General features: G+C 62.0%; 54 protein-coding genes and 1 other RNA gene (2 of these 55 only partly in view). 26 read left to right on the plus strand and 29 right to left on the minus strand.

The genetic code is table 11. From position 1 onward, the window contains the following. The 6 genes from SB765_RS09725 to rsmI all read right to left on the minus strand — a co-directional run. On the minus strand, positions 1 to 1,499 hold the 5' portion of the coding sequence (locus tag SB765_RS09725; protein ID WP_162471779.1) for a peptidoglycan D,D-transpeptidase FtsI family protein. It extends 241 nt beyond the left edge of the window; 1,499 of the gene's 1,740 nt are visible here — the first part of the coding sequence; the start codon lies at positions 1,497 to 1,499; its stop codon lies off the left edge, out of view. Then, the gene (gene ftsL / locus SB765_RS09730; RefSeq protein WP_063422309.1) at positions 1,499 to 1,792 is read right to left on the minus strand and encodes a cell division protein FtsL; all 294 of its coding nucleotides are present in this window, start codon (positions 1,790 to 1,792) and stop codon (positions 1,499 to 1,501) included. The genes SB765_RS09725 and ftsL overlap by 1 nt, the downstream gene beginning before the upstream one ends. After that, entirely contained in the window at positions 1,789 to 2,736 is a 948-nt protein-coding gene (rsmH, locus tag SB765_RS09735; protein ID WP_016488970.1) for a 16S rRNA (cytosine(1402)-N(4))-methyltransferase RsmH, read from the minus strand. The genes ftsL and rsmH overlap by 4 nt, the downstream gene beginning before the upstream one ends. Then, complete coding sequence (gene mraZ, locus SB765_RS09740) at positions 2,733 to 3,188, minus strand: division/cell wall cluster transcriptional repressor MraZ (protein WP_019439042.1); 456 nt, start codon at positions 3,186 to 3,188, stop codon at positions 2,733 to 2,735. The genes rsmH and mraZ overlap by 4 nt, the downstream gene beginning before the upstream one ends. A 309-nt stretch (positions 3,189 to 3,497) precedes the next feature. Further along, positions 3,498 to 3,873: RNase P RNA component class A (gene rnpB, locus SB765_RS09745), an RNA gene on the minus strand. Positions 3,874 to 3,940: 67 nt separating this feature from the next. Next, the gene (gene rsmI / locus SB765_RS09750) at positions 3,941 to 4,816 is read right to left on the minus strand and encodes a 16S rRNA (cytidine(1402)-2'-O)-methyltransferase (RefSeq protein WP_341796715.1); all 876 of its coding nucleotides are present in this window, start codon (positions 4,814 to 4,816) and stop codon (positions 3,941 to 3,943) included. A 186-nt stretch (positions 4,817 to 5,002) separates the two neighbouring features. On the opposite strand from rsmI, the gene SB765_RS09755 reads away from it, so the two are divergent. The 5 genes from SB765_RS09755 (at position 5,003) to SB765_RS09775 (ending at position 8,765) form a co-directional block, all read left to right on the plus strand. Continuing rightward, the gene (locus tag SB765_RS09755) at positions 5,003 to 6,820 is read left to right on the plus strand and encodes a penicillin-binding protein activator (protein ID WP_341796716.1); all 1,818 of its coding nucleotides are present in this window, start codon (positions 5,003 to 5,005) and stop codon (positions 6,818 to 6,820) included. After that, entirely contained in the window at positions 6,820 to 7,191 is a 372-nt protein-coding gene (locus SB765_RS09760; protein ID WP_341796717.1) for a YraN family protein, read from the plus strand. Before SB765_RS09755 ends, SB765_RS09760 begins: the two co-directional genes overlap by 1 nt. Before the next feature lie 86 nt (positions 7,192 to 7,277). Next, positions 7,278 to 7,871 carry a phosphoheptose isomerase gene (locus SB765_RS09765; protein WP_012274070.1) on the plus strand — a complete coding sequence of 198 codons (594 nt, stop codon included), beginning with the start codon at positions 7,278 to 7,280 and terminating at the stop codon, positions 7,869 to 7,871. Then, positions 7,868 to 8,446: a BON domain-containing protein gene (locus SB765_RS09770; protein WP_016498037.1), complete on the plus strand. Its 579-nt coding sequence runs from the start codon at positions 7,868 to 7,870 to the stop codon at positions 8,444 to 8,446. The genes SB765_RS09765 and SB765_RS09770 overlap by 4 nt, the downstream gene beginning before the upstream one ends. Before the next feature lie 100 nt (positions 8,447 to 8,546). Further along, positions 8,547 to 8,765 (plus strand): YgdI/YgdR family lipoprotein, encoded by a 219-nt coding sequence (locus SB765_RS09775; RefSeq protein ID WP_016488976.1) that lies wholly within the window; start codon positions 8,547 to 8,549, stop codon positions 8,763 to 8,765. Positions 8,766 to 8,813: 48 nt separating this feature from the next. On the opposite strand, the gene SB765_RS09780 is transcribed toward SB765_RS09775, so the two are convergent. The 7 genes from SB765_RS09780 to rplM form a co-directional block, all read right to left on the minus strand. Beyond that, complete coding sequence (locus tag SB765_RS09780; protein ID WP_258653920.1) at positions 8,814 to 9,242, minus strand: ClpXP protease specificity-enhancing factor; 429 nt, start codon at positions 9,240 to 9,242, stop codon at positions 8,814 to 8,816. Between the two features lie 10 nt (positions 9,243 to 9,252). Then, positions 9,253 to 9,876, minus strand: coding sequence for a glutathione S-transferase N-terminal domain-containing protein (locus SB765_RS09785; protein WP_016498035.1), 624 nt, complete (start codon positions 9,874 to 9,876; stop codon positions 9,253 to 9,255). 117 nt (positions 9,877 to 9,993) lie between these two features. Then, positions 9,994 to 10,773, minus strand: a complete 780-nt coding sequence (locus SB765_RS09790) for a cytochrome c1 (protein WP_341796719.1) — start codon at positions 10,771 to 10,773, stop codon at positions 9,994 to 9,996. After that, complete coding sequence (locus tag SB765_RS09795) at positions 10,773 to 11,984, minus strand: cytochrome b (RefSeq protein WP_003251825.1); 1,212 nt, start codon at positions 11,982 to 11,984, stop codon at positions 10,773 to 10,775. Before SB765_RS09795 ends, SB765_RS09790 begins: the two co-directional genes overlap by 1 nt. Next, entirely contained in the window at positions 11,984 to 12,577 is a 594-nt protein-coding gene (petA, locus tag SB765_RS09800) for a ubiquinol-cytochrome c reductase iron-sulfur subunit (RefSeq protein ID WP_016498033.1), read from the minus strand. The genes SB765_RS09795 and petA overlap by 1 nt, the downstream gene beginning before the upstream one ends. Positions 12,578 to 12,839: 262 nt before the next feature. Next, positions 12,840 to 13,232, minus strand: a complete 393-nt coding sequence (rpsI, locus tag SB765_RS09805; RefSeq protein ID WP_003260797.1) for a 30S ribosomal protein S9 — start codon at positions 13,230 to 13,232, stop codon at positions 12,840 to 12,842. Between the two features lie 14 nt (positions 13,233 to 13,246). Next, on the minus strand, positions 13,247 to 13,675 hold the full coding sequence (rplM, locus tag SB765_RS09810) for a 50S ribosomal protein L13 (RefSeq protein ID WP_003251819.1): 429 nt from the start codon (positions 13,673 to 13,675) through the stop codon (positions 13,247 to 13,249). Between the two features lie 258 nt (positions 13,676 to 13,933). On the opposite strand from rplM, the gene SB765_RS09815 reads away from it, so the two are divergent. Continuing rightward, entirely contained in the window at positions 13,934 to 14,974 is a 1,041-nt protein-coding gene (locus SB765_RS09815; RefSeq protein ID WP_341796720.1) for an NADP(H)-dependent aldo-keto reductase, read from the plus strand. Positions 14,975 to 15,163: 189 nt separating this feature from the next. Then, positions 15,164 to 16,084, plus strand: coding sequence for a GlxA family transcriptional regulator (locus tag SB765_RS09820; protein ID WP_341798924.1), 921 nt, complete (start codon positions 15,164 to 15,166; stop codon positions 16,082 to 16,084). Between the two features lie 136 nt (positions 16,085 to 16,220). Here the strand turns inward: SB765_RS09820 and zapE are convergent, their stop codons facing one another. From zapE to SB765_RS09835, 3 genes are all read right to left on the minus strand, one after another. Further along, positions 16,221 to 17,315, minus strand: a complete 1,095-nt coding sequence (gene zapE, locus SB765_RS09825) for a cell division protein ZapE (protein WP_016498030.1) — start codon at positions 17,313 to 17,315, stop codon at positions 16,221 to 16,223. 84 nt (positions 17,316 to 17,399) lie between these two features. Further along, complete coding sequence (locus SB765_RS09830; protein WP_341796721.1) at positions 17,400 to 18,749, minus strand: tryptophan--tRNA ligase; 1,350 nt, start codon at positions 18,747 to 18,749, stop codon at positions 17,400 to 17,402. Between the two features lie 25 nt (positions 18,750 to 18,774). Then, on the minus strand, positions 18,775 to 19,410 hold the full coding sequence (locus tag SB765_RS09835) for an alpha/beta hydrolase (RefSeq protein ID WP_410931243.1): 636 nt from the start codon (positions 19,408 to 19,410) through the stop codon (positions 18,775 to 18,777). Between the two features lie 135 nt (positions 19,411 to 19,545). Between SB765_RS09835 and SB765_RS09840 the strand changes: the two genes are divergently transcribed. Continuing rightward, positions 19,546 to 19,983, plus strand: a complete 438-nt coding sequence (locus tag SB765_RS09840; protein WP_016488987.1) for a YhcB family protein — start codon at positions 19,546 to 19,548, stop codon at positions 19,981 to 19,983. A 288-nt stretch (positions 19,984 to 20,271) separates the two neighbouring features. Here the strand turns inward: SB765_RS09840 and SB765_RS09845 are convergent, their stop codons facing one another. Then, positions 20,272 to 21,468 (minus strand): methionine gamma-lyase, encoded by a 1,197-nt coding sequence (locus SB765_RS09845; RefSeq protein WP_410931244.1) that lies wholly within the window; start codon positions 21,466 to 21,468, stop codon positions 20,272 to 20,274. Positions 21,469 to 21,595: 127 nt separating this feature from the next. On the opposite strand from SB765_RS09845, the gene SB765_RS09850 reads away from it, so the two are divergent. After that, positions 21,596 to 22,075: an Lrp/AsnC family transcriptional regulator gene (locus tag SB765_RS09850; protein WP_016498026.1), complete on the plus strand. Its 480-nt coding sequence runs from the start codon at positions 21,596 to 21,598 to the stop codon at positions 22,073 to 22,075. A gap of 76 nt (positions 22,076 to 22,151) precedes the next feature. Here the strand turns inward: SB765_RS09850 and cysN are convergent, their stop codons facing one another. The 3 genes from cysN to SB765_RS09865 all read right to left on the minus strand — a co-directional run bounded on the left by cysN (position 22,152) and on the right by SB765_RS09865 (position 26,022). Further along, a complete protein-coding gene (cysN, locus tag SB765_RS09855; RefSeq protein ID WP_341796724.1) occupies positions 22,152 to 24,053 on the minus strand; it encodes a sulfate adenylyltransferase subunit CysN in 1,902 nt (633 codons plus the stop codon). A gap of 16 nt (positions 24,054 to 24,069) precedes the next feature. Further along, positions 24,070 to 24,987, minus strand: a complete 918-nt coding sequence (gene cysD, locus SB765_RS09860) for a sulfate adenylyltransferase subunit CysD (RefSeq protein ID WP_003251799.1) — start codon at positions 24,985 to 24,987, stop codon at positions 24,070 to 24,072. A 276-nt stretch (positions 24,988 to 25,263) separates the two neighbouring features. After that, entirely contained in the window at positions 25,264 to 26,022 is a 759-nt protein-coding gene (locus SB765_RS09865) for a Nif3-like dinuclear metal center hexameric protein (RefSeq protein ID WP_049274848.1), read from the minus strand. Positions 26,023 to 26,190: 168 nt separating this feature from the next. Here SB765_RS09865 and algW point away from each other — a divergent pair, with 168 nt between their 5' ends. Then, positions 26,191 to 27,351, plus strand: a complete 1,161-nt coding sequence (gene algW, locus SB765_RS09870; RefSeq protein ID WP_063422316.1) for a Do family serine endopeptidase AlgW — start codon at positions 26,191 to 26,193, stop codon at positions 27,349 to 27,351. 166 nt (positions 27,352 to 27,517) lie between these two features. Here the strand turns inward: algW and SB765_RS09875 are convergent, their stop codons facing one another. The 4 genes from SB765_RS09875 to SB765_RS09890 all read right to left on the minus strand — a co-directional run bounded on the left by SB765_RS09875 (position 27,518) and on the right by SB765_RS09890 (position 31,675). After that, a complete protein-coding gene (locus SB765_RS09875; RefSeq protein WP_016498022.1) occupies positions 27,518 to 28,282 on the minus strand; it encodes an amino acid ABC transporter ATP-binding protein in 765 nt (254 codons plus the stop codon). A 10-nt stretch (positions 28,283 to 28,292) separates the two neighbouring features. Beyond that, the gene (locus tag SB765_RS09880) at positions 28,293 to 29,390 is read right to left on the minus strand and encodes an amino acid ABC transporter permease (protein ID WP_341796725.1); all 1,098 of its coding nucleotides are present in this window, start codon (positions 29,388 to 29,390) and stop codon (positions 28,293 to 28,295) included. 10 nt (positions 29,391 to 29,400) lie between these two features. After that, positions 29,401 to 30,579, minus strand: a complete 1,179-nt coding sequence (locus SB765_RS09885; protein ID WP_341796726.1) for an amino acid ABC transporter permease — start codon at positions 30,577 to 30,579, stop codon at positions 29,401 to 29,403. Positions 30,580 to 30,646: 67 nt separating this feature from the next. Then, positions 30,647 to 31,675 (minus strand): amino acid ABC transporter substrate-binding protein, encoded by a 1,029-nt coding sequence (locus SB765_RS09890; RefSeq protein WP_043197986.1) that lies wholly within the window; start codon positions 31,673 to 31,675, stop codon positions 30,647 to 30,649. 332 nt (positions 31,676 to 32,007) lie between these two features. On the opposite strand from SB765_RS09890, the gene SB765_RS09895 reads away from it, so the two are divergent. After that, positions 32,008 to 32,664 (plus strand): alpha/beta hydrolase, encoded by a 657-nt coding sequence (locus SB765_RS09895; protein ID WP_341796727.1) that lies wholly within the window; start codon positions 32,008 to 32,010, stop codon positions 32,662 to 32,664. 100 nt (positions 32,665 to 32,764) lie between these two features. Beyond that, the gene (gene rhlB, locus SB765_RS09900; RefSeq protein WP_341796728.1) at positions 32,765 to 34,234 is read left to right on the plus strand and encodes an ATP-dependent RNA helicase RhlB; all 1,470 of its coding nucleotides are present in this window, start codon (positions 32,765 to 32,767) and stop codon (positions 34,232 to 34,234) included. 137 nt (positions 34,235 to 34,371) lie between these two features. Here the strand turns inward: rhlB and moaE are convergent, their stop codons facing one another. The 5 genes from moaE to SB765_RS09925 all read right to left on the minus strand — a co-directional run bounded on the left by moaE (position 34,372) and on the right by SB765_RS09925 (position 38,549). Further along, positions 34,372 to 34,818: a molybdopterin synthase catalytic subunit MoaE gene (gene moaE, locus SB765_RS09905; RefSeq protein WP_410931245.1), complete on the minus strand. Its 447-nt coding sequence runs from the start codon at positions 34,816 to 34,818 to the stop codon at positions 34,372 to 34,374. 2 nt (positions 34,819 to 34,820) lie between these two features. Continuing rightward, on the minus strand, positions 34,821 to 35,066 hold the full coding sequence (locus tag SB765_RS09910; RefSeq protein WP_410931289.1) for a MoaD/ThiS family protein: 246 nt from the start codon (positions 35,064 to 35,066) through the stop codon (positions 34,821 to 34,823). Beyond that, complete coding sequence (gene moaC / locus SB765_RS09915) at positions 35,066 to 35,536, minus strand: cyclic pyranopterin monophosphate synthase MoaC (protein WP_016498014.1); 471 nt, start codon at positions 35,534 to 35,536, stop codon at positions 35,066 to 35,068. The genes SB765_RS09910 and moaC overlap by 1 nt, the downstream gene beginning before the upstream one ends. A gap of 210 nt (positions 35,537 to 35,746) precedes the next feature. Next, entirely contained in the window at positions 35,747 to 37,141 is a 1,395-nt protein-coding gene (locus tag SB765_RS09920; protein WP_016498013.1) for a PhoH family protein, read from the minus strand. A gap of 271 nt (positions 37,142 to 37,412) precedes the next feature. Continuing rightward, positions 37,413 to 38,549: a polysaccharide deacetylase family protein gene (locus SB765_RS09925; RefSeq protein WP_341796730.1), complete on the minus strand. Its 1,137-nt coding sequence runs from the start codon at positions 38,547 to 38,549 to the stop codon at positions 37,413 to 37,415. A 137-nt stretch (positions 38,550 to 38,686) separates the two neighbouring features. Here SB765_RS09925 and yaaA point away from each other — a divergent pair, with 137 nt between their 5' ends. The 14 genes from yaaA to SB765_RS09995 form a co-directional block, all read left to right on the plus strand. Beyond that, the gene (gene yaaA, locus SB765_RS09930) at positions 38,687 to 39,466 is read left to right on the plus strand and encodes a peroxide stress protein YaaA (protein WP_341796731.1); all 780 of its coding nucleotides are present in this window, start codon (positions 38,687 to 38,689) and stop codon (positions 39,464 to 39,466) included. Positions 39,467 to 40,329: 863 nt separating this feature from the next. Further along, positions 40,330 to 41,646 carry a nucleotide sugar dehydrogenase gene (locus SB765_RS09935; RefSeq protein WP_016498010.1) on the plus strand — a complete coding sequence of 439 codons (1,317 nt, stop codon included), beginning with the start codon at positions 40,330 to 40,332 and terminating at the stop codon, positions 41,644 to 41,646. A 74-nt stretch (positions 41,647 to 41,720) separates the two neighbouring features. Then, on the plus strand, positions 41,721 to 43,202 hold the full coding sequence (locus tag SB765_RS09940) for a glycosyltransferase family 2 protein (RefSeq protein ID WP_016498009.1): 1,482 nt from the start codon (positions 41,721 to 41,723) through the stop codon (positions 43,200 to 43,202). Between the two features lie 37 nt (positions 43,203 to 43,239). Beyond that, the gene (locus SB765_RS09945; protein ID WP_410931246.1) at positions 43,240 to 44,406 is read left to right on the plus strand and encodes a PilZ domain-containing protein; all 1,167 of its coding nucleotides are present in this window, start codon (positions 43,240 to 43,242) and stop codon (positions 44,404 to 44,406) included. Between the two features lie 12 nt (positions 44,407 to 44,418). Further along, complete coding sequence (gene algK, locus SB765_RS09950; protein ID WP_410931247.1) at positions 44,419 to 45,846, plus strand: alginate biosynthesis TPR repeat lipoprotein AlgK; 1,428 nt, start codon at positions 44,419 to 44,421, stop codon at positions 45,844 to 45,846. After that, positions 45,843 to 47,321: an alginate export family protein gene (locus SB765_RS09955; RefSeq protein ID WP_410931248.1), complete on the plus strand. Its 1,479-nt coding sequence runs from the start codon at positions 45,843 to 45,845 to the stop codon at positions 47,319 to 47,321. The genes algK and SB765_RS09955 overlap by 4 nt, the downstream gene beginning before the upstream one ends. Positions 47,322 to 47,343: 22 nt before the next feature. Continuing rightward, positions 47,344 to 48,903 (plus strand): mannuronan 5-epimerase AlgG, encoded by a 1,560-nt coding sequence (algG, locus tag SB765_RS09960; protein WP_016498005.1) that lies wholly within the window; start codon positions 47,344 to 47,346, stop codon positions 48,901 to 48,903. Positions 48,904 to 48,916: 13 nt separating this feature from the next. Further along, on the plus strand, positions 48,917 to 50,356 hold the full coding sequence (locus tag SB765_RS09965; RefSeq protein ID WP_341796735.1) for an alginate O-acetyltransferase: 1,440 nt from the start codon (positions 48,917 to 48,919) through the stop codon (positions 50,354 to 50,356). Between the two features lie 8 nt (positions 50,357 to 50,364). Further along, positions 50,365 to 51,468 (plus strand): mannuronate-specific alginate lyase, encoded by a 1,104-nt coding sequence (locus SB765_RS09970; RefSeq protein WP_284399173.1) that lies wholly within the window; start codon positions 50,365 to 50,367, stop codon positions 51,466 to 51,468. Between the two features lie 198 nt (positions 51,469 to 51,666). Further along, positions 51,667 to 53,124 (plus strand): MBOAT family O-acyltransferase, encoded by a 1,458-nt coding sequence (locus SB765_RS09975; protein ID WP_016498002.1) that lies wholly within the window; start codon positions 51,667 to 51,669, stop codon positions 53,122 to 53,124. Between the two features lie 10 nt (positions 53,125 to 53,134). Then, positions 53,135 to 54,292: an alginate O-acetyltransferase gene (locus tag SB765_RS09980; protein WP_049274672.1), complete on the plus strand. Its 1,158-nt coding sequence runs from the start codon at positions 53,135 to 53,137 to the stop codon at positions 54,290 to 54,292. Between the two features lie 20 nt (positions 54,293 to 54,312). Further along, positions 54,313 to 54,960: an alginate O-acetyltransferase AlgF gene (locus tag SB765_RS09985; RefSeq protein WP_016489019.1), complete on the plus strand. Its 648-nt coding sequence runs from the start codon at positions 54,313 to 54,315 to the stop codon at positions 54,958 to 54,960. Positions 54,961 to 54,994: 34 nt separating this feature from the next. Continuing rightward, a complete protein-coding gene (locus SB765_RS09990) occupies positions 54,995 to 56,449 on the plus strand; it encodes a mannose-1-phosphate guanylyltransferase/mannose-6-phosphate isomerase (protein WP_016497999.1) in 1,455 nt (484 codons plus the stop codon). 142 nt (positions 56,450 to 56,591) lie between these two features. Continuing rightward, positions 56,592 to 56,923: the 5' portion of a hypothetical protein gene (locus SB765_RS09995; protein WP_016497998.1), read on the plus strand. It continues 133 nt past the right edge of the window; 332 of the gene's 465 nt are visible here — the first part of the coding sequence; its start codon is at positions 56,592 to 56,594; its stop codon lies off the right edge, out of view.

The following is a 56,923-nucleotide window of genomic DNA, read 5'->3' on the forward strand; positions in this document are numbered from 1 at the left end:
GCGTTTTCGGTGTAACCCTTGGAACCCACGGTGGCTTTACGCGCGGTACCGGACTTGCCGGCCACGTGATAGAACGGCACCTGGGCACGGAACACGCCACGCGGCGCTTCAATCACCTGCTGCAGCATGCCCTGAACGGTTTCGGCGGTTTCTTTCGGAATGGCCTGCACGGCTTCCGGCGCCTTGTCCACCTTGATGATCGACAGCGGCACCATCTTGCCGTCGTTGGCCAGCGCCGCGTAGGCATGCACCAGTTGCAGGGCGGTCACCGACAGGCCGTAGCCATAGGAAAGGGTCGCGGTCTCGGCCTTGCGCCACTCGCGGTGGTTAGGCAGGTTACCGACACGCTCCCCCGGGAAACCAAGGCCGGTGTACTGGCCCAGGCCGACCTGGGACATAACCCGGTAGATGGCCTCGCCGCCGATGTCGAAGGCGATCTTGCTCATGCCGACGTTACTGGAGTTGATCAGGATGCCGGTCAGGTCGAGGATCGGGCCCTCGCTGCGCGACACATCCTTGATGGTGTAGCGGCCGATCTGCAGGCTGCCCGGGTAAACCTCGACCTTGTCGGTCGGCTTCCAGCGGCCGCTTTGCAGTGCCGCACTCATGGAAATCGGCTTGACCGTGGAACCGGGCTCGAACACGTCGATGATCGCCCGGTTGCGCATCGCTGCCGGGAACATGCTGCGGCGGTTGTTCGGGTTGTAGGTTGGCTGGTTGACCATGGCCAGAACTTCACCGGTCTTGACGTCCATGATCACCAGGCTGCCGGCCTTGGCGTCCTGTTCGGCAATGGCGTTGCGCAGCTCGCGGGTAGCCAGGTATTGCAGGCGCAGGTCTATCGACAACGCCAAGGTCTTGCCGGCCTTGGCGTTCTTGGTTACCTGGATGTCCTTGATCAGCCTGCCACGCCGGTCCTTGATCACCTGGCGCTTGCCGGGCACGCCGGCCAGCCACTCGTCATAGGCCAGTTCCACCCCTTCACGACCGTGGTCGTCGAGGTCGGTGAAACCAACCATGTGCGCAGTGACATCACCGGCCGGATAGAAGCGGCGGAATTCTTCCAGGCCGTATACACCTGGCACCTTCAGGTCGAGTACGTGCTGGCCCTGCTCCGGGGTCAGGCCGCGGACCAGGTAGATGAACTCCTTGCTGGCCTGCGCGGTCAGGCGCTCGACCAGTTGCTGCGGGTTTTGCCCCAACGCTGCAGCCAGCTGTGGCCAGCGGTCTTTGGACGCCTGCATTTCCTTGGGGTTGGCCCACAGGGTAGTGACCGGGGTACTCACGGCCAATGGCTCACCGTTGCGGTCGGTAATCAGGCCGCGGTGCGCCGGGATAGGAATATGACGCAGGCTGCGCGCATCGCCCTGCCCCTTGAGGAAGTCACGGTCGACCACCTGCAGGTCGATGATGCGCCAGCAGATGGCACCCACCATGATTGCCAGCAAGCCGATCACCACGCGGAAGCGCCACGGGTAGAGTGCGCCTTCGAGCTTCATCATGGCGCCACCATCCGCACTTCGTCAGCCGAAGGCACGCGCATCTTCAACTGCTCGGAAGCCAGGTTTTCGATACGGCTGGCGGCGGTCCAGGTGCTCTGTTCCAGAATCAGCCGGCCCCACTCGGCCTGGGCCTTGTCACGCTCGTTCAACTCCCCGTAAAGGGTGTTGAGCAACTGACGGTTCCAGTGCGCGCTGTAGGACACGGCGACGGCCGAAACCAGCACGCCGACAAACAGCAGAAGCATCAGGAAGCTTCCGCCTGGCAATGGCTTGGCGAAAAGCCTGCTCACCGCAGCTTCTCCGCCACACGCATCACGGCGCTACGCGACCGCGGGTTGGCCTTGAGCTCGGCTTCGGAGGCGAACTGGGCCTTGCCGATGAGCTTGATTTTCGGCTCGAAGACCTTGTGCTGTACCGGCAGGTTACGGGGCAGGTTGTCGGCCTCGCCCTTGACCAGCTTGCGCATGAACAGCTTGACGATACGGTCCTCGAGAGAGTGGAAACTGATCACTGCCAGGCGACCACCGACCTCGAGCGCATCGAGTGCGGCCTCAAGGCCAGCCTCCAGGTCACCCAGTTCGTTGTTGACATGGATCCGCAGCCCCTGGAAGGCACGGGTAGCCGGGTTCTTGCCTTTTTCCCAGGCAGGGTTGGCAACCTTCAGCACTTCAGCCAGGTCGGCAGTGCGGGTGAACGGCTCCTTTTCGCGGCGCTCGACCACGGCACGCGCCATGCGGCCGGAGAAGCGCTCTTCACCGTACTCCTTGAAGACGCGGGCAATTTCTTCGACAGGCGCCGTGGCGATGAACTCGGCGGCACTGATGCCCTGGTCCGGGTTCATGCGCATGTCCAGCGGGCCATCATTGAGGAAGCTGAAACCACGCTCGGGGTCATCCAGTTGCGGCGAGGACACGCCCAGGTCCAGCAGCACACCGCTGACCTTGCCGTGCAGGCCGCGCTCGGCCACTTCCGCGCCCAGCTCGGCAAAGCTGCGCTGCACAATGACAAAGCGGCCGTCTTCGGCCGCCAGCGCTTGCCCCGTGGCAATCGCCTGTGGATCTTTGTCGAAGCCCAGCAGCCGCCCTTGCGGCCCGAGCTTGCTGAGAATCAGCCGGCTGTGTCCGCCACGGCCGAAGGTGCCGTCCAGATAGCAACCGTCGGCGCGCAGGGCCAATGCCTCGACAGCTTCGTCGAGCAGGACGGTAATGTGGTTGAAGCCGCTATCTATGGTCACAGGATCAGGTCACGCAATTCGTCGGGCATGGCGCCCGGTTGTTGAATAGCTGCAAGGTCGGCTGCCGAAACCGTGTTCCAGGCATCTTCATCCCACAGCTGGAATTTGTTCAGTTGCCCCACCAGCATCGCCTTCTTGTCGAGCTTGGCGTACTCACGCAGGCGGGGCGGCACCAGGAAACGCCCACTGCCATCGAGCTCCAGGTCAACCGCATTACCGATCAGCAAACGCTGCAGACGGCGGTTTTCCTCACGCAACGATGGCAAGGCTCGCAACTTGGCTTCTATCTGTTCCCACTCATCGAGGGGGTATACGCACAAGCAGGGGTCAACGGCGTCAATGGTCACGATCAGCTGGCCATTGCAACGCGAATCGAGCTCGTCACGGTACCGGCTCGGCATGGCGAGACGTCCCTTGGCATCGAGGCTGACGGCGTTGGCTCCGCGGAACACGGCTGCGATTCCCCACAATATTAGCTTTTTTGTGCCAGAAAACCCACTTCATCCCACTTTCTGCCACTTGCGCACACTATAGGAATCCGCCCGCAGCACCGTCAAGGCACGTTCATAAGGAAAAGCCTTACAGGACCGAGATTTAGCGCGATAAGGGAATGTGGAACGATTACCAAGGAGAAAAAAACACGAGAAAAATCAAACCCACGCAAGCAAATGGAGTTCGAAGTTAAAGTGATTTATGAAGAGTAAGATTTTTTCGGTATTACCAGAGAGGATCTGCTATCGAATCAAGCAGGGGAGGAAAAGGTGGAGAGTCGATCTGTAAGCCGGGTTTTGTCGAGGACAGTCATTCCTCTACGACGGCCATCACTGGACGCCTCTAGCAACCTACCCGGTTCCGACGCGGGCCACGCCTGATGGAACCCTATTTGGTCTTGCTCCGAGTGGGGTTTACCTAGCCACGAACTGTTGCCAGCCGTGCGGTGCGCTCTTACCGCACCTTTTCACCCTTACCGGCACCGAAGTGCTTAGGCGGTTATTTTCTGTGGCACTTTCCGTAGGCTCGCGCCTCCCAGGCGTTACCTGGCACTCTGCCCTATGGAGCCCGGACTTTCCTCCCCCTGCTGCTCACACAACAAAAAGTTGCGGAACGAAAACAGGCAGCGACTGTCCGATCGACTCTCCGCCGCCAAGGTTACCGGCACGCGCGCACAAGAACAAGCAATACCGGCATTTATATCAAACTGCCACTATTCGGCTTTCTGCTTTTCCAGGGCAAGTTGATACAAAAGGTTCTTGCGCACCCCGGTAATTTCCGCCGCCAGCGCCGCCGCCCGCTTCAGTGGCAACTCGGCCAATAGCAGGTCGAGCACTCGCTGGGCCTCGCCACTGATGGCCTGCTCGCCTTCCGGCGCGCTCCAGCCGCCCACCAGTACTACGCATTCACCGCGCTGCTGGTTGCTGTCGCCAGCAACGAACGCGCGCAGTTCGGCCAGCGGCAGGCCCTTGAGGGTCTCGAAGGTCTTGGTCAGTTCACGGGCCAGCAGTGCCGGGCGTTCGCCACCAAATACCAGCTCCATGTCTTCAAGGCATTCGAGGATACGGTGCGGGGCTTCATAGAAGATCAGCGTACGCGGCTCTTCCTTCACCTGCTCAAGGCGCGCCCGGCGCCCTGCCTGCTTGGCCGGCAGGAAGCCTTCGAAGATGAAGCGGTCCGACGGCAAGCCGGCCGCCGACAGTGCAGCGATCAAGGCGCAGGCGCCCGGCACCGGCACCACGCTCACCCCCGCAGCCCGCGCCTGGCGCACCAGGTGGTAGCCCGGGTCGGAAATCAGCGGTGTGCCGGCATCGGAAACCAGCGCCACGTTCTCGCCAGCCAGCAGCTTGGTGAGAAAACGCCCGCCCTCGTCACGCTCGTTGTGTTCATGACAGGCCGCCAGCGGCGTGTCGATGCCAAAGTGTTGCAGCAGGCGGATCGAATGGCGGGTGTCTTCGGCAGCGATCAGCGCCACATCCGCCAGCACCTTCAGCGCCCGGGCGCTCATGTCGTCGAGGTTGCCGATGGGGGTTGCCACCACATACAGCGTCCCCACCGTGGATTTCGAAGCCCCTGCCACATCAGTCACTGCGCACACCTGTCATTCGGATCAAAGGCGCCATTGTAGCCCGAGCGCCTGCAACAGGGCGCAAAGAACTTCGCCGGCGATCAGCTGCAAGCCACCTATAGTGAAGGATCAGCACAGCAACATCGCGCCCCGGCCAGTGCTTGGGTACAATTGCCGGCCAACTTGATCGAGTAACAGGACCTTTACATGATCGCTTGCCTGCGGCTGCTCACAGCCCTCTGCCTCGCTGCCCTGCTGGCAGCTTGCGCCAGCTCGCCCTCATCCAGCCTGGGCGAACTGCCGCGCACCCCGGACGCCAGCATCGAGCAACTGCTCGAAAAGGCCGCTTCCAGCAAGTCTGCGGAAGACGCCGCACTGCTGCGCCTGAGCGCGGCCGACCTGGCCTACAAGCAGAAGGATTTCCCACGCGCCGCACGCATTCTTGAGCAAGTCCCGCTGGACACGCTCAAGCCGGCCCAGCAAGTGTTCGCCAGCACCCTCGCGGCTGAGCTGGCCATGAGCCGCAACCAGCCCAAGGCGGCCCTCACCGCCCTGGCTCACCCCAGCCTGCAACGAGTAGCCGAGCTGCCGGCAGAGCAGCAAGCGCGCACCTACAACGTGCACGCCGCCGCCCTGGAAGCCGACGGCCAGGCCCTGGCTGCCGCGCAACAGCGCGTGCTGCTGGCCCCGCTGCTCAGCGGCCAGGCTGCCAGCGCCAACAATGACGCTATCTGGGCCCTGGTCGCCTCGTTGCCGGCAGAACAACTGCAGCAGCCCGCCAACGACCAGACCCTGGCCGGCTGGACCAGCCTGGCCTTCGCCGTGAAAAGCGCCGGCACCCTGGAACAGCAGCAAGCGGCCATCGACACCTGGGTCAAACAGCACCCGGACCACCCTGCTGCCCAGCAACTGCCGCAGGCACTGACCAAGCTCAAGGAACTGGCCAGCCAGCCACTGACCAAGATTGCCCTGCTGCTGCCCCAGGAAGGCCCGCTGGCCGGTGTTGCCCGCGCCCTGCGTGACGGCTTCATGGCCGCCCACTTCCAGGCCCAGCAAGCCGGTCAGCCAGCGCCTGCGGTGCAGGTGTTCGACAGCTCGCGCATCGGCTCGCTCGACGATTTCTACAGCCAGGCCCAGGCCGCCGGCGTGCAACTGGTCATCGGCCCGCTTGAAAAGCCACTGGTCAAACAACTCGCCGCCAAACCACAACTGCCGATCACCACCCTGGCCCTGAATTACGCCGACGCCGGTCAAAAGGCCCCGCCGCAACTGTTCCAGTTCGGCCTGGCTGCCGAAGACGAAGCGCGCGAAGTAGCCCGCCGCGCCCGCGCCGACGGCATGGTCCGCGCCGTGGCTCTGGTGCCGAGTGGCGAATGGGGTGACCGCGTGCTGGCCGCCTTCCGCCAGGACTGGGAAGGCAATGGCGGCACCCTGCTCGCCGCCGAGCGCATCGCCCAGCCGGTTGCCCTGGCCCAGCAGATCGCCGACCTGTTCCAGCTGCGCCAGAGCGAAGGCCGCGCCAAGAGCCTGCAAAGCACGGTAGGCGGCAGCATTGCCGCACAACCGTCGCGCCGCCAGGATATCGATTTCATCTTCCTGGCCTCGACCCCGCAACAGGCCCAGCAGATCAAGCCGACCCTGAACTTCCAGTACGCCGGTGACGTACCGGTATACGCCACCTCGAACCTGTACAGCGCCAGCGGTGACGTCAACCAGTACAACGACATGAACGGCATCCGCTTCTGCGAAACGCCGTGGCTGCTCGACACCAGCAACAGCCTGCGCCAGCAGGTGGTACAGCAATGGCCGCAGGCCGCTGGCAGCCTTGGCCGCCTGTACGCCATGGGCGTCGATGCCTACAGCCTGGCGCCGCGCCTGGGCCAGCTGAAAGCGCTGCCGGACAACCGCGTCCAGGGCCTTTCGGGCAGCCTGAGCATCAACGCCAACCAGCGTATCGAGCGCCAGCTGCCATGGGCCGAGTTCGCCGGCGGCCAGGTCAAGCGCCTGCCTGACACCGCACGCTGATGGCAACTGCGTCGCCCACCAGCGCCGGGCAAGCAGCTGAAACCCAGGCCCTTGAGTACCTTCAAGGGCAGGGCCTGCAGCTGCTGGCGCGCAATTGGCGATGCAAAGGCGGTGAGCTTGATCTGGTCATGCTTGACGCCGATACAGTAGTATTCGTCGAAGTCCGCTACCGGTTGCACGCGTGCTTCGGTGGCGCCCTCGAAAGCATCGACGGGCGCAAGCAGAAACGGCTGGTGCTCGCCGCCAGCCTGTACCTGCAGAAGGCGCCCCACTGGGGCAACCACCCCTGCCGCTTCGACGTAGTCGCCCTGCAGGGCAGCCACCATGCAGGCAAACCGCTTCAATGGCTGAAAAACGCCTTCGAATGCTGAACCCACTTCGTTTTTTTTGCTCTATGTTTCGCGGGCTGGTCGTTGATGCGCGCAGCAAAGGCCACCGCCCCACTTAAGGTCACCAGATGGACATGCAATCCCGAATTCGCCGGCTGTTCCAGGCCAGCATCGATACCAAGCAACAGGCAATGGACATCCTGGCACCGCACATCGAGCAGGCCAGCCTGGTCATGGTCAATGCGCTGCTCAACGAGGGCAAGATGCTCGCCTGTGGCAACGGCGGCTCGGCCGGTGATGCCCAGCACTTTTCGTCGGAACTGCTCAACCGTTTCGAGCGCGAGCGCCCGAGCCTGCCAGCCATCGCGCTGACCACCGACAGCTCGACCCTGACCTCGATCGCCAACGACTACAGCTACAACGAAGTCTTTTCCAAGCAGATTCGCGCCCTGGGCCAGCCCGGCGACGTTCTGCTGGCGATCTCCACCAGCGGCAATTCGGCCAACGTGATCCAGGCGATCCAGGCTGCACACGACCGCGAAATGATTGTCGTAGCATTGACTGGCCGCGACGGCGGCGGCATGGCTTCACTGCTGCTGCCCGAAGACGTGGAAATCCGCGTACCTTCGACGGTTACCGCACGCATCCAGGAAGTCCACCTGCTGGCGATCCACTGCCTGTGCGATCTGATCGACAGCCAACTGTTCGGGAGTGAAGAATGACCCCTATGCGCCTCGGCCTGATGGCCCTGACCCTGTGCCTGAGCGTCACCGGTTGCAGCTCGGTACTCACCTCTACCCGCAATTCGCCGATCGAAGACGATCGCGGTACGCGCACCATTGGCAGCAAGATCGACGATTCGCTGATCGAGACCAAGGCCTCGGTGAACATTTCCAAGGCCAGCCCTGACCTGGACAAGGGCTCGCACATTGTTGTCAGCAGCTACAACGGCATCGTCCTGCTGGCCGGCCAAACCCCACGCGCCGACCTCAAGAGCCTCGCCGAGCAGACCGCCGGCCAGGTACAGCGCGTCAAGAAAGTGCACAACGAGCTGCAGGTGATGCAGCCCTCCTCCATCCTGGCACGCAACAACGACGCCTGGCTGACCACCAAGATCAAGACCCAGATGCTGGGTGACAGTGCCGTGCCAAGCTCGCGCATCAAGGTGATCACCGAGAACGGTATCGTCTACCTGCTCGGCCTGGTAACACAAAAGGAGGCCAACTCGGCCACCGCAGTGGTGCAGGGCGTGTCGGGCGTGCAGAAGATCGTCAAGCTGTTCGAGTACATCGACTGATTCATTGCTGTCTGTACTGGCCCTTTCGCGGGTTTACCCGCGAAAGGGCCAGTACAAGCAACAACAATGCCCCACCTTTCAGAAACCCAGGAAACACCGCATGAAAAAGCTTCTGCTGCCTGCCCTGCTGATCGGCACCTTCGCCACCCTGGCCGGCTGCTCCACCCCAAGCCTGATAACCCTCAACGATGGCCGTGAAATCCAGGCTGTCGACGCACCGAAGTACGACCGCGACGCAGGCTTCTACGAGTTCCAGCAACTCGATGGCAAGCGCACCCGCATCAACAAGGACCAGGTACGCACTATCAGCGACCTGTAACCCGAAGTCGGCAAAGAAAAAGGCGATCCGGTTGGATCGCCTTTTTTGTTACTTGACCACTTTCAGGCTTGGCCGACCACTTGGGCGCGGCGGTTGGCCCCCACCTTCTGGCGGGCCATCGTCGTCCGGCTGTACATCATCGTCTTCCAGCTCGTCGCCATCCATCGATGACTCCAGCTCGAAGACCATGCCCTGGCCATTTTCGCGGGCATAAATACCCAGGATGGCGCCAACCGGCACAAACAGCGAATGGGCCACGCCACTGAAGCGGCCCTCGAAGCTGACCGCGTCGTTATCCATGTGCAGACTGCGCACGGCACTTGGCGAAATATTCAGGACGATCTGGCCATCACTGGCGAAACCATCCGGCACCTGCACTTTCGGGTATTCGGCATTGACCAGCATATGGGGCGTGCAATCGTTGTCGACGATCCACTCATACAGTGCTCGAACCAGATAGGGGCGACTGGAGTTCATCAACAGCTCCTTAAAGCTTGCGCATTTCACGTTCTACGGAGGACAGGCTCGCCAGGAAAGGCTCGCGGGCAAACTGCCGCTCCATGTAATCCAGCAGCGGCTTGGCTTGCCGCGGCAATTCGATACCCAACACTGGCAAGCGCCAGAGTATGGGCAATAGACAACAATCGACCAGGCTTTGATCCTCACTCATGAAACAGGCGTACTCACCGAACAATGGCGAGACGCCGGTGAGGCTTTCGCGCAGGGCCTTGCGCGCCTCGACACGGGCTGCCTCGGTGCTGCGCGAGTCCAGCACGGTGTCGGCCAGGGCACACCAGTCGCGCTGGATGCGGTGCATCAGCAAACGGCTGTTACCCCGTGCAACCGGGTACACCGGCATCAGCGGCGGGTGCGGGTAACGCTCCTCGAGGTATTCCATCACCACGGTCGACTCATACAACGCCAGGTCACGGTCGACCAAGGTCGGCACACTGCCGTAAGGATTTACCTCGGCCAGCTTGGCCGGCAGGCGACTGGGGTCGACATCGATGACCTGCACGCTGACACCCTTCTCGGCCAGCACAAGGCGTACCCGATGAGAATAGTGATCAGCGGGATCGGAATAGCAGGCTAACCTGTTGGTTGCGCCCATGTAGCGGCTCCTCGCACGGGATGCTTGTACAACTGTAAATGAAAACGCGCCTGGGGCCCCCTGGCAAAACTGCCAGGGCGCCCCAGGCGCGTTCAACAACCAGAAACTACTGCGTGATCAGTGCACGTCCTTCCAGTATTCACGCTTGAGCAAATAGGCGAATACGAAGAAGAAAGCCAGGTACAGCAACACGTAGGTACCAATGCGCTGGCTTTCCAGTTTGACCGGGTTGGCCGAATAGGCCAGGAAGGTCACCAGGTTCTTGACCTTCTCGTCGAACTGCTCGGTGGTCAGGGTACCGGATTTCGGCGTGATGGTCAGCTGGTCACAGGCTTCGTGGGTGATCGGGCTGCCGGTCAACGGGTCGAATTGCTTCTTGCCATCGATTACCGTCTGCACCTGCTTGCAGCCAATCACCTGGTTACCCTGCAAGCCAACCAGCACGTTAGGCATGCCCACGTTCGGGAACACCTTGTTGTTCACCCCGTAAGGCCGCGATGGGTCCTCGTAGAAGCTGCGCAGATAGGTGTACAGCCAGTCGGTACCCCGCACACGGGCGACCAGGGTCAGGTCGGGCGGCGCGGCACCGAACCAGGTCTTGGCGTCACTGGGCTTCATGCCGATCTGCATGTGGTCACCGATCTTGGCACCGGTGAACACCAGCTTTTCGAGCATCAGCTCGTGGGGGATACCCAGGTCATCGGCCACCCGCTCGTAACGCTGGAACTTGGCACTGTGGCAGCCCATGCAATAGTTGGCAAAGGTGCGCGCACCGTCCTGCATGGCGGCCTTGTCGGTCAGGTCGATATCGGCCTTGTCCAGCTCCAGGCCGTGTTCGGCAGCGAAGGAAAAGGCAGGCATCACTGCCAGCAAAAATACTGCAATAAACTTTTTCATCAGCCAGTCACCCTTTCCGGAACCGGTTTGGTCTTCTCAAGCCTTGTGTAGAACGGCATTAGCAGGAAGTAGGCGAAGTACAACACCGTGCACACCTGCGACAGCAAGGTACGCCCAGGTGTCGGCGCCAGTACGCCCAGCACGCCGAGGATGACGAAGGCCACGCAGAACACCAGCAGGAAGACCTTGCTGATCCAGCCCTTGTAACGCATGGAACGCACCGGGCTGCGGTCGAGCCAGGGCAGTACGAACAGCACGGCGATGGCCGCGCCCATGGCAATGACGCCCATCAGCTTGTCAGGCACCGCCCGCAAGATTGCGTAGAACGGTGTGAAGTACCACACCGGTGCGATGTGCTCAGGCGTCTTGAAGGCGTTGGCCTGCTCAAAGTTCGGTTTTTCCAGGAAGTAACCGCCCATTTCCGGGAAGAAGAACACCACGGCGCAGAACACGAAGAGGAACACCACCACGCCGACGATATCCTTGACGGTGTAGTACGGGTGGAACGGAATGCCGTCCAGCGGAATGCCGTTTTCGTCCTTTTTCTTCTTGATGTCGACACCATCGGGGTTGTTCGAACCCACTTCGTGCAGGGCAAGAATGTGCAGCACTACCAGGCCAAGAATCACGATTGGCAGGGCGACCACATGCAGGGCGAAGAAGCGGTTCAGGGTGATGCCCGAAATCAGGTAGTCACCACGGATCCACTGGGTGAGATCGTCACCGATCACCGGAATGGCACCGAACAGCGAGATGATCACCTGGGCACCCCAGTACGACATCTGGCCCCACGGCAGCAGGTAGCCCATGAAGGCTTCGGCCATCAGCGCCAGGTAGATCAGCATGCCGAACAACCAGACCAGCTCGCGCGGCTTCTGGTAGGAGCCATAGAGCAGGCCGCGGAACATGTGCAGGTAGACCACGATGAAGAACGCAGACGCACCGGTGGAGTGCAGGTAGCGCAGGATCCAGCCGTATTCCACGTCACGCATGATGTACTCGACCGAGGCGAACGCCTCTTCCGCCGAGGGCGTGAAGCTCATGGTCAGCCACACACCGGTGACGATCTGATTGACCAGCACCAGCAATGCCAGGGAGCCGAAGAAGTACAGGAAGTTGAAGTTCTTGGGCGCGTAATACTTGCTCAGGTGGTCTTCCCACATCTTGGTGGCGGGGAAGCGAGCATCAATCCAGTCCATGAACTTGCTCATCATGCGTTCTCCTGATCGACGCCGATGACAATGATGTCGTCCGTCTCGTAAGAGTGCGGCGGCACTGGCAGGTTGAGAGGTGCCGGCTGCGACTTGTAGACACGGCCAGCCAGGTCGTAGTGGGAACCGTGGCACGGGCAGAAATAGCCACCCACCCACTTCGGACCAAGGTCAGCAGGCGCAACTTCCGGGCGGAAGGTGGGCGAACAGCCCAGATGCGTGCACAGTCCGACGAGAATGAGGATTTCCGGCTTGATCGAGCGAACCTCAGGGTCGACGTAGGTCGGCTGCACCGAGGCCTTGGACTCGGGATCAGACAGGTCACCCGTGATTTTTTTCAGGTTGCCGAGGATTTCCTGCGTTCGCCGCACGATGAATACCGGCTGACCACGCCATTCGGCCACCATCTGCTGCCCGGCCTCGACCTTGGCGATATTGACCTTCACCGGTGCACCCGCGGCTTTCGCCTTGGCACTGGGAAACCATGACCCCACGAACGGTACCGCAGCCCCCACTGCCCCCGCCGCCCCGACCACGGATGTCGCGGCTACGAGGAAGCGGCGCCGGCCTGCGTTGACGCCGTCATTGCTCATTCAGTCCTCTCCCATCAGCTTGCTTGGCCTGTTGAATCAGGCTCGTACTTAGGTTGTGTCAATGGCACTAAAATTTGGCCGTCATGGTAAGAAACAAATCCACACACTGACAAGGTGATTACCCCGACATGGGCGACAACCCGCGCTTTGCTTGATCTGCGTCTATGCGACAAGCGGCCACTGACATGCTGACAGGTTAGTTCAAGCCAAAAAAAAAGCCCGGTTCCAAGGAACCGGGCTTTTTTCGACTGCCGAAGCGGTATTAACGCTTGGAGTACTGAGGACGCTTACGCGCTTTACGCAGACCCACTTTCTTACGCTCGACTTCACGAGCGTCGCGGGTGACGTAGCCAGCACGACGCAGAGCGCCACGCAGGGTTTCGTCGTATTCCATCAGAGCGCGGGTGATACCGTGACGGATCGCACCGGCTTGACCGCTGACACCACCACCGGAAACGGTGACGTAGATGTCGAACTTCTCAACGGTTTCGGTCAGCTCGAGTGGCTGGCGAACAACCATGCGAGCGGTTTCGCGACCGAAGAACACGTCCAGAGAACGGTTGTTGATGGAGATGTTACCAGTACCCGGACGCAGGAATACGCGAGCGGTTGCGGTCTTGCGACGGCCAGTGCCGTAATTTTGAGTCGCCGACATAATGAACTATCCCGTTAGATCTTCAGTTCTTGAGGCTGCTGAGCAGTGTGTGGGTGAGCAGCACCCGCGTACACTTTCAGCTTGCGGTACATGTCGCGACCCAGCGGGTTCTTAGGCAGCATGCCTTTGACCGCGGTTTCGATAACACGCTCAGGGGCCTTGGCGATCAACTTCTCGAAGTTGATTTCCTTGATACCGCCCGGGAAGCCGGAGTGGGAGTAGTACATTTTGTCGGAAGACTTGGCACCAGTCACACGAACCTGCTCGGCGTTGATAACGACGATGTAGTCACCGGTGTCAACGTGAGGGGTGTATTCTGGTTTGTGTTTGCCACGCAGACGGGTAGCGATTTCAGTAGCCAGACGACCCAGGGTCTGGCCAGCGGCGTCGACTACGAACCACTCGCGCTTTACTGTTTCCGGTTTAGCAGTAAAAGTTTTCATTCTCTAAAGCCTCAGAGGCCGCCCAGCGAAAAATAGACGGCGAATCTTACTGGATAGTGCACACGTTGCCAAGAGCAAGCGCGCAGCCGAACACAGACGCTTTTGGGGGCTCGGGTCGGGCACGCCAATGTTCGACGGGGTTCTTCCTGCGTGATGGTGCATCACTTCCGCCACGCGGAGAGGGGCTGAATTATCCAGATTGCGAGAAAAATTTCAACCTGCTTTGATAGGTATCTATTGCCAAGGAGTGTCTAACCGATGGAATACCGCCAGCTCGGCCGTACCGACCTCAATGTCAGCGCCCTGTGCCTGGGCACCATGACCTGGGGCGAACAGAACGTTCAGGCCGAAGCCTTCGAACAGATTGCCCGGGCCAAGGCCGCCGGGATCAACTTCATCGACACCGCCGAGATGTACCCGGTGCCGCCCCGCCCGGAAACCTACGCAGCCACCGAGCGCATCATCGGCAACTGGTTCCGTGACAACGGTGATCGCGACGACTGGGTGCTGGCCAGCAAGGTTGCAGGCCCTGGCAACGGCATCAGCCACATCCGCGACGGCCAGCTCAAGCACAACCGCCAGCACATCGTCGCGGCCCTGGAGGAGAGCCTGAAGCGCCTGCAGACCGACCGTATCGACCTGTACCAGCTGCACTGGCCGGAACGCAGCACCAACTTCTTCGGCAAGCTGGGCTACCAGCACCTGCCCCAGGACCACTTCACTCCGCTGGAAGAAACCCTCGAAGTACTCGACGAGCAGGTGCGGGCGGGCAAGATCCGCCACATCGGCCTGTCCAACGAAACGCCGTGGGGCACCATGAAGTTCCTGCAACTGGCCGAAAGCCGAGGCTGGCCGCGGGCGGTGTCGATCCAGAACCCGTACAACCTGCTAAACCGCAGCTTCGAGGTGGGCCTGGCGGAAGTGGCCATCCGCGAGCAGTGCGGCCTGCTGGCCTATTCGCCGCTGGCGTTCGGCATGCTCTCGGGCAAGTACGAGAACGGCGCACGGCCGGGCAACGCGCGCCTGACCCTGTTCAGCCGCTTTGCCCGCTATTCAAACCCGCAGACCGTGGCAGCCTGCAGCCGGTACGTGCAACTGGCCCGCGAGCACGGCCTGGACCCGGCGCAGATGGCCCTGGCGTTCGTCACCCGGCAGCCGTTCGTGACCAGCAACATCATTGGCGCGACCAGCCTGCAGCAGCTGGACAGCAACCTGGCGAGCCTTGACCTGAGCCTGAGCGATGAGTTGCTGGCAGCAATCGAGGCGATTCACCAGGAGCAGCCGAACCCGGCGCCTTGAGCTGAAAGGGGCCGCTTCGCGGCCCCGCTGTTACACGGGGTAGACACAATCGCCAAAAAATAAGACGATCCAGCCGGTGATTGACCACTCTACCCTATAAGAACAATGACAATGATGTTTACCCAACCCTCCGCGTCGCTGCGGCGCGTCAGCATCCTGGCCATTGACAAGGTGTTTGCTTCGACCTTGATGCAGGCCAAGGATTTCTTCCATCTCGCCAGCCTGCGTTACAGCAAGCAGCTGGGCCTGGGCTTGCAGCCCATGTTCGAGATCCACCTGGTGAGCCCCGACGGCCAGCCCGTGGACAGCTTCAGTAATGTTCAGCTACCGGTCGACGGCGGCCTGGACGACGCCGATGTGATCATCCTCCCGGCCTACTGGGACGATTTCGACAACCTCCTGCAACGTTATCCACAGGTGCTGCCATGGCTGCGTGAACAGCATGCCCGCGGTGCGGTGCTGTGCGCCGAGGCCAGTGGTGTGTTCTGGCTGGCCGAATCCGGCCTGCTCGATGGCAAGGAGGCGACGACCTACTGGCGCTTCTTCACCAGCTTTGCCGAACGCTTTCCGAAGATCCGGCTGAACCAGGACAAGCACCTGACCGACGCCGACAATATCTATTGCGCCGGCGGCGCCACTTCGGCCTGCGACCTGTACATCTACCTGATCGAGCGCTTCTGCGGCGCAAATGTGGCCCGCGCCGCGGCCCGCGACATCCTCTACGAAGTGCAGCGCAACTACACCCCGGGGCGCATGGGCTTTGGCGGGCAGAAGCTGCATCAGGACCTGATCATTCTGCAGATCCAGCATTGGCTGGAGGAACACTTCGCCGACAAGTTCCGCTTCGAGGATGTGGCCCGCAACCACGGCATGAGCATCCGCAACTTCATGCGCCGCTTCCAGGGCGCGACAGGTGACAAGCCGCTGCACTACCTGCAACGGCTGCGGATCGAGACCGCCAAGGGGTTGCTGTCGAGCACGCGCAAGAGCATCAAGACCATCAGCTACGAAGTTGGCTATGACGATGCCAGTTTCTTTGCGCGGCTTTTCCGTCAGCACACCGAGCTGTCGCCGAACCAGTATCGGCAGCAGTTCATGCAAGAGGCTTGAGCGCCATGGGGCTGCTTTGCAGCCCAATTCGCGGCACAAGGCCGCTCCTACAGGGGAACGCGATTCCATGCGGGTACGCGATCTCTTGCAGGAGCGGCCTTGTGCCGCGAATGGGCCGCAAAGCGGCCCCAGGTTCTTATGGCTTGTGCGCGCGCGACAGGAATTCGTGCGACTGCATCTCCAGCAACCGGCTCAGGGTGCGCTGGAACTCGAAGCTCAGGCGCCCGCCGGTGTACAGGTCTTTGAGCTCCACCTCGGCCGAGATGATCAGCTTGACGTTGCGGTCGTAGAACTCGTCCACCATGTTGATGAAACGACGGGCGATGTCGTCGGTGGCGACACCCATCTGCTCCACATTGCTCAACAGCACGGCATGGAAGATCTTGCCCAGTTCGATGTAGTCGTTCTGGCTGCGCGGCCCATCGCACAGGGCGCGGAAGTCGAACCAGGCGACATCGTCACAGGTGCGCAGGGCATTGATCGGACGGTTCTCGATCATCAGCACATCGTTCTCGACCGCCTGGGTGCACTCAGGCGTCAGCGCCTTGAAGCTGGCGCGCATGCTCTGGTGCGCCGCATCGTTGAGCGGGTAGTGGAACAGTTCGGCCTGCTCCAGGTGACGCAGGCGGTAGTCGACCCCACTGTCAACGTTCACCACGTCGGTGAACTGCTTGATCATGGCAATGGCAGGCAGGAAGCGTGCGCGTTGCAGGCCGTCCTTGTACAGGCCGTCCGGCACGATGTTGGAGGTGGCTACAAGCGACACGCCGTTCTTGAACAGCTCTTCCATCAGGGTGCCGAGGATCATGGCGTCGGTAATGTCCGACACGAAGAATTCGTCGAAGCAGATCACCCTGGCTTCGTCGCTGAAGCGCTTGGCGATGATGGTCAGCGGGTTCTTCTCGCCCTTGAGGGTTTTCATTTCCTCGTGCACACGCTTCATGAAGCGGTGGAAGTGCGTACGCATCTTCTGCTTGAACGGCAGCGCTTCGTAGAAGGTATCGACCAGGTAGGTCTTGCCTCGCCCTACCCCACCCCAGAAGTACAGGCCCTTGACCGGGGTCTGCTCCTTCTTGCCGAACAGCTTGCCAAACACGCCCGGCTTGTTGTTCTGCGCCTGTACCAGGTCGTCGTACAGGCGCTGCAGGTGACGCACCGCAGTTTCCTGCGCCGCGTCATGGAAGAAGTCGGGACGTTTCAGATCTGCTTGATAGCGTTCTAAGGGAGTCATGATTCGTTAGCGAGGCAACAAAAAACGGGCCGTCACTGTAGCGACAGGCCCGCTTAATGGCAATCAGACTTGCGTCAATATGCCTCAGTCCTGCTGTGGTGCCAGGGCATCACGCAGGCTTTGAATGGCCGCATCACGGGCTTGGGCGCTGTCGAACTGCGGCCCGTCGGCAACCTGCTCGCCATTGAGCCACAGGCCGAAGCTCAAGCCTTCGACCCGTACATCAGCCTCGCCACCCTGCTGAAGCTGCTTGCTCACGGCGCCGGCGCTCTTGCCGTCGGCGAAGCTGCGCGACAGCAGCAGTTGCTCGCCGTCAGCGGCCAGCAGGCGGAAGCGGAAGCTGCCGTCTTCGTCGCGGAAGCTGACGAAGCGTGCGCTCTTGGCGGCCTTCTTCTTCACCTCGGTGCCGGCTTGCACACCGCTACGGAACGAACGCAGGCCAACGGCTTCGCGCAGTTGCTCGAGGAACGGCGTGGCAATCTTGCGTGCCTTGGCGGCGCCGGCCAGCAGGATGTCTTCCAGGTCCGCCGGGCGGGCGATCAACTGGTGGTAGTACTCGCGTTTTTCGGCCAATTGGCCATCCAGCAGCTGGAACAGGCGCTGCTTGGCATCGCCCCAGCCCAGGCCCTGCAGCAGCTCTTCGCGGAATTCGGCGCATTGCTGCGGCGTCGAGAAGGCCTGGTACAGGGTGAACAGGTGCGAATTGTCCGGGTCTTTCGCTTCGCCTGGCGCGCGCGAGTCAGTGACGATGCGCGAGATGGCGTCCTTCATGTCCTTGGCGCTGGTAAACAACGGGATGGTGTTGTCATAGCTCTTGGACATCTTGCGCCCGTCCAGGCCTGGCAACGTGGCCACGCTTTCCTCGATCACCGCCTCCGGCAGGGCGAAGAAGTCCCGGCCCTGGCCGAACAGGTGGTTGAAGCGCTGGCCGATGTCGCGGGCCATTTCCACGTGCTGGATCTGGTCACGGCCGACCGGCACCTTGTGGGCGTTGAACATCAGGATGTCGGCGGCCATCAGTACCGGGTAGCTGAACAGGCCCATGGTCACGCCGGCGTCCGGGTCTTCGCCGTTCTCGACGTTCTTGTCCACCGAGGCCTTGTAGGCATGCGCGCGGTTCAGCAGGCCCTTGGCGGCAACGCAGGTCAGCAGCCAGGTCAGCTCGGGGATTTCCGGGATGTCGGACTGGCGGTAGAAGGTCACCTTGTCCGGGTCCAGGCCACCAGCCAGCCAGGTGGCGGCTATCTCCAGGCGCGAACGCTGGATACGCAGCGGGTCGTCGCACTTGATCAAGGCGTGGTAGTCGGCCAGGAAGTAGAACGAGTCGGCACCGGGCTGCTGGCTGGCACGGATCGCAGGGCGAATGGCGCCGGCGTAGTTGCCCAGGTGCGGAGTGCCGGTGGTGGTGATACCGGTAAGAATGCGCGTGGTCATGGGTGTTCGCTTATTCAGGCTTGGCTCAGTTCGAAAGGCGCGGCAGCAGCAGATCCTTCAGATCGGTCAGCTTGCCATGGAAGAAGTGTCCGCATTCTGCCACTTTCAGCAGCTCATGGGGGCGCGACAGGCTATCGGACCATTCGTAAACCAACTGCGGCGCGACCACTTCGTCGGCATCTGGCTGCACCACGGTGATCGGGCAGTGCTGTGGCAGCGGGAATTCGGCCGTCAGGCGCATGACTGCCGGGGCAATCATGAACAATTGTTGCAGCCTTACCCCGGCGGCTTCCAGGCGGCCGGCCAGGCTGGTGGCAACGAAACCGCCGAACGAGAAGCCCATCAGCACCAGTGGCAGGTCGGGGTGCCTGGCACGCAGCCAGGCGGCGGCGGCCTCGGCATCGGCCACTTCGCCGGCCCCCATGTCATGGCTACCGGCGCTCTGGCCGACGCCACGGTAGTTGAAACGCAGGGTCACATAGCCGGCATCGCGGGCGGTGCGTTGCAGGGTCGAGACCACCTTGTTGAGCATGGTGCCGCCCTGGACCGGGTTGGGGTGGCAGATCAGCACCGCGCCACGGGCATCGGCCACGTCCAGGTACAAGGCTTCCAGCTGGCCGCTGGGGCCATCGATGAACAAGGGGGTTTCGCGGACAAGCAAGGCACTACTCCGTGACCTCGGGAAGGGTCGATTCGTCTAGGTGAGGAATTCTGTTCTGATTTGCGATCGCTCGCGGTATACAGCGCAGGTCTGAGCCGTTAACGTAAAGCAAAGCCGTTTATAGAGGAAGGACTCGTGGAACTCTCGCTCCTTGTTTGGTTGTTGCCAACCCTGGCCCTGGTCATCGGTGTGGCGGTCGGTTTCATTGTTGCCCGCCTGCTGCCCAACGCGGCGCCGAGCAACACCCAGCGCCAACTGGATGACATCCAGAAGCGCTTCGACAGCTACCAGAACGAAGTGGTCACCCACTTCAACAGCACCGCCATGCTGGTCAAGAAACTGACCCAGAGCTACCAGGACGTACAGGATCACCTGGCCGAAGGCGCCAACAGCCTGGCCCTCGATGAAGTCACTCGCCAGCGCCTGCTGGCTGCACTGCATTCCGAAGCGCCGCAAGGCCCGCGTGACCGCCTGACCCCACCGAAAGACACCGCCGAAGTGCCGCGCGACTATGCGCCAAAAGCGCCAAATTCGCCGGGCATGCTCGATGAGAGCTACGGGCTCAAGCGTTGATCTGCTGAACATGAAAAAGGCCTCGCAAGAGGCCTTTTTTGTGCTTTGAATCGCCAAGAGAACCCCGCCAGTGCGGGGTTCCCAGTTCAGATCAAGGCTTGCGCCAGGACTGGCCACCTTCATCATCGTCACCGCCACTGCGGCAAATGAACAGGTCGATGTATTTCGGGAATACGCTCATTGTCAAACTCCTCTTGGATAAGCCGGCCAATTCACCAGCTCATCCAAAGTGCCATCGCCTGATCCCGTAAGGCATTGGGCAAGTATTCCCGATCCTGCAAGGCAAGGTCATGCACACGCCTTCAACGCCACCTCGATATCTGCCAGCAGGTCCTCCACATCCTCCAGCCCCACTGACAACCTCACCAGCCCCTCTGATATCCCGTGATGCGCCCGCTCTTGTGGCGTGTAACTGGAGTGCGTCATGCTCGCCGGGTGCTGAGCCAGCGACTCCGCATCCCCCAGGCTCACTGCCCGGGCAAAAAGCTGCAGCGCATTCATGAAACGCCGCCCTGCCTCTATCCCCCCCTTGAGCTCAAAGGCAATCATCCCGCCCGGCAGACGCATCTGCCGCTGTGCCAGTTCGTACTGGGCAAACGACGGCAACCCTGGGTAGTGAATCAGCTCCACCTGCGGCTGCCGAGCCAGAAACTGCGCAACCTGCAACGCATTGGCGCAGTGGCGGTCCATGCGCAGAGCCAAGGTCTTGATACCGCGCATCAATAGCGAAGCGTCATGCGGCGACAGCACAGCCCCGGTCATGTCTTTGAGCCCTTCAAGGCGAATCCGGTCGACCAGCGCCTTGCGCCCCACCACCAGGCCTGCGGTGATGTCCCCATGGCCACTGAGGTACTTGGTCGCCGAATGCACCACCAGGTCCGCCCCCAGTTCCAGTGGCCGCTGCAGGTAGGGCGTGCAGTAGGTGTTGTCGACCACCACAAGCACATCACTCCCCCGCACCGCCTCGACGACCGCCGCTATATCCACCAGTTGCATGTTGGGGTTGGCCGGTGTTTCGAAGTAGATCATCCGCGTTTTGCTGTTGATCGCCGCTTTCAGTGCCTTGGCATCGTTAAGGTCGACATGGTGGATCTTGACCCCGAACTCGCCAATGCCATGGTGCAGGAACGCAAAGGTGCAGCCATACAAGGTGCGCCCCACGATCAGCTCATCACCAGGCCGCAGCAGGGTCCAGAGCGTCGAAGTAATGGCCCCCATCCCCGACGCCAGCGCCAATCCCGCCTCACCACCCTCCAGCGAGGCCATGCGTTGCTCGAGCAAGGCCAAGGTGGGGTTGGAGATGCGGCTATAGAAGTGCCCCGCCTTCTCCCCGGCGAAGCACGCAGCGCCGTATTCGACAGTCGGGAAGGCATAGGTAGCGGTCTGGTACACCGGCGGCACCAGGGCACCACCGTGGGAAAGCGGGTCGTAGCCATGGTGAATGGCCCGTGTGGAAAAACCGGTGTTGTTATGGGAGCCGCGCATGGCAACAGCCTCTTGTGGTTTGTTATAAGCTTATGCCACCGAGCTGCCCGATTTTTTCCAAAATAGCCCACGCATCTGCGTGCTTGCTGGAACAAAAACAACAATTAACGGACCAGGAGGGCAAAACATGCCTTCAAGCCTCGACCGCACCGACCGCGCCCTGCTCGCCGCCTTGCAGGACAACGCCCGCCTCACCGTCGCCGAACTTGCCGACCAGGTGGCATTGACCACCTCGCCCTGCTGGCGCCGGGTCAAGCTGCTGGAAGACAACGGCTATATCACTGGCTACCAGGCCATCCTCTCGCCCAAGTCGCTAGGGTTTGGCGTGACCGCGTTCGTCAGCATCATGATGGACTCGCACACCAAGGACATGGCGCTGGCGTTTGAGCAGCGGCTTATGGAAATCCCCGAAATCGTGGCCTGCCACAACATCTCCGGGCGCTATGACTTTTTGCTGGAGATCCTGGCCCGGGACCTGGAGTCGTTCGGGGAGTTCACCCGCGAAGTGCTGCAGCGGCTGCCGGGGGTGAAGGAGATCTATTCGAGTTTTTCCTACAAGGCGGTGAAGGAGCGGCGGGTGATTCCGGTGTCGGAAAAACATATCTGAACCGGATACGCAGCACCTGCGGGAGCGAGAAATAAAAAAACCCCGCCGAAGCGGGGTTTTTCCTGCTGGCCAGCGCTTAGATAGCGCCACGCTGGCGCAGTACGTCCAGCACCAGTTTCACACCTTCGTCCACGCTAGTGGCCTGGGTGTCGATCACAAGGTCTGCATCCAGCGGCACATCGAACGGGAAGCTTTCGCCCGGGATGTTTTCGCCACCGGCAGCGTACAGGCCTTGCGGGTCGCGCTCGCGGCAAGCCAGCGGCGAGGCCTGGACGTAAACGGTCACCAGGCGCTCTTTGCCGATCAGGGCCTTGGCCTGTTCGCGGCCTTCGGCATCCGGGGCCACGAACGCAGCCAGGGTCAGCAGGCCGGCTTCGTTGAACTGGCGCGCCACATGGGCGGCGCGGCGCCAGTTTTCGGTGCGACCGGCGCGGTCTTGCGGCAAACCCTTGTTCAGGTCGTGGCGCAGGTTCTGGCCGTCGAGCACGTATACCGCACGGCCCATGTCGAACAGCTTGCGCTCCACGGCATAGGCCAAGGTGCTCTTGCCAGCGCCGGACAGGCCGCTGAACAGCACGGTGGCTGGCTGCTGGCCGAAGCGCAGGGCGCGCTCTTCGGTAGACACGTGGGCCTGCTTGCCATGCTGGCCGGTGCTGCCGTGTGGCAGAACAGGCGGAGCGATGATCATGCCGGCGCCGACGGTGCCGTTGGTCAGGCGGTCGATCACAATGAACGCACCGGTGGTGCGGTTGCTGTCGTAGCCGTCCAGGGCGATCGAGGCGTCCAGCGCAACCTTCACGCGGCCAATCTCGTTCAGTTGCAGTGCGCTGGCAGCGCCCTGCTCCAGGGTGTTCACATCGACTTTGTGGGTGATGCTGGCAATCGAGCCCGGCACATAGCTGGTGGCGCGCTTGATGTCGTACTTCTTGCCCGGGAGCATTGGCTCTTCGGCCATCCACACCAGCATGGCATCGAACTGGTCGGTCACCGGCGGTACGTTGTCGGCATGTACCAGCAGGTCGCCACGGGAGATGTCGATCTCGTCTTCCATGGTCAGGGTCACGGCCTGGCCTGGGCCGGCGTTTTCCAGTTCACCTTCGTAGGTGACGATGGACTTGACGCGGCTGCTCTTGCCCGACGGCAGCACGACGATTTCGTCACCCTTGTGCACTACGCCACTGGCAATGGTGCCGGCGAAGCCGCGGAAGTTCAGGTTCGGGCGGTTCACGTACTGCACCGGGAAGCGCAGGTCGGTGAAGTTGCGGTCGGCCGCAACCTCGACAGTTTCGAGGATTTCCATCAGCGTCGGGCCGGTGTACCACGGCGAACGCTCGCTATGGTTGACCACGTTGTCGCCCTTGAGCGCCGACATTGGAACGAAGTGCAGGCTGCTCGGGGTCAGGTTGATGGCTTCGGCAAACTTCAGGTAGTCGGCCTTGATCGACTCGAATACGCCTTCATCGAAGCCCTTCAGGTCCATCTTGTTGATTGCGACCACGATGTGCTTGATGCCCAGCAGCGAGGCAATGTAGCTGTGGCGACGGGTCTGGGTCTGCACGCCGTAGCGGGCATCGACCAGGATGATCGCCAGGTCGCAGGTGGACGCACCGGTGGCCATGTTGCGGGTGTACTGCTCGTGGCCCGGGGTGTCGGCGATGATGAACTTGCGCTTGGCGGTGGAGAAGTAGCGGTAGGCGACATCGATGGTGATGCCCTGCTCACGCTCGGCCTGCAGGCCGTCGACCAGCAATGCCAGGTCGATTTCTTCGCCGGTGGTGCCGACTTTCTTCGAATCACGGGTGATGGCTTCGAGGTGGTCCTCGTAGATCATCTTCGAATCGTGCAGCAGGCGCCCGATCAGGGTGCTCTTGCCGTCATCCACGTTGCCGCAGGTGAGGAAACGCAGCAGTTCTTTGCGCTCGTGCTGAGCCAGATAAGCGAGGATGTCTTCGCTGATCAAATCGGATTGGTGCGACATGGAGTAACCCTGAAAATTAGAAGTAGCCCTGACGTTTTTTGTCTTCCATGGAACCGGCGCCATCGTGGTCGATGACCCGGCCCTGGCGCTCGGAAGTGCGCGTCAGGAGCATTTCCTGAATGATGTCGGTCAGCGTTTCTGCTTCCGACTCGACAGCACCCGTCAACGGGTAGCAACCGAGGGTACGGAAACGCACCTTCTTCTTGACGATACGGGCCTTCTCTTCCTCGGAAAGGTGCTCGAGGATGCGCTCGTCGTCGATCATGATCAGGGTGCCGTTCTTCTCGATGACTTCACGCTCGGCGGCGAAGTACAGCGGCACGATCGGGATGCCTTCAAGGTAGATGTACTGCCAGATGTCCAGCTCGGTCCAGTTCGACAGCGGGAAGACGCGGATCGACTCGCCCTTGTTGACCTTGCCGTTGTAAACGTTCCACAGCTCGGGGCGCTGGTTTTTCGGGTCCCAGCGGTGCTTGCTGTCGCGGAACGAATACACACGCTCTTTGGCCCGCGACTTCTCTTCGTCGCGGCGCGCGCCACCGAAGGCGGCGTCGAAACCATGCTTGTCCAGTGCCTGCTTCAAGCCCTGGGTCTTCATGATGTCGGTGTGCTTGGAGCTGCCATGGGTGAACGGGTTGATGCCCTGCGCCACACCCTCAGGGTTGACGTGGGTGATCAGTTCCAGGCCCATTTCCTCGACCATCTTGTCGCGGAAGCTGTACATCTCCTGGAATTTCCACTGGGTGTCGACGTGCATCACCGGGAACGGCAGCTTGCCCGGGAAGAAGGCCTTGCGCGCCAGGTGCAGCATCACGGCGGAATCCTTGCCGATCGAGTACAGCATCACCGGGTTGTCGAACTCGGCGGCCACCTCGCGGATAATGTGGATGCTTTCCGCCTCCAGCTGTTTCAAGTGCGTCAGTTTGTCGACCATGGCTACTCACGAAAAACGATCTTATGGACGGCCTGCGGGCCGTGTTCGAGCGAGCCACTTTATCACAGCGGCTGCTTCTATTTAGGAGGCGGGCTAGATCGAAAAGGTCTAACGATATGACTGCGGGTTTGGGCTCTGCCTGCCCAGCACCGAGCCCTGCAGGAGCAGCCTTGTGCTGCGAAGAGGCCGGTACAGCAGATAGGGATCTATTGCCTGCGTCGACCCTTCGCAGCACAAGGCTGCTCCTACAACGAACCGCATGCAACTCCGAAAGCCTCAAATGGGATTGGGGCAATCGATGAACAGGTGCTCCACGGCAAACCGCCGCGCAAGGTAATCGCCCAGCGCCTGCACCCCGTAACGCTCGGTGGCATGGTGCCCGGCAGCAATGAAGCTGACGCCATTCTCGCGCGCGCTGTGGTAGGTCTGCTCCGACGCCTCGCCGGTCAGGTACAGGTCCACCCCGGCGGCAATCGCCGTGTCGATGTAACCCTGCCCGCCACCGGTGCACCAGCCGACCCTGCGGATCATCTGCTCGCCGTCCACCAGCAACGGCTCACGCCCCAGCACTTCCTGAACCCGCCGGGCAAAATCGCGCGCAGTCACAGGTTCAGCCAGTGAGCCGACCAACCCCACCACCTTGGGGTTCTCCGGGTCCAGCGGGCCTTCGACGGTGATGTCCAGTTGCCGCGCCAACTGCACGTTGTTGCCTACCTCCGGATGCACATCCAGAGGCAGGTGAAACGCCAGCAGGCTGATGTCGTTGTTCAGCAAGGTTTTCAGGCGACGCTGGCGGATACCGGTAATGCACGGGTTCTCACCCTTCCAGAAGTAACCATGGTGCACCAGCACCAGGTCGGCCTGGGCCTCGACCGCAGCATCCAGCAACGCCTGGCTGGCAGTAACGCCGCTGACGATACGACTGACCTGCGGCCGGCCCTCCACTTGCAGGCCATTGGGGCAATAATCCTGGATCTTCGCGCTGCCCAGGTAACGCTCGGCTTCCTCGACCAGGATGTTTAGAGCGACGGCCATGAAAATCTCCTCGAAAACTGCGCTTTTCTCGGGCGCAACGCCAATGGAACGCCCGTATAATGCCGGCCATTATGGGCCGTCGCCGGCACTGGGGGAACCGGTGTATGATCGCGCGCGCTCATGCCCCACTGCGCGGCCACTGGCCCTCGCTCTTTCCAGGATTCGTTCATGTTCAAGGCTTTGCGTTACTTTGGCTGGCCCCTGCTAACCGGCGTACTGATCGCCATGCTGATCATCCAGCGCTTCCCGGAGTGGGTAGGCCTGCCCAGCCAGGACGTCAACCTGCAACAGGCACCGCAGACCACGCGGATCATGCAGGGCCCGGTGTCGTATGCCGACGCCGTGACACTGGCCGCCCCCGCCGTGGTCAACCTGTACACCACCAAAGTGGTGAACAAAAGCGCCCATCCGCTGTTCGAAGACCCGCAGTTCCGCCGTTTCTTCGGCGACAACCTGCCCAAGCAACGCCGTTGGGAATCGAGCCTGGGCTCGGCGGTGATCATGAGCCCCGAGGGCTACCTGCTGACCAACAACCATGTCACCAGCGGCGCCGACCAGATCGTCGTGGCCCTGAAAGATGGCCGCGAAACCCTGGCCCGCGTGATCGGCAGCGACCCGGAAACCGACCTGGCGGTGCTGAAGATCGACCTGAAGAACCTGCCGGCGATCACCATCGGCCGTTCCGACACCATCCACATCGGCGACGTGTCGCTGGCCATCGGCAACCCGTTCGGGGTCGGCCAAACCGTGACCATGGGCATCATCAGTGCCACCGGCCGTAACCAGCTGGGCCTGAACAACTACGAAGACTTCATCCAGACCGACGCAGCGATCAACCCCGGCAACTCGGGCGGCGCACTGGTCGATGCCAGTGGCAACCTGGTCGGCATCAACACCGCGATCTTCTCCAAGTCCGGCGGTTCGCAGGGCATCGGCTTCGCCATCCCGGTGAAACTGGCACTGGAGGTGATGAAGTCGATCGTCGAGCACGGCCAGGTGATCCGTGGCTGGCTGGGCATCGAGGTGCAGCCGCTGAGCCAGGAACTGGCCGAATCGTTCGGCATGAAGGACCGCCCGGGTATCGTGGTGGCCGGTATCTTCCGCGAAGGGCCGGCGGCCAAGGCCGGGTTGCAACTGGGTGACGTGATCCTGAGCATCAACGGCGAACCGGCCGGTGACGGGCGCAAGTCGATGAACCAGGTGGCGCGGATCAAGCCCACCGACAAGATCACCATCGAGGTGATGCGCAATGGGCAGCAGCTGAAGCTGATTGCCGAGGTGGGGCTGCGGCCGCCGCCGGCGCCGGCTGCAACGCAAGAAGAAAAGTAACCCTCCCGTGTAGAAGCGGCCTTGTGCCGCGAAAGGGCCGCATGGCGGCCCCAGCCATATCAGCGGCGAAGCTGAAACCCTGGGGCCGCTGCGCGGCCCTTTCGCGGCACAAGGCCGCTCCTACAGGGACCGCGACAGCCCCCTCAATAGTGCAGCACCAGTTGCCTCAATGCAGGATCTGGCTCAGGAACAACCTGGTCCGGTCACTGCGCGGCCGGTCGAAGAAGTCATCCGGCGCCGCCTGCTCCACGATCTCCCCCTTGTCCATGAAGATCACCCGGTTCGCCACGGTGCGGGCAAAGCCCATCTCGTGGGTCACGCAGAGCATGGTCATGCCGTCTTCGGCCAGGCCCACCATGGTATCGAGCACTTCCTTGACCATTTCCGGGTCCAGCGCCGAGGTCGGCTCGTCGAACAGCATGATCTTCGGCTTCATGCACAGCGCACGGGCAATGGCCACACGCTGCTGCTGGCCACCCGACAACTGCCCCGGGTACTTGTGTGCCTGCTCGGGAATACGCACACGCTCCAGATAATGCATGGCAATTTCCTCGGCCTTGCGCCGCGGCATCTTGCGCACCCACATGGGCGCCAGGGTGCAGTTTTCCAGAATGCTCAGGTGCGGGAACAGGTTGAAGTGCTGGAACACCATGCCCACTTCGCGGCGGATGGCCTCGATCTGCTTGAGGTCGTTGGTCAGCTCGACGCCATCGACCACGATACGCCCCTGCTGGTGCTCTTCCAGGCGGTTGAGGCAACGGATGGTGGTGGACTTGCCCGAGCCGGACGGCCCGCACAGCACGATGCGCTCGCCCTGGCGCACGTTCAGGTTGATGTCCTTGAGCACATGGAACTGGCCGTACCACTTGTTCACACCCTGCATCTGGATGATGCCTTCGGGGCCGGCAGGCTGCTTGATCGCTTCACTCATTTCGAAACTCCTAACGCTTGTGGCCAGTGTCCAGCTTGCGCTCCAGGTGCATGGAGTAGCGGGACATACCGAAACAGAAAATCCAGAACACCAGGGCGGCGAACACATAGCCCTCGGTAGCCATGCCCAGCCAGGCCGGGTCGGCGGCAGCTTGCTTGACGCTGTTCAGCAGGTCGAACAGGCCGATGATGATCACCAGGCTGGTGTCCTTGAACAAGGCAATGAAGGTGTTGACGATGCCGGGGATCACCAGCTTGAGCGCCTGCGGCAGAATCACCAGGCCCATCGAGCGCCAGTAGCCCAGGCCCATGGCCGCAGCGGCTTCGTACTGGCCCTTGGGGATGGCCTGCAGACCGCCGCGCACCACCTCGGCGATATACGCCGACTGGAACAGGATCACGCCGATCATTGCCCGCAGCAGCTTGTCGAAGCTCATGCCTTCGGGCAGGAACAACGGCAGCATCACCGACGACATGAACAGCACGGTAATCAACGGCACGCCGCGCCAGAACTCGATGAAGGTCACGCACACCACCTTCACGGCCGGCATCCTCGAACGCCGGCCCAGGGCCAGCAGGATGCCCAGCGGCAAGGCGCCGACAATACCCACGGTGGCGATCACCAGGGTCAGCATCAACCCGCCCCACTGGCTTGTCGGTACGCTTTCCAGGCCCAGGTACCCACCGTGCAGCAGGGTGTAGGCCAGTATCGGGTACAGCACCAGGAAGCCCAGGCCGTAGAAGGCCTTGCGCGGGAAGCGCTTGATGAACAGCGGCGCAGCGCCGATGACGGCAAGCCACACCGTCAGGTCCACCCGCCAGCGCAGCTCGGCCGGGTAGTAGCCGTACATGAACTGGCCAAAGCGCTGCTGCACGAACACCCAGCAGGCGCCCTCCTTGGTGCAGTCGGCGCGGGTGGTGCCGACCCAGTTGGCGTCGATCAACGCCCACTGCAGCAGCGGTGGCACGATCAGCCATACCAGGTAGATGGCGAGCAGGGTCAACAGCGTGTTGTGCCAGCTGGAGAACAGATTGGCACGCATCCATGCGAGCACGCCGACGGTTTTCACCGGTGGCGGCATATCGGGTTTGAAAACATGGGCATTCACGGGCGTATCCTCACCGCTCGATCAGCGCTATGCGCTTGTTGTACCAGTTCATCAGCAGCGAAATGCTGATGCTGATGGCGAGATAGACACTCATGGTGATCGCAATCACCTCAATGGCCTGGCCGGTCTGATTGAGCACGGTGCCGGCGAACAGCGAGACCATCTCCGGGTAACCGATACCGGCCGCCAGCGAGGAGTTCTTCGCCAGGTTCAGGTACTGGCTGGTCAGCGGCGGAATGATCACCCGCAGTGCCTGGGGAATGATCACCTTGCGCAGGGTCGGCCCCTCGCGCAGGCCCAGCGAGCGCGCGGCTTCGGTCTGACCATGGCTGACCGAACGGATGCCGGAACGCACGATTTCAGCAATGAAGGCTGCCGTATAGATAGTCAGCGCCAAGGTCAGCGCCAGCAGCTCGGGGATCAGCACCCAGCCACCGACGAAGTTGAAGCCCTTGAGCTGCGGCACTTCCCAGCTGACCGGGCTGCCGAACAACAGCACGCTCAGGCCCGGGATGACCAGCAGCAGCGCCAGCCCCACCCAGAACTTGTGGAACGGCACGCCAGTCTCGTCGAAGCGCTTGTTGGCCAGGCGCACCATCACGACAATGGCGGCAATTGCCACCACCAGGGCAATGATGAATGGCCAGAAGCCATCAGCCATGGATGCGCCAGGCATGTTCAGGCCACGGTTGCTGATGAAGAACATATCGTCGATGTTGATGCTGCCCCGCGGTCCCGGCAGCGTCAGGAACACGGCGAAGTACCAGAACAGGATCTGCAGCAACGGCGGGATGTTGCGGAAGGTTTCCACATACACGGTCGCCAGTTTGTTGATCATCCAGTTGGGTGACAGGCGAGCCACACCGATGATGAAGCCCAGAATGGTCGCCAGGATGACGCCGATGAAGGTCACCAGCAGGGTATTGAGCAGGCCGATGACGAACACCCGCGCATAGCTGTCGGATTCCACATAGGGGATCAGGTGCTGGGCGATGCCGAAGCCTGCACTGCGGTCGAGGAAATCGAAGCCCGAGGTGATACCCCGGTGTTGCAGGTTGGTTTGTGTGTTGTGGAACAGGTACCAGCCCAGGCCGACCACGAAGACGATCGTGAGGATCTGGAACAGCCACGCGCGCACACGCGGATCGTTAAGGGACAAGCCCTTGGGTGCGCCGATTTGATTTTGCATGAAGTGCCCCGGACAGTAGGGATTCGAACAGCCTGCGGCGGCGGGATGCCGCCGCAGGATGCAACCATCAGCGCACAGGTGGCGCGTACTGGATGCCGCCGTTGTTCCACAGGGCGTTCATGCCACGGTCGATCTTCAGGTCGGTGCTCTGGCCCAGGTTCTTCTCGAACACTTCGCCGTAGTTGCCGACTTGCTTGACGATCTGAACTACCCAGTCTTTGGGCAGCTTGAGGTCCTTGCCGTACTCACCATCCGCACCCAGCAGGCGGGCGACGTCAGGGTTTTTGGTGCCTTTGGCTTCGGCCTCGACATTCTTCGAGGTGACGCCCGCCTCTTCGGCGTTGAGCATGGCGAACAGGGTCCACTTGACGATGCTGAACCACTCCTCGTCGCCTTTACGCACCACCGGGCCCAGCGGCTCCTTGGAGATGGTTTCCGGCAGCACCACGTAGTCGGTCGGCGCTGCCAGCTTGGAACGCTGGGCGAACAGCTGGGACTTGTCCGAGGTCAGCACGTCGCAACGGCCCGACTCCAGCGACTTGGCGCTTTCGTCCGAGGTGTCGAAGGTGATCGGGGTGTACTTGAGGTTATTGGCGCGGAAGAAGTCCGACACGTTCAGCTCGGTGGTGGTACCGGCCTGGATACAGATGGTTGCGCCATCAAGCTCCTTGGCACTGGATACACCCAGCTTCTTGTTGACCAGGAAGCCAACGCCGTCGTAGTAGGTGACACCGGCAAACACCAGGCCCATGCCGGCATCGCGCGAACTGGTCCAGGTGGTGTTGCGCGATAGCACGTCGACCTCGCCCGACTGCAGGGCGGTGAAGCGTTCCTTGGCGTTGAGCTGGCTGAACTTGACCTTGGTCGCGTCGCCGAACACGGCGGCGGCCACGGCGCGACAGACATCGGCGTCGATACCGACGATCTTGCCCTGCGCATCAGGTACCGAGAAGCCCGGAAGACCGTCGCTCACGCCACACTGGACGAAGCCCTTCTTCTTTACCGCATCGAGGGTGGCGCCGGCCTGGGCAGTGCTCACGGCGCCCAGTGCGGCGGCAGCGGTCAGGACTGCCAGGGTGGTTTTCAACATCTTCATTCACAACCTCCAAATCGCTCTTGTTGTATCGAGCCGGAATTGCACCGCACCCTTTTGAGGCGTATCCGACCCGTATTGGCTTGTTATTGGGTCAATTGGCGCAATGGACTGTTCTGTGACAGCCTTCGCGTACAAAGGGTGTTACCGTCTCGGCCTGCCCTTTGCATCACAGATTGAATTGCAAAGCGCGTACCAGATTCTGTGGCTGTAGCGTTTAAGCGCTCGTCAAGTAGGGAAAGTTGTATCGTTGCGACATTCTTTTTCCGACAATCATTTCCAGCGCCTTCTTTTCACGCACGCCATAACAAGACCCGCACACTTTCGGAGCAGTCATGACCAACCCGCTGATTCTCGAACCACAGAAAACCGCTGACGCCTGTGTGATCTGGTTGCACGGTCTGGGGGCCGACCGTTACGACTTCCTACCTGTGGCCGAATTCATGCAGGAGCGTCTGCTCGGCACCCGCTTCATCATGCCCCAGGCCCCGACCCGTCCAGTTACCATAAATGGCGGGTATGCCATGCCCAGCTGGTATGACATCAAGGCCATGACCCCGGCCCGCGCCATTGACGAAGCGCAGCTGGAAGCGTCGGCCGAGCAAGTGGTTGCCCTGATCAAGGCTGAGCAGGCCAAAGGCATCAACCTGTCGCGGATCTTCCTGGCCGGCTTCTCCCAGGGTGGCGCGGTGGTGCTGCACACTGCCTATATAAAGTGGCAAGAAGCACTGGGCGGGGTAATTGCCCTGTCCACCTATGCCCCCACCTTCAATGACGCGCACCAGTTGAGTGCCTGTCAGCAGCGCACCCCGGCCCTGTGCCTGCATGGTGTGCATGACCCGGTGGTGATCCCGTCCATGGGCCGCACCGCCTTCGAGTACCTGAACACCTGGGGCGTCGCCGCCCGCTGGTACGAATACCCGATGGAACACGAAGTGGTAGTCGAAGAACTGAACGACATCCACAACTGGCTCAGCGAGCAACTGCAATAGGCTGGCTCTCTTGTAGTTGTGGGAGTATTCCGCTACGCCGCGCCCGGATCTTGCATTACACTGCCCGGCGTACATTCCTTAATCAGTTGATGAGACGATCGTGCTCAAAGCACTCAAGAAAATATTCGGCAAGGGAGACGCCGCGCCACAGGCCGTCGCTCCTGCTGCCAGCGTGACGCCGCCTGCGCCCGCACCCGCCAGAGAGGCCCGGCCCGCAGCAAAACCGGCCGTACCGCATGCCAACACCGCCCCCGAGGCTGAACAAACCGCAACCGCTACCGCTACGCCACCTGCCGACAAAGCGGGCAAGGACAAACCGCGTCGCGAGCGCAAGCCCAAGCCGCAGGCCAGCCTGTGGAAGCCGGAAGACTTCGTGGTCGAGCCGCAGGAAGGCAAGACCCGCTTCCACGACTTCAAACTGTCCAACGAGCTGATGCACGCCATCCACGACCTGGGCTTCCCGTACTGCACGCCGATCCAGGCGCAGGTGCTGGGTTATACCCTGCGTGGCCAGGACGCCATCGGCCGGGCACAGACCGGTACCGGCAAGACTGCGGCGTTTTTGATTTCGATCATTTCCCAGCTGCAGCAGACGCCACCGCCCAAGGAACGCTACATGGGCGAACCGCGTGCGCTGATCATCGCGCCTACCCGCGAGCTGGTGGTGCAGATTGCCAAGGACGCCGCTGCGCTGACCAAGTACACCGGGCTGAACGTCATGAGCTTCGTCGGCGGCATGGACTTCGACAAGCAACTGAAGGCCCTTGAAGCACGCCACTGCGACATCCTCGTAGCTACCCCAGGCCGCCTGCTGGACTTCAACCAGCGCGGCGAGGTGCACCTGGACATGGTCGAGGTGATGGTGCTGGACGAAGCCGACCGCATGCTCGACATGGGCTTTATCCCCCAGGTACGCCAGATCATTCGCCAGACGCCGCCGAAAAGCGAGCGCCAGACCCTGCTGTTCTCCGCCACCTTCACCGACGACGTGATGAACCTGGCGAAGCAATGGACCACCAACCCGGCCATCGTCGAGATCGAACCGGAAAACGTGGCCAGCGAAACGGTCGAGCAGCACGTGTATGCGGTGGCTGGCAGCGACAAGTACAAGCTGCTGTACAACCTGGTGACCCAGAACAACTGGGAACGGGTGATGGTGTTTGCCAACCGCAAGGACGAAGTGCGGCGCATCGAGGAAAAACTGGTGCGCGACGGCATCAATGCCGCCCAGCTGTCGGGCGACGTGCCGCAGCACAAGCGCATCCGCACCCTGGAAAACTTCCGCGAGGGGCGCATCACCGTGCTGGTGGCCACCGACGTGGCCGGGCGTGGCATCCATATCGATGGTATCAGCCACGTGATCAACTTCACCCTGCCAGAAGACCCGGACGACTACGTGCACCGCATTGGCCGTACCGGCCGGGCGGGGGCCAGTGGCGTGTCGATCAGTTTTGCCGGGGAGGATGACTCGTATCAGTTGCCGGCCATCGAAGAACTGCTGGGGCGCAAGATCAAGTGCGAAATGCCGCCCGATGAACTGCTAAAGCCGGTGCCGCGCAAACACCACTGATGCTGGGGCTGCTTTGCAGCCCAATCGCCGGCAAGCCGGCTCCCACAGGTACTGCAAGGCTTCAGTAGCTGCGGATTACCTGTGGGAGCGGGCTTGCCCCGCGAACCGGGGCAAAGCCCCGGCCATCAGACAGAAATCTACCAGCGCCCCGCCGCATCCTGGTCACTCTGCTTGCCTTCAACCCACCGCGGCCCTTCCTCGGTATTCTCCTTCTTCCAGAACGGCGCCCGGGTCTTCAGGTAGTCCATGATGAAGTTGCAGGCATCGAACGCCGCCTGCCGATGGGCACTGGCCACACCGACAAACACGATCGGCTCGCCTGGCTCCAGCGCCCCGATGCGGTGCAGCACCTCCACCTTGAGCAACGGCCAGCGCTGCTCGGCCTCGACCACGATCTTGGCCAGCGCCTTTTCGGTCATGCCCGGGTAGTGTTCAAGGAACATCCCCGCCACTTCGCGGCCATCGTTGAAATCCCGCACATAGCCGACAAAACCAACCACCGCGCCCACGCCAACATTGGCCGCATGCATGGAATTAACCTGGGCGCCCGGGTCGAACGCGCCTTGCTGCACTCGCACTGCCATGTTCAGCCTCCGGTCACCGGCGGGAAGAACGCCACTTCATCACCCTCTTCCAGTGGCTCATCAAGCTTGCACAGCTCTTCGTTGCGCGCGCACATCAGGTTCTGCTCAGCCAGCACCGCATAGTGCCCACCCTTGCCCACCAGGGCCTGGCGCACATCGTCCAGCACCCTGAACGCGCCTTCTACACGCTCGCCATCCACACCCAGCAGTTCGCGGTAGCGGGCGAAGTACATCACCTTGACCTTCATCATGCCTGCACCTTGTAGTGGCCACTCTTGCCGCCGAGCTTTTCCAGCAGGCGCACCTGTTCGATGACCATGCCCTTGTCCACAGCCTTGCACATGTCGTAGATCGTCAGCGCGGCAACGCTGGCAGCGGTCAGTGCTTCCATCTCCACGCCGGTCTGCCCAGCCAGCTTGCAACGGGCGACAATACGCACGGCGTCCTCGCCCTCGGCGCTGAGCTCGACCTTGACGCTAGTCAGCATCAGCGGGTGGCACAGCGGGATCAGGTCGCTGGTCTTCTTCGCCGCCTGGATCCCGGCAATGCGTGCCACGGCGAACACGTCGCCCTTGGGATGTTCGCCGTCGACGATCATCTGCAGGGTCTGCGGCAACATGCGCACCCGCGCCTCGGCGATGGCCTCACGCTCGGTCACGGCCTTTTCAGTGACGTCGACCATGTTGGCCCGCCCCTGGGAATCAAGATGTGTCAGCACTGCTCTGCTCCTGTGAAGGGAACAGCCAGTGTAAACCTGTGGGTCAGGTTTGAGCAGAGGTATGAGGCATGCACATCACCTGCAGGAGCAGCCTTGTGCTGCGAAAGGGCCGGCATGACTGGAAAATAGCTATGCCTGTAATGGCCTCTTCGCAGCACAAGGCTGCTCCTACAAGGGAAGGCCGGGCGGCGAACCGCCCGGCGGTGAAGGTTACAGATGCGACTCGGCGTACTCGGCCAGCACCGAGCGTGGCACGCCCTGCAGGGTGATGTGCACGCCATGGGGGAAGTCCTTGAAGCGCTCGGTCAGGTAGGTCAGGCCCGAGCTGGTCGCGGACAGGTAGGGGGTGTCAATCTGCGCCAGGTTGCCCAGGCAGACCACCTTGGAACCGGAGCCGGCACGGGTGATGATGGTTTTCATCTGGTGCGGCGTCAGGTTCTGGCACTCGTCGATCAGGATCAGGCTTTGCTGGAAGCTACGGCCTCGGATGTAGTTCAGCGACTTGAACTGCAACGGCACGCGCTCAAGGATGTACTCGACGCTGCCATGGGTGCTTTCGTCATCCATGTGCAAGGCTTCGAGGTTGTCGGTGATGGCGCCCAGCCAAGGCTCCATCTTCTCGGCCTCGGTGCCCGGCAGGAAGCCGATTTCCTGGTCCAGCCCCTGCACGCTGCGGGTGGCGATGATGCGCCGGTAGCGCTTGCTGACCATGGTCTGCTCGATGGCCGCGGCCAGGGCCAGGATGGTCTTGCCGGAACCGGCCGCGCCAGTCAGGTTGACCAGATGGATATCCGGATCGAGCAACGCGAACAGCGCCAGGCTCTGGTGGATATCGCGTGGCTTCAGCCCCCAGGCCTCCTGGTGCAGCAGCGGCTCCTGGTGCAGGTCGAGCAGCAGCAGTTCATCGTTGCGGATACCCTTGATCCAGCCGACGAAGCCCTGTTCGTCGATGATGAACTCGTTGATGTGAACCGCAGGCAGGTTGTCGATCATCTGCACCCGATGCCAGGTGCGGCCGCGCTCCTGACGGGTATCAACCTTGCTGACCCGGTCCCAGAACGAGCCGGTGACCGAGTGGTAGCCCTTGGACAGCAAGGACACGTCATCCACCAGCTGGTCGGTGCTGTAGTCCTCGGCCGCAATGCCACAGGCGCGCGCTTTCAAGCGCATGTTGATGTCTTTGGTAACCAGCACCACGTCCAGGTCGGTGCGCCGCGCCCGTACTTCAAGCAGCTGGTTGATGATGATGTTGTCGTTGAGGTTTTCCGGCAGCAGCTTGTTCGGCTCGTTGCGCGGGGTCATCAGGATGGACAGGAAGCCTTTGGGCCCGCTCTTGTTGCGCTGGATCGGCACGCCCTGCTCGACATCGTTGGGCGAGGCGTCGCCCAGGGTCTGGTCGATCAGGCGGATGGCCTGGCGGCATTCGGCGGCGATGGTCTGTTTGCCGGTCTTGAGCTTGTCGAGTTCCTCCAGCACCGTCATCGGGATGGCGACATGGTGCTCCTCGAAGTTCAGTAACGCGTTGGGGTCGTGAATCAGGACGTTGGTATCGAGCACATACAGGATTGGCTTGCTGGAGGAAGGGTTGCGTCCTTGGTCATCCATACTCGGTCACCTTATGTCGAAGCCACACGGCGCGGTCTGTTGCGCCGCAGAGTGACTACCGGTCTCCCCTGCACCGCGTTGTTACGGGCGGGAAGCGAACCTGGCTAGGTGGGCCTGGATGACGCCACCTGTGCTGCAGGAATCGGCTGTCTGGTTTCTTCATACCGCAAAACCGATGAACGAAAAAAGTATTTTTATGTGTTTTGAAGTTTATTTTTCTGATTGATGAAGAAGCCTTGGCGGCGAAGCCAGAGGGGACTACGCTCAGAAGTCATACCCCCTCTTCGCGATAAGCATAATCCCGGCAATCCGCCCAGCCAATGCCGCTCTGGGCGGTGTTGCGCAGCAACCACTCCACCGCTGGCTGCGCCTTGGGCAGGCTGTCATGGAGCTGGATCACGCCCTTGCGCCACAGCAGCATCAGGGTCAGCACCCGCTGCGCAGAGGCCTCTGCGCTCAGTGCGCCATCGTCCAGGGCATCGATATCCCACAACGATACCCGCAGCTGCTGGCTGGCCATGAACGCCTCGCCATCGGCACGACGCTGCCCGTAGGGTGGCCGGAACAACGGCACATACTCTGCCGGCAGGTCGGCCTGCACCCGTGCCTGGCTGCGCCGCAACGAGTCCTGCCAGTCCGTCCACTGGGCATGGGAACGGTATTCCCAACCCTGAATGCCCACACACTGGCCGCGGTAGACCTGGCGCAAGGCATTTGCCGCCCCGGCGTCACGGCGTTGCTGTAAGCGGTTCCCCAACACGAAGAATGTGCCTTCAAGCTTCTGCCGGCGCAGGTAGTCGGCAAGCAGATCGGTGTTGCCACCCTCTGGCCCGGGGCCGCCGACGAAGGTCAGCAGGAACATACGGTCGTTCAATTCATCACCATTGCGCTCCCGCGCAGAAAGCCGCTCCACCTCACTGGTAGTCTGCGGCAGCAAGGCAGCCTTGCGCAGTTGTTCGTCCAGGTAACGCACATGGAACTGGTGGCTCGGCTCGATCCAGTTTGTATAGAACGTGCCGACATCGGCAGCGAACGTCGCGGCTTGCGTGCGCAGATCCGCCATTGATGTCACCGGGTAGCAGAATGAGGCATCCTGCTCGCAGCTGCGCTGCGCCTGTTCATACCCTTGCCACAGCCGCTGCCACATGCGCGCACGCACAAGGCGTACCTTCTGCAGGTTGATCTGCCGTAACCCAAGCCGCGCCGCCAGCGCTGCGTCGTCTAGCAACTCGCTTTCGTGCAGTACCTGAGCAAACGACAGGATCTCTGCCCGCGAGGCTACATCGAACAACGCCGGGCTGTTCAGTTGCTCGGGCCACAGGCTGCGGTCCAGGCTCACCTGGGGTAAAGGGGCGGCTTGCACGGCCAGGCTCAGCAGAGCGGCCAGCAAGGCAAAGGCAATGCGCACGGTGGAAGGCTCCGTAACGGCAAAACGCGAACTATAGCGCCTGCACCGGCCATGGTCTGTGACTATCGTCGCCATAGTTTGGACTTGCACCGCCCAGCCCGTAGAATCTGTGGCCAACGATGCCAGGAGCCGACCCGATGCTGACGGTGATTTCCCCCGCCAAGACCCTCGACTACGACACCAAGCCTGTAACCGAGCGTTTCACCCTGCCCGAGTACCTGGACGACTCCCAGGAACTGATCCAGCAACTGCGCGAACTGTCGCCGGCGCAGATCAGCGAACTGATGCACCTGTCCGACAAGCTCGCAGGCCTGAACGCCGCCCGCTTCGGCAGCTGGACTCCGGACTTTACCCCGGCCAATGCCAAGCAGGCCCTGCTGGCGTTCAAGGGTGACGTGTACACCGGCCTCGACGCAGAGAGCCTGGGCGAGGACGACTTCAGCTACGCGCAAGACCACCTGCGCATGCTTTCGGGCCTGTACGGCCTGCTGCGCCCGCTCGACCTGATGCAGCCCTACCGCCTGGAAATGGGCACCAAGCTGGCCAACGCCCGCGGCAAGGACCTGTATGCCTTCTGGGGTACACGCATTAGCGAATGGCTGAACCAGGCCCTGGCCGAACAAGGCGATGACGTGCTGCTGAACCTCGCCAGCAACGAGTACTTCAGTGCAGTGAAACGCAGCGCGCTGAAGGCCCGGGTGATCAATGTCGACTTCAAGGACCTGAAGAACGGCCAGTACAAGATCATCAGCTTCTACGCCAAGAAAGCCCGCGGCATGATGAGCCGCTTCGTCATCCAGCAGCGCATCAGCGACCCGGAACAGCTCAAGCAGTTCGACGTGCAGGGGTACTACTACAGTGCCGAGCAGTCCAAGCCGGACCATCTGGTGTTTTTGCGGGATCATCCCTCGGACTGACCCTGTGACGCCCTCTTCGCGGCTAAAGCCGCTCCCACAGGATGCGCGATGAGCTACCGGCCAGCGCCACACCTGTGGAAGCTTCTTTAACTGCGAAGAGCCTGCTGCCATGAAACGTCCCCCCCGCCCTGCAATGGGGCTCGCTGCAAATCGCCACCATGTCACTATTTCGGCGCCAAAAAACCACCATGCATACATTTATCGCCAAACGCCATAAGACCGTTCATACCTTTTTTGACGAATTCTGAAAAATTTTTTCGGATGCTGGCATAAAAATATCTCGTAACAGTTTCACCCTTGATACACGGGGGTGAAACACCCGTGTGCTATCAATTTGAAACTGCCCATAACTGAATAAATATTTAGAAATCTTTCATTCGGGCGAAACCCGCTCAGGAACTTCTCCTGCGGGAGATCGCTCATAGTGCCGTAACGATTTTCCTGCCTACGGGCTGTGAGAGATGACTTACAGATGACAACGGCAGGTATCTACTACCCGCCCTGGTAACTTCGACAGGTAGCACGGGATCCCCCGAGAACCTTGTCCCATGCAGGAGAAGCGTCCCTTACACATCGTCCTAGTGGTTGATTTCAAAGGATTTATCCACTTGAAAAAACAAGCACAGCAACGCGCCAAGTAGCGCATTGCAATAAAGACGGCTGCATTTCAGGGCACGTTTTTTAATTAATGGCTTTTTACTGCCAACTTTGAGTGCATAACTTTTTGCGCTCCGGATTTATTTTGCCTGCGCTCGGCGAAGTGTGCATTCGCCATGGACCCGTGCGCCCGAAAACTGATGTTAATCAATCCAGCCCGGCTCTCTGCGGAGGCGTCGGCGTGATAAACACATGAGGTGATAGCGATGCGTATCAGCATCTTTGGTTTGGGTTATGTAGGTGCAGTCTGTGCAGGCTGCCTGACGGCGCGTGGCCATGAAGTGATCGGTGTGGACGTGTCCAGCACCAAGATCGACCTGATCAACCAGGGCAAGTCGCCCATCGTCGAACCTGGCCTGGAAGCACTGCTGCAACAGGGCATCGCCAACGGCCGACTGCGTGGCACCACCGACTTCGCTGAAGCCATCCGTGCCAGCGACGTGTCGATGATCTGCGTGGGCACGCCCAGCAAGAAGAACGGCGACCTGGGCCTGGAGTACATCGAGTCGGTATGCCGTGAAATCGGCTACGTACTGCGTGACACCACTCGCCGTCACACCATCGTGGTGCGCAGCACCGTGCTGCCGGGCACCGTCAAGAACGTGGTCATCCCGATCCTCGAAGACTGCTCGGGCAAAAAAGCCGGCGTCGACTTCGGTGTCGCAGTCAACCCGGAATTCCTGCGTGAAAGCACCGCAATCAAGGACTACGACCAGCCACCGATGACCGTCATCGGCGAACTGGACACTGCCAGCGGCGACATCCTGCAAGCCCTGTACGAAGAACTCGACGCACCGGTCATCCGCAAGCCGATCGAAGTGGCCGAGATGATCAAGTACACCTGCAACGTGTGGCACGCCACCAAGGTCACCTTCGCCAACGAGATCGGCAACATCGCCAAGGCGGTAGGCGTTGATGGGCGTGAAGTGATGGACGTGGTCTGCCAGGACACGGTGCTGAACCTGTCCCAGTACTACATGCGCCCTGGCTTCGCCTTCGGCGGTTCGTGCCTGCCAAAGGATGTGCGCGCCCTCACCTACCGTGCCGCCAGCCTCGACGTGCGTGCACCGCTGCTCGACTCGCTGATGCGCAGCAACGAATCGCAGGTGCAGAACGCCTTCGAGCTGATTGAAGCCCATGACAAGCGCAAGGTCGCCCTGCTCGGCCTGAGCTTCAAGGCCGGTACCGACGACCTGCGCGAAAGCCCCCTGGTAGAGCTGGCCGAGCGCCTGATCGGCAAGGGCTACCAGCTGGACATCTACGACGAGAACGTCCAGTACGCCCGTGTACACGGCGCCAACAAGGACTACATCGAGTCGAAGATCCCGCACGTGTCGTCGCTGCTCAATGCCGACTTCCAGCAGGTGATCGACAACGCCGACATCATCGTCCTCGGCAACCGTGACGAGCAGTTCCGCGCGCTGGCCCAGCAAGCGCCAGCCGGCAAGCAGGTGATCGACCTGGTCGGCTTCATGAGCAAACCGACCTGCACCACCAGCCGTACCGAAGGCATCTGCTGGTAAGCCCTCGGCCGGGCGGTGCAGGCCTCACAGCCTGCGTCGCCCACCCTTTCCCGAATTCTCGACGGATGCTGAACATGCAAAGGCTCCAGACCGTGCTGTTGCAGTGCGCCGGGTGGCTGCTCTACATGAGCCTGCTCATGCTGATCGCCCTGGCCCTGCCAGCCGATATCTTCGACTCGCAGTCGAAGCACTTCATCTTCCTGGTCGGCGCAGTCGGCATCTGGCGCTATTCCATGGGCGCCACCCATTTCATCCGCGGCATGATCTTCCTCTACGGCGTGTACCCGTACCTGCGCCGCAAGGTGCAGAAAATGGGCGATGCCACCGACCCGTCGCACGTATACCTGATGGTCACCAGCTTCCGTATCGAGGCGTTGACCACCGCCCAGGTGTACAGCTCGGTGATCCGCGAGGCGATCAACTGCGGCTTCCCCACCACCGTGGTCTGCTCGCTGGTGGAAATGTCGGATGAACTGCTGGTGAAGAGCCTGTGGGCCAAGTACAACCCGCCGGCCCACGTGAAGCTGGACATCGTGCGCATTGCCGGTACCGGCAAGCGCGATGGCCTGGCCTACGGCTTCCGCGCCATCTCGCGCATGCTGCCGGACGAGAACGCCGTGGTGGCCGTGATCGACGGCGACACCGTGCTGGCCGATGGCGTGGTCCGCAAGACCGTGCCGTGGTTCAAGCTATTCCCCAACGTTGGCGGCCTGACCACCAACGAGTTCTGCGAAGTACGTGGCGGCTACATCATGAGCGAGTGGCACAAGCTGCGCTTCGCCCAGCGCCACATCAACATGTGCTCTATGGCCCTGTCCAAGCGCGTGCTGACCATGACCGGGCGCATGTCGATGTTCCGCGCAAGCGTAGTGACCAACCCCGAATTCATCGCCGACGTCGAAAGCGACTCGCTGATGCACTGGCGCCTGGGCCGCTTCAAGTTCCTTACCGGTGACGACAAATCCAGCTGGTTCAGCTTGATGCGCCTGGGTTACGACACCTTCTACGTGCCGGACGCCGCCATCAACACGGTCGAGCACCCGCCAGAAAAGAGCTTCTTCAAGGCCAGCCGCAAGCTGATGTACCGCTGGTACGGCAACAACCTGCGGCAGAACTCCCGTGCGCTGGGCCTGGGCCTGGGCCGTCTGGGGCTGTTCACCAGCATCGTGTTGTTCGACCAGCGCGTGTCGATGTGGACCAGCCTGCTGGGGCTGACCGTGGCGGTGATCGCCAGCCTCAAGTTCGGCCTGGCCTTCTTGCTGGTGTACCTGCTGTGGATCGGCATCACCCGCCTGATCCTCACCATCATGCTGCTGTGCTCCGGCCACAACGTAGGCCCGGCCTACCCGCTGATTCTCTATTACAACCAGATCATCGGCGCGCTGATGAAGATCTACGTGTTCTTCCGCCTCGACAAGCAGTCGTGGACGCGTCAGCCCACTGCCCTCAAGCGTGACCTCGCCAGCTTTCAACAATGGTTCAACACCTGGTCCTCGCGGACCATGACCTTCTCGGCTGCCAGCATCTTCGTTGCTGTGCTGTTCATGGTCGTGTGAGCCAAACCCGGATCGGATCTAACAGGAACAAACCACCATGAATACCGCCGTGAACGTCAATGTCGTGCATGAGTCCGAAGCCCAGCGCCAACACGCCCGGGTACGCATTCCCGCCAAACTGCGTTTCCTGGACGCCCAGCGCCAAACCCACGAAGTGAAGGTCGACGACCTTTCCGCCGGTGGCCTGAGCTTCCACACCAAGCAGCCACTGTCGGTGGGCGATGTGCTGCGCGGGCGCCTGCAGTTCGTGGTCGACAACCTGGGCCTATCGATCGACATCGAGTTCCAGGTGCGCTCGTACAACCCGGACAATGGCCGTACCGGTGCGCAGTTCCAGAACCTTGAACCACGCGACATCGCCACGCTGCGACACATCATCACCAGCCACCTGTCGGGTGAGCTGATCAGCATCGGCGATGTGCTCAGCACCTTGCAGCGCGACAACTTCACCAAGGCACGCAAGCAGAAGGACGGTGGTTCGGGCCTGAGCGCCTTCGGCCGACTCAAGGCGGTTACCGTCACCCTCGGCGTGTTCGTGGTTGGCGTTGCGGCGTTCGGCTTCGTCGCCAAGTCGCTGTACTGCATGTACTTCGTCAGCCACGCCGAAGCCGGTGTGGTCGCGGTACCGACCACCACTATCACCATGCCGCGCGACGGCACTGTGAGCAGCCTGGTCGAAAGCGGTGGGCAGATCGCCAAGGGCGCACCACTGGCCAGCTTCACCACCAGCATGCTGGACATGCTCAAGGGCAACCTGGACGACGCGCAGCTGGAACCGGCGAAGATCGAGGAACTGTTCGGCAAGCAGCTGTCAGGCACCCTCACCAGCCCCTGCGATTGCGTGGTCGCCCGCCAGCTGGTGGACGATGGCCAGTACGCAGCCAAGGGTCAGGCGATCTTCCAGCTGATCCCGCGCACCACCACGCCGATGGTCGAGGCGCGCTTCAGCTACCGCCAGTTCGACGAGGTCAAGCCAGGTACCCGGGTCAACTTCCAGGTCGCCGGCGAAGACGAAGTGCGCACCGGCCAGATCGTCAGCAGCACCAGCCTCAACAGCGAAGACCTGTCCTCCGACATCCGCGTGCAGATCAAGCCTGACAGTGGCATGCCCGCCGAACTCGCCGGCCGCCCGGCAGCGGTCAACAGCGACCGTGGCCCGTCAATGAACTGGCTGATCGACAAAGCCGTGGCCCGTGGGCTGTAAGAGGATCACCGCATGATTCCCTACAAGAAGCGCGCAAACCTGGGCCTGTGTGCCCTGGCTGCGGCCATCACCCTGGCCGGCTGTGCCGGCCTGCCCGACCAGCGCCTGGCCAACGAAGCCCTGAAGCGCGGCGACACAGCATTGGCCGAGCGCAACTACAAGGCCCTGGCCGACCTGGGCTACAGCGAAGCGCAGGTGGGCCTGGCGGACATCAAGGTGGCCACCCGCGACCCGTCGCAAATCAAGGAAGCCGAGGCCACCTACCGCGCCGCGGCCGCCACCTCGCCCCGTGCCCAGGCGCGCCTTGGCCGCCTGCTGGTGGCCAAGCCCGACAGCACCCAGGCCGAACGCGAGGAAGCCGAAACCCTGCTCAAGCAGGCCGCGAAACAGGGCGAAAGCAACACCCTGATTCCGCTGGCCATGCTCTACCTCAGCTACCCGCAAAGCTTCCCCAAGGTCAATGCACAGCAGCAGATCGACCAGTGGCGCGCCGCCGGCAACCCCGAAGCGGGCCTGGCCCAGGTGCTGCTGTACCGCACCCAGGGCACCTACGATCAGCACTTGGGCGACGTGGAAAAGATCTGCAAGGCCGCGCTGAGCACCACCGACATCTGCTACGTCGAACTGGCCACCGTTTACCAGAAACGTGGCCAGGCCGACCAGCAAGCCGCCCTGCTCGGCCAGCTGAAATCCGCCTACGCCCGTGGCGCCGTACCGGCCACCCGGGTCGACAGCGTTGCCCGGGTACTGGCCGACCGCAGCCTGGGCCAGACCGACGAGAAAACCGCCAAGGAACTGCTCGAACAGGTAGCCCCGGCCAACCCGGCATCCTGGGTCAGCCTGGCGCAACTGTTGTACGACTTCCCCGAACTGGGCGACACCGACCAGTTGCTGGCCTACATCGACAAGGGCCGCGAGGCCGAACAGCCACGCGCCGAACTGTTGCTGGGCCGCCTGTACTACGAAGGCAAGACCCTGCCGGCCGACGCCAAAAAAGCCGAGCAGCACCTGCAAGCCGCCGCCGACGCCGGTGAAATCAGCGCCCATTACTACCTGGGCCAGCTGTACCGCCGCGGCTACCTGGGCAATGTCGAGCCGCAGAAGGCCGTCGACAACCTGCTGGCCGCCGCGCGTGGCGGGCAGAACAGCGCCGACTATGCGCTGGCCCAGTTGTTCAGCGAAGGTCATGGCATCCGGCCGCAACCAGGCAACGCCTGGGTGTTCGCGCAATTGTCCCAGGCCAACCCGACGCCGCAATCGACAGAAATGCTCCAGCAGCTCGACCAGCAACTGACCCCTGACCAGCGCAGCCAGGCCCAGCAACTGCTGGCGCAAGAGAAACAGGCGCGCGGCAGCATGGCGCAGGGGGCCAACAGCACCCTGGCCATCGAAGCCCTGCAAGACGACGAAAAAGAAGTAGACGGTGAGGACTCGCTATGACGCTTAATCCCTTCGTGAAAGCTGGCATCGGCCTGAGCTTCGCCCTGCTGTGGTCCTGCCCGACCCTGGCGGAAATGACCGCCGAGAAAAACTTCGGCCTGGATGTGAAAATCACCGGCCAGTCGGAGGACGACCGTGACCTGGGCACCCGCCCTGGCGGCGACGTCAACGGCCTGGGCCTGGACCTGCGCCCCTGGGTGTACGGCGAGCGCGGTAACTGGAGTGCCTATGCAATGGGCCAGGCAGTCGCCGCCACCGATACCATCGAAACCGACACCCTGCGCCAGAACGACGACGGCACCAGCACCGAAACCGGTGACGACAGCCGCCAACCTGACAAGAACTACCTGGCCATGCGCGAGTTCTGGGTCGGCTACAGCGGCCTCACCGCCTACCCAGGCGAGCAACTGCGCCTGGGTCGCCAACGCCTGCGCAGCGACGATGGCATGTGGCGCGACACCAACATCGAAGCGCTGAACTGGACCTTCGACACCACCCTGCTCAAGGCCGACCTGGGTGTGGCCCAGCGCTTCAGCGAGTACCGCACCGACCTCACCGAACTGGCCCCGGAAGACAAGGACCGCACGCACATCTACGGCAACGTAGCCACGCAGTGGACCCCCGGCCACTGGGTAGGCGTACGCGCCCACCACACCCATGACAGCGGCAGCCTGAAGAACCCGGGCGAAACCGTCGATGCGCTGGACAAGACCCGTACCGGTGACCTGACCTGGCTGGGCCTTGAGGCCAACAGTGACGCCTACAACTGGCGCAACGACCACACCGTCAACTACTGGGGCAGCGTCACCTGGCTGACCGGTGACCGCGACACCCTCAGCAGCCAGGCCGTAGGCAACGAGCAGGTTGCCACCGGCAAGCAAAGCGGCGACGTGAATGCCTGGGCCACCGACCTCGGCATCCGCCTGCGCCTGGACCCGCAATGGCAGGTCGGTGCGGCCTACGCCCGTGGCAGCGGCGGCGGTGGCGACGACGGCTCGAACAACTTCGAGCAGACCGGCCTTGAAAGCAACCGCTCCAACTTCACCGGCACCCGCTCGCGCGTGCACCGCTTCGGCGAAGCCTTCCGCGGCGAGCTGGGCAACCTGCAGGCGGCCACCCTGTTCGCCTCGTGGCAGCTGCGCGACGACTACGACGCCAGCCTGATCTACCACAAGTTCTGGCGTGTCGACGGCAACCAGAACATCGGCTCCAGCGGCATCAACGCGGTGGTCAACGACAACGGCGTGAACCGCCCGCTGGTCGATGGCGAAAAAGACCTTGGCCAAGAGATGGACGTAGTCGTGACCAAGTACTTCAAGCAAGGCCTGCTGCCAGCTTCCATGAGCCAGGCCATCGACGAACCGTCCGCCCTGGTGCGCTTGCGTGCCGGTGTGTTCAAGCCGGGCGACGCCTACGGCAAGGAAGCGGACTCGTACATGCACCGCGCCTTCGTCGATGTGATCTGGCGCTTCTGAGGCCGGTAGGGGACTGACCGTTATGAACCTTCACCCGCACTTACGTCACAGCCTGTTGGCCAGCGCCTTGCTGCTGGCCAGCGGCCTGGTCGCTGCCGCAGAACCTAAGGTGATCGCCAAGGAGCTGCAGCAGGCCAAGACCTATACCGTGGCCAGCGCACCGATCGAGCCGCTGCAGATGGACCCGCCAAAGCTGCCCGACCTGACCGGCTTCACCGCCGAAGCGGTGCAGAAGAAAATCGACCGCCGCCACAAAGGCAAGGTCAGCCTGCGCCGCATGTTCCAGGAGGACACCCTCAAGGAGTTCGTCGGCGGCGACAACAAGGCAGCCGAGTGGGTGCAGCGCCAGCACGGCATCCCGCAGGCGATCTTCGTCGATGACGGCCATATCGACCTGGTTGAGCTGAGCAAGAAGGTGCCCAAGCAATACCTCAGCGAGGTCGAGCCAGGGGTTTACCTGGCACGTCTGCCGATCGTGGTCGGGCAAAAGGGCATCCTTGAGATCGACGGTAAGGTCAAGCAGCTGCGCCTGTCCCAGGAGGGCGGTTCGTTCCTGGTCAATGACGGCAAGCTGTTCGTCACCGACACCCAGGTGACCGGCTGGCGGGAAAAGGACAACGGCCCGGCGACCTTCCGCTCACCCAAGGAATTCCGCCCGTTCCTGTTGTCGTGGGGCGGTACCGAGACCTACATCGTCAACACGAAGATGGCCAGCTTCGGCTATGCCAAGTCCAAGTCGTATGGCGTGAGCATTTCGCAGTACACGCCGAACATGGCCAAGCGCATGGGCCGCCCGGAACCTACCGGCTGGATCATCGGCTCGGAGTTCAGCGACATGTGGTACGGCTTCTACTGCTACGAGACGCAGGACTTCGTGGTCAAGGACAGCACCTACCGCGACAACATCGTCTACGGCATCGACCCGCACGACCGTTCGCACCGCCTGATCATCGCCGGCAACACCGTGTACGGCACCAAGAAGAAGCACGGCATCATCGTTTCGCGTGAGGTGAACGACAGCTGGATCATCAACAACAAGAGCTACGACAACAAGCTCTCGGGCGTGGTGATCGACCGTAACAGCGTCAACAACCTGATCGCCTACAACCAGATCTACCGCAACCACACCGACGGCATCACCCTGTACGAAAGCGGCGACAACCTGATCTGGGGCAACAAGCTGATCAACAATCGCCGCCACGGCATCCGCGTGCGCAACAGCGTGAACATTCGCCTGTACGAAAACGTCGCCATGGCCAACGGCCTGGTGGGCGTGTACGGACACATCAAGGACTTGTCCGACACCGACCGCGACATCGCCCTTGACCCGTTCGACACCAAGGTGTCGCTGATCGTGGTGGGTGGCGAGCTGGCGGCCAATGGCTCCGGCCCACTGTCGATCGACTCGCCGCTGTCGGTCGAGCTGTACAAGGTGTCGATGCTCGCCCCGCGCAAGGCCAGCGGCATCAGCCTCAACGGCATCCTCGGCGAGCGCCAGGACGAAATCCTCGACCTGCTGGTGCGCCAGCAAAAGGCTGTGCTGATCGACCCGGTCGAACGCCAGACCGAAATGATCGATTAAGGAAGCCCAGACCATGACTCCACACCTGATGAAACTGCTGGGCCTGTCCGCCGCCCTCCTGGCGATCAGCCAAGGCGTGCGCGCCGAAGAAGTGAAGGCCCCCACTTTCAGCGCCGAGCCCTGCTGCCAGCTGTGCCCCGAAGCGCACGACGCCAGCCGCTACACCACCCGTTACCAGCAGAACTTCACTACGCTGGTGCAGGCCAAGGGCGACTGGCTGTTCCGTACCCGCGAAGACCTGCGCACCGAGTTCAACACCACCCCGGCCGGCTACAAGCGCCTGCAACAAGTGCATGACGCCTTCAAGAAGCGCGGCGTGGAACTGGTGGTGGTGTACCAGCCGACCCGTGGCCTGGTGAACCGCAACATGCTCAACCCGGCCGAGAAAGCCGCCTTCGACTACCAGAAGGCCTTGGGCAACTACCAGGCCATGCTCAAGCGCTTCGCCAGCATGGGCTACAACGTGCCCGACCTGTCGCCGCTGACCAACGAGCAACTGGCCGCCGCCGACCAGGGCAAGGATTTCTACTTCCGTGGCGACCAGCACTGGACGCCATATGGCGCCGAGCGCGCTGCCAAAATCGTGGCCGACACCGTGCACAAGATGCCGGCCTTCGAAGGCATCCCGCGCAAGGAATTCGAGACGAAGAAATCCGGGCGCATGGGCAAGACCGGCACCCTGCACAACGTCGCCGGCCAACTGTGCGGCACCAGCTACGCGGTGCAGTACATGGACCAGTTCGCCACCGAGCCGAAAGGTTCCAGCGGCGGCGACGACCTGTTCGGTGACAGCGGCAACGCGCAGATCACCCTGGTCGGCACCAGCCACAGTGGCAAGAACTACAACTTCTCGGGCTTCCTCGAGCAATACATCGGCGCCGACGTGCTCAACGTCGCCTTCCCTGGCGGCGGTCTGGAAGGCTCGATGATCCAGTACCTGGGCAGCGAGGAATTCCAGAAGAACCCGCCGAAGATCCTGGTGTGGGAATTCTCCCCGCTGTACCGCCTGGACCAGGAAACCATCTGGCGGCAAATCCTTGGCCTGCTTGATGACGGCTGCGACGACCGCCCGGCCCTGATGAGCGCCAGCACCACCCTCAAGCCCGGCAAGAACGAACTGATGGTCAACGGCAAGGGCGGCGTGATCAAAGACCTGATCAACCGCAACCTGCAGATGGACGTCAAGTTCGAAGACCCGTCGGTGAAGGTGTTGCAAGCCACCCTGTGGTACCTCAACGGGCGCCATGAGGACATCAAGCTGGAAAAACCGGAAACCTCCGACACCGACGGCCGCTTTGTCTTCCAGATGCGCGAAGACGAAGACTGGGCCAGCCAGAGCCTGCTGGCGTTCGAGGTACAGGGGCCGGAAAACGGCACCCAGAAGGTCGAGGCCAAGCTCTGCAAACGCAACAACTTCGCCGTGCCTGCGCAAACCGCGCAGGCCGGCCAGTGAGGCGACCCATGACCCATCTGAAGCACATCTTTCGCCCCGCCCTCCTCGCGTTGGCCCTGTTCGGCGGTGCCGCGCACGCCGCGCTGGTACCGCCCCAGGGTTACTACGAGGGGATCGAAAAGCTCAAGACCGGTGACGGCAACTTCCGCTGTGAAGCGGCGCCCAAGCCCTACACCGGCGCACTGCAGTTCCGCAGCAAGTACGAAGGCTCGGACAAGGCACGGGCGACGCTCAACGCAGCCTCGGAAAAGGCCTTCCGCAAGTCGACCGAAGACATCACCACCCTTGAGAAAGGCGTGAGCAAGATGGTCGGCCAGTACATGCGCGACGGCCGCCCGGCGCAGCTCGACTGCACCCTGGCGTGGCTGGGCACCTGGGCCCGCGCCGATGCGCTGCTGTCCACCGACTACAACCACACCGGCAAGTCGATGCGCAAATGGGCGCTGGGCAGCATGAGCGGTTCGTGGCTGCGCCTGAAGTTCTCCAATTCGCAGCCACTGGCCGCACACCGGGCCGAGGCCGAGCTGATCGAAAAATGGTTCGCCCGCCTGGCCGAACAGACCGTGCGCGACTGGAGCGACCTGCCGCTGGAGAAGATCAACAACCACAGCTACTGGGCCGCCTGGTCGGTCATGGCTACCGCCGTCGCCACCGACCGCCACGACCTGTTCGACTGGGCCGTGAAGGAATACAAGGTCGGCGCCAACCAGATCGATGACCAAGGCTTCCTGCCCAACGAAATCAAGCGCAAGCAGCGTGCGCTGGCTTACCACAACTACGCCCTGCCGCCGCTGGCGATGATTGCCAGCTTCGCCCAGGCCAATGGCGTCGACCTGCGCGCCGAGAACAACTTCGCCTTGCAGCGCCTGGGTGAAGGCGTGCTGGCCGGTGCCCGCGATCCCAGCCACTTCAAGGCGCGTGCCGGTGAGAAACAGGACATGACCGACCTCAAGGTCGACGGCAAGTACGCCTGGCTCGAGCCCTGGTGTGCGCTGTACCACTGCGTTGGCGACACGCTTGAGCGCAAGCACGACATGCAGCCGTTCAACAGCTTCCGGCTGGGGGGCGATGTGACCCGGGTCTACGACCCGAGTGCAGAGAGCAAGAAATGAATTGACCCCCATTGCGGGGGCGGAACCTGTGGGAGCGGGCATGCCCGCGAAGAAGCCACCGCGGTGCATGGCAAGGGCTTCGCCCTTGTTCGCGGGCTTGCCCGCTCCCACAGGGATCTAAGTTGCCTTCCAGTCTTGCACTGGGGGGTTTGGGGGGCGCTTTGCCCTGGATGCTGTGAACAAATTAGGAGAACCGGGATGGTCTTCTCGTCCAACGTGTTCCTGTTCCTGTTCTTGCCGATCTTCCTCGGCCTGTATTACTTGAGCGGGCAACGCTATCGCAATCTGCTGCTGCTGGTCGCCAGCTACATCTTCTATGCCTGGTGGCGGGTGGACTTCCTGGCCCTGTTCGCCGGGGTCACCCTGTGGAACTACTGGATCGGCCTGAAAGTGGGTGCCGCCGGCGTACGCACCAAACCCGCCCAGCGCTGGCTGCTGCTCGGCGTGGGCGTCGACCTGGCAATTCTTGGCTACTTCAAGTACGCCAACTTCGGCGTCGACAGCCTGAACGCGATCATGACCTCGTTCGGCCTGGAGCCGTTCATCCTCACCCACGTGCTGCTGCCGATCGGTATCTCGTTCTACATCTTCGAGTCGATCAGCTACATCATCGACGTGTACCGCGGCGACACCCCGGCTACCCGCAACCTGATCGACTTCGCAGCATTCGTGGCGATCTTCCCGCACCTGATCGCCGGCCCCGTACTGCGCTTCAAGGACCTGGTCGACCAGTTCAACAACCGCACCCATACCCTGGACAAGTTCTCCGAAGGCTGCACCCGCTTCATGCAGGGCTTCATCAAGAAAGTGTTCATCGCCGACACCCTGGCCGTGGTCGCCGACCACTGCTTCGCCCTGCAAAACCCGACCACGGGTGACGCCTGGCTGGGCGCGCTGGCCTACACCGCGCAGCTGTACTTCGACTTCAGCGGCTACAGCGACATGGCCATCGGCCTGGGCCTGATGATGGGCTTCCGCTTCATGGAGAACTTCAAGCAGCCGTACATCAGCCAGTCAATCACCGAGTTCTGGCGGCGCTGGCACATCAGCCTGTCGACCTGGCTGCGCGACTACCTGTACATCACCCTGGGCGGTAACCGCAAAGGCACCTTCAACACCTACCGCAACCTGTTCCTGACCATGCTGCTGGGCGGCCTGTGGCACGGTGCCAACTTCACCTACATCATCTGGGGCGCCTGGCACGGCATGTGGCTGGCCATCGAGCGTGCGCTTGGCCTCGACACCAACCCGCAGCGCTTCAACCCGGTCAAATGGGCCTTCACCTTCCTGCTGGTGGTGGTCGGCTGGGTGATCTTCCGCGCCGAAAACCTGCACGTGGCCGGCCGTATGTATGGCGCCATGTTCAGCTTCGGCGACTGGCAGTTGTCCGAACTCAACAGCGCCCAGCTGACCGGCCTGCAGGTGGCCACCCTGGTAGTCGCCTATATCTCCCTGGCGTATTTCGGCCTGCGTGATTTCTACCGCAATGCCAAGCCAGCGCCCCAGGCCACGCCGGTGCAGGTCAACAACGACGGCTCGATCGGCCTGGACTGGACCCGGGTGATGACCCGCGCCCTGGTGCTGCTGCTGTTCGTGGCCTCGATCCTCAAGCTTTCGGCGCAGAGCTACTCGCCGTTCCTGTACTTCCAGTTCTGAGGCCGATGACATGAACCGCACATTACGCATTACTTACTCCCTGTCGTTCCTCGGCTTGCTGGTGGGCATGGGCGTGTGGTCCACCGGTGGCCTGCAAAGCTTTCAGCGCACCGAGCAGATGACCCTGCTCAACGGCAAGCTGGCCAAGGCCGCCGAGACCCACTACGACGCCGAGTTCCCGATCAAGCGCCTGGGCACCAACCTTTGGGCGGCCATGGACTTCAAGCTGTTCAACGAGGGCCGCCCCGGCGTGGTGCTGGGCCGCGACCAATGGCTGTTCAGTGACGAAGAGTTCAAGCCCACGGCTGGCGCCGAACAGCTGATGCAGGAAAACCTGGCGCTGATCCGTGGCGTGCGCGACACCTTGCAGCAGCATGGTAGCCAGCTGGTGCTGGCGATCATCCCGGCCAAGGCTCGCCTGTATTCGGAATACCTGGGCAAGGAACAGCCGGCCAGCCTGCACGATGACCTGTACAACCAGTTCCATGCCCAGGTGCGCCAGGCCAACGTGTTCGCCCCGGACCTGCAAGCGGCCATGGAACAAGCCAAAGCTCGCGGCCAGGTATTCCTGCGCACCGACACCCACTGGACACCGATGGGCGCCGAAGTCGCCGCCCAGGCGCTGGCCGAGGCTGTAAGCCGGCAGAACCTGCTCAACGGTGACCCGCAAACCTTCGTCACCGAAGCCGGCAGCACGGCGCCCTACAAAGGCGACCTGACCAACTTCCTGCCACTGGACCCGCTGTTCAGCAACCTGCTGCCGGCCCCGGACAACCTGCAACAACGCAGCACCCGCCCGGCGCAAGCCGAGGGTGAAGGCGACGATGCACTGTTCGCCAACAACGAGATCCCGGTCGCACTGGTGGGTACCAGCTACAGCGCCAACCCGCACTGGAACTTCCTTGGCGCGCTGCAGCAGGCCCTGCGCAGCGACGTCGCCAACTACGCCGAAGACGGCCACGGCCCATTGCTGCCGATGCTCAAGTACCTGCAAAGCGATGCCTTCAAGAACGCCGCACCGCAAGTGGTGGTGTGGGAATTCCCCGAACGCTATCTGCCCATGAAAAACGACCTCAGCAGCTTCGATCCGCAGTGGATCGCCCAGCTGAAAAACTCCCGTAAATCCGAAGAAAACCTGGCCTTGTCGTCCACCCGGACGAACCACTGAACGATAGAGAGGAAATGCACATGACTACCAAGACTTCCATTGCCAAAGCCCTCACCCTCGCGGCCGGCCTTTCCCTTGCTTCGATGCAGGCCTTCGCCGGTGCCGACGCCGCCCTGTACGGCCCTAGCGCACCGAAAGGCTCGACCTTCGTGCGCCTGTACAACGCAGCTAGCGCACCGGCCGCCGCGTCGGTCGGCAACACCCAGATCAAGCAGGTTGGCGCCCAGGCCAGCAGCGACTTCAGCTTCCTGCCAGGCGGTGACTACACCGCCCAGGTCGGCGGCAAGAGCGTGCCGGTGAAGCTGGCCTCGGACAAGTACTACACCCTGGTCAACAGCGGCACCGGCAACCCGCAGCTGATCGAAGAACCACCGTTCAAGAACAAGCAGAAAGCCCTGGTGCGCGTGCAGAACCTGAGCGACCAGCAGCTGACCCTGAAAACCGCCGACGGCAAGACCGAAGTGGTCAAGCCGGTGGCCGCCAACGGCCGAGGCGAACGCGAAATCAACCCGGTCAAGGTCAACCTGGCGCTGTACCAAGGTGACAAGAAAGTGGGTGACGTGAAACCCGTCGCTCTGGAGCGCGGCGAAGCCGCCGTGCTGTACGTAACCGGTTCCGGCAACGCCTTGTCGCCGGTGTGGGTAACTCGCCCCGTGGCTAGCAACTGATCCCCCTGCCTTTAACGACTATTGGAGAAACATGATGATCCCGGTAATTCTTTCTGGTGGTAGCGGTTCGCGTCTGTGGCCTCTGTCGCGCAAGCAGTTCCCCAAACAGTTCCTGGCCCTGACCGGCGAACACACCCTGTTCCAGCAAACCATCGAGCGCCTGGCGTTCGAAGGCATGGACACGCCAATCGTGGTCTGCAACAAGGACCATAAATTCATCGTCCAGGAACAGCTGGCTGCGCTGAAGCTGGAAACCCAAGGCATCCTGATGGAGCCGTTCGGCCGTAACACCGCGCCGGCCGTGGCCATGGCCGCCATGAAACTGATCAACGAAGGCCGCGACGAGCTGATGCTGGTGCTGCCCGCCGACCACGTGATCGACGACCAGAAGGCCCTGCAGCGCGCCCTGGCCCTGGCCACCATCGCCGCCGAGCGTGGCGAAATGGTGCTGTTCGGCGTGCCGGCGACCAAGCCGGAAACCGGCTACGGCTACATCCGCTCCAGCCAGGACGCCCTGCTGCCCGAGGGCGTGGCGCGCGTGGCGCAATTTGTTGAAAAACCCGATGAGAAACGCGCCGCCGAGTTTGTCCAGGCCGGTGGCTACTTCTGGAACAGCGGCATGTTCCTGTTCCGCGCCAGCCGCTTCCTCGAAGAGCTGAAAAAGCACGACGGCGATATCTACGACACCTGCGTGCTGGCCCTGGAGCGCAGTGAGGAAGAGGGCGATGTGCTGAGCATCGACGAAGCCACCTTCGCCTGCTGCCCGGACAATTCCATCGACTACGCGGTGATGGAAAAGACCCAGCGCGCCTGCGTGGTGCCGATGTCGGCCGGCTGGAGCGACGTGGGCTGCTGGTCGTCGCTGTGGGATGTGCATGAGAAGGACGACAACGGCAACGTCACCAAGGGCGACGTGGTGGTGCAGGACAGCCGCAACTGCATGATCCACGGCAACGGCAAGCTGGTGTCGGTGATCGGCCTGGAAAACATCGTGGTGGTCGAGACCAAGGACGCCATGATGATTGCCCACAAGGACAAGGTCCAGGGCGTCAAGCAGATGGTCAAGACCCTCGACGAGCAGGGCCGTACTGAAACCCAGAACCACCTGGAAGTGTATCGCCCGTGGGGCTCGTACGACTCGGTGGACATGGGCGGCCGCTTCCAGGTCAAGCACATCACCGTCAAGCCGGGTGCCAGCCTGTCGCTGCAGATGCACCACCACCGCGCAGAGCACTGGATTGTGGTGTCTGGTACTGCCGAGGTCACCTGTGACGAGAACGTGTTCCTGCTGACCGAGAACCAGTCGACCTACATCCCGATCGCTTCGGTGCACCGCCTGCGCAACCCGGGCAAGATCCCGCTGGAGATCATCGAAGTGCAGTCCGGCAGCTACCTGGGCGAGGATGACATCGAGCGCTTCGAAGATGTGTACGGGCGCACTTCCACGCCGGTCGAGCGTGGGGTATCGGTCAAGACCATTGCCCAATAAGTGAACCTTGGGGCCGCTTTGCGGCCCTTTCGCGGGACAAGCCCGCTCCCACAAAGGCTGGGAGCGGGCTTCGCGCTTTTGAGCCCTCCCCCATTTCAGGCTACGATGGTCAGACCCCGCGCATTCAAGGTCTGCAAGCCCCATGATCATCGGTGCCTTCCTCATCCTTACCTGGCTGGTACTGCTGTTGCGCTACCCGGCCAAGGCCCTGCCGATCTCGCTGGCCGCCGTGTTTGGCCTCGGCCTGGTGGCGCTGTTCGTCGCCTGGCAAGACAACCGCGAAACCTCGCAACTGGCCCGCCTGGACCTGCGCCTTGCCTATGCCCCCGAACAATGCCCGGCCGACCGTGCGTTGCAGGTACACATGAAAAACGGCAACAAGGCTCCGCTGACCGAACTGCGCTGGCGAGTGGCGGCGTACGCACCAGGCGACACGGTGAACCTGGCCGAAAGCACCTACAACGCCCCGCGCTA

It is taken from the genome of Pseudomonas sp. SIMBA_067 (assembly GCF_046534675.1).
GTDB lineage: Bacteria > Pseudomonadota > Gammaproteobacteria > Pseudomonadales > Pseudomonadaceae > Aquipseudomonas > Aquipseudomonas putida.

Bases quoted from the DNA above. Each gene is read 5' to 3' on its own strand.
- SB765_RS09780 (WP_258653920.1), bottom strand. From the start codon at position 9,242: ATGAACTCCAGTCGCCCCTATCTGGTTCGAGCACTGTATGAGTGGATC.
- SB765_RS09920 (WP_016498013.1), bottom strand. From the start codon at position 37,141: ATGGATGACCAAGGACGCAACCCTTCCTCCAGCAAGCCAATCCTGTAT.
- SB765_RS09795 (WP_003251825.1), bottom strand. From the start codon at position 11,984: ATGAGCAAGTTCATGGACTGGATTGATGCTCGCTTCCCCGCCACCAAG.
- algW (WP_063422316.1), top strand. From the start codon at position 26,191: ATGTTCAAGGCTTTGCGTTACTTTGGCTGGCCCCTGCTAACCGGCGTA.
- SB765_RS09985 (WP_016489019.1), top strand. From the start codon at position 54,313: ATGACTACCAAGACTTCCATTGCCAAAGCCCTCACCCTCGCGGCCGGC.
- algK (WP_410931247.1), top strand. From the start codon at position 44,419: ATGATTCCCTACAAGAAGCGCGCAAACCTGGGCCTGTGTGCCCTGGCT.
- zapE (WP_016498030.1), bottom strand. From the start codon at position 17,315: ATGACTCCCTTAGAACGCTATCAAGCAGATCTGAAACGTCCCGACTTC.
- SB765_RS09885 (WP_341796726.1), bottom strand. From the start codon at position 30,579: ATGCAAAATCAAATCGGCGCACCCAAGGGCTTGTCCCTTAACGATCCG.
- SB765_RS09770 (WP_016498037.1), top strand. From the start codon at position 7,868: ATGACCCCTATGCGCCTCGGCCTGATGGCCCTGACCCTGTGCCTGAGC.
- SB765_RS09760 (WP_341796717.1), top strand. From the start codon at position 6,820: ATGGCAACTGCGTCGCCCACCAGCGCCGGGCAAGCAGCTGAAACCCAG.
- SB765_RS09945 (WP_410931246.1), top strand. From the start codon at position 43,240: ATGAATACCGCCGTGAACGTCAATGTCGTGCATGAGTCCGAAGCCCAG.
- SB765_RS09865 (WP_049274848.1), bottom strand. From the start codon at position 26,022: ATGGCCGTCGCTCTAAACATCCTGGTCGAGGAAGCCGAGCGTTACCTG.
- SB765_RS09820 (WP_341798924.1), top strand. From the start codon at position 15,164: ATGCAGGCCAAGGATTTCTTCCATCTCGCCAGCCTGCGTTACAGCAAG.
- SB765_RS09935 (WP_016498010.1), top strand. From the start codon at position 40,330: ATGCGTATCAGCATCTTTGGTTTGGGTTATGTAGGTGCAGTCTGTGCA.
- rpsI (WP_003260797.1), bottom strand. From the start codon at position 13,232: ATGTCGGCGACTCAAAATTACGGCACTGGCCGTCGCAAGACCGCAACC.
- SB765_RS09850 (WP_016498026.1), top strand. From the start codon at position 21,596: ATGCCTTCAAGCCTCGACCGCACCGACCGCGCCCTGCTCGCCGCCTTG.
- SB765_RS09940 (WP_016498009.1), top strand. From the start codon at position 41,721: ATGCAAAGGCTCCAGACCGTGCTGTTGCAGTGCGCCGGGTGGCTGCTC.
- SB765_RS09895 (WP_341796727.1), top strand. From the start codon at position 32,008: ATGACCAACCCGCTGATTCTCGAACCACAGAAAACCGCTGACGCCTGT.
- SB765_RS09910 (WP_410931289.1), bottom strand. From the start codon at position 35,066: ATGAAGGTCAAGGTGATGTACTTCGCCCGCTACCGCGAACTGCTGGGT.
- rplM (WP_003251819.1), bottom strand. From the start codon at position 13,675: ATGAAAACTTTTACTGCTAAACCGGAAACAGTAAAGCGCGAGTGGTTC.
- SB765_RS09980 (WP_049274672.1), top strand. From the start codon at position 53,135: ATGAACCGCACATTACGCATTACTTACTCCCTGTCGTTCCTCGGCTTG.
- SB765_RS09775 (WP_016488976.1), top strand. From the start codon at position 8,547: ATGAAAAAGCTTCTGCTGCCTGCCCTGCTGATCGGCACCTTCGCCACC.
- SB765_RS09875 (WP_016498022.1), bottom strand. From the start codon at position 28,282: ATGAGTGAAGCGATCAAGCAGCCTGCCGGCCCCGAAGGCATCATCCAG.
- cysD (WP_003251799.1), bottom strand. From the start codon at position 24,987: ATGGTCGACAAACTGACGCACTTGAAACAGCTGGAGGCGGAAAGCATC.
- SB765_RS09765 (WP_012274070.1), top strand. From the start codon at position 7,278: ATGGACATGCAATCCCGAATTCGCCGGCTGTTCCAGGCCAGCATCGAT.
- cysN (WP_341796724.1), bottom strand. From the start codon at position 24,053: ATGTCGCACCAATCCGATTTGATCAGCGAAGACATCCTCGCTTATCTG.
- SB765_RS09790 (WP_341796719.1), bottom strand. From the start codon at position 10,773: ATGAAAAAGTTTATTGCAGTATTTTTGCTGGCAGTGATGCCTGCCTTT.
- SB765_RS09890 (WP_043197986.1), bottom strand. From the start codon at position 31,675: ATGAAGATGTTGAAAACCACCCTGGCAGTCCTGACCGCTGCCGCCGCA.
- SB765_RS09990 (WP_016497999.1), top strand. From the start codon at position 54,995: ATGATCCCGGTAATTCTTTCTGGTGGTAGCGGTTCGCGTCTGTGGCCT.
- SB765_RS09975 (WP_016498002.1), top strand. From the start codon at position 51,667: ATGGTCTTCTCGTCCAACGTGTTCCTGTTCCTGTTCTTGCCGATCTTC.
- SB765_RS09830 (WP_341796721.1), bottom strand. From the start codon at position 18,749: ATGACCACGCGCATTCTTACCGGTATCACCACCACCGGCACTCCGCAC.
- SB765_RS09845 (WP_410931244.1), bottom strand. From the start codon at position 21,468: ATGCGCGGCTCCCATAACAACACCGGTTTTTCCACACGGGCCATTCAC.
- petA (WP_016498033.1), bottom strand. From the start codon at position 12,577: ATGAGCAATGACGGCGTCAACGCAGGCCGGCGCCGCTTCCTCGTAGCC.
- SB765_RS09955 (WP_410931248.1), top strand. From the start codon at position 45,843: ATGACGCTTAATCCCTTCGTGAAAGCTGGCATCGGCCTGAGCTTCGCC.
- SB765_RS09970 (WP_284399173.1), top strand. From the start codon at position 50,365: ATGACCCATCTGAAGCACATCTTTCGCCCCGCCCTCCTCGCGTTGGCC.
- moaE (WP_410931245.1), bottom strand. From the start codon at position 34,818: ATGGCAGTGCGAGTGCAGCAAGGCGCGTTCGACCCGGGCGCCCAGGTT.
- SB765_RS09965 (WP_341796735.1), top strand. From the start codon at position 48,917: ATGACTCCACACCTGATGAAACTGCTGGGCCTGTCCGCCGCCCTCCTG.
- SB765_RS09785 (WP_016498035.1), bottom strand. From the start codon at position 9,876: ATGGGCGCAACCAACAGGTTAGCCTGCTATTCCGATCCCGCTGATCAC.
- yaaA (WP_341796731.1), top strand. From the start codon at position 38,687: ATGCTGACGGTGATTTCCCCCGCCAAGACCCTCGACTACGACACCAAG.
- SB765_RS09815 (WP_341796720.1), top strand. From the start codon at position 13,934: ATGGAATACCGCCAGCTCGGCCGTACCGACCTCAATGTCAGCGCCCTG.
- algG (WP_016498005.1), top strand. From the start codon at position 47,344: ATGAACCTTCACCCGCACTTACGTCACAGCCTGTTGGCCAGCGCCTTG.
- SB765_RS09755 (WP_341796716.1), top strand. From the start codon at position 5,003: ATGATCGCTTGCCTGCGGCTGCTCACAGCCCTCTGCCTCGCTGCCCTG.